Below are 54,123 nucleotides of genomic sequence, written 5' to 3'. Positions count from 1 at the left end.
GTGGCCCGCTGGCACGGAATACCCGTGGCTATATCGCGCCAAAGGGGGATGGATGGTTGAGGGGGATAGTGGGCGCACGACGGTGATTCCTGGTTTTGGGATCGGCGCGTCCAGAGGTACTCGACGCTGAGGCGTTACGCCAGCGCCCTGCATTCATACCAGGCACGACGGTCCGCTTCTGGCCCGACTCGGACCTCCGGCGATGTCCGCTTTCGCGCCGCTCTTGGTGGCATAGCAGACCTCAAGCGTGCCCTGATCCGCAGCTTCCCGATTTATGAGTACACGCCCCTAGTCGTAAGCATCGGGCAGCGCGACTGTGAGGCCATTCGTATCAGCCCTTGCGCTTCACCGCTTCGTACGCGAGCCGTTTGAACTCGACGACAAATGGATGCCCCATCTCACGCTGCGCCATGATCAAGCCAGCGGTATTCGTTTTAGGCGAAATCCACCATTGGGTGCCACCACGCCCGCCCCAAAAGAGCTCGCCTCCCGCGTCCGGATGGTCGAACGCGGAAGGCTCCAGGATCAGCGCTCCCGCGAGCCCGTGCCCCTTGCCTTGAAGTTCTCCGTAGGCCGCAAAGCGTAGCCACACAGCCTCGGGTAGCTGGTTGGTCATCATCAGCTTGATCGTGTCCGGCTTCAGCAAAGTCGGACCACCCGGCAGCAGGCTTCGAATGAGCGCCACCATGTCCGGCAAGGTCGAGACCAACCCACTGCCGCCGCTCTGCCTCGGGAAAGCACGCAGATAAGCCCCCGGATATGGCGCGTCATCTGCGCGAGTAAGTCCCGGCTTCCCGGGGTCGACCAGGTCGGCACCGGCATAATAGGCGACGAGGCGATCGCGATCCGACACCACAAATCCGGTGTCCGCCATGCCAAGCGGGCCCAGAATACGCGATTGAATGAACGCATCGAAGCGCTGGCCGCTGATCACTTCGACAAGACGTGCCAGGACGTCGGTGGCCACCGAGTATTCCCATGACGTTCCGGGATGAAAAACCAGCGGCAGCTCGGCCAATACGTCCATCATTTCCGCAAGCGTGGTCGCCGGATTGAGTACTTTTCGCTCCTTGTACGCATTAAAAATCAAGGTGCCCGGGTCAAGAAGACCGTAGCTCAGCCCCGAACTGTGACTCAACAGATGGCGAATGGTGATCGGCCTGACAGCAGGCTCGGTCTGGTCCAATGACGTCGCGCCGGGGCGCAGCACGCGACGGTCCGCGAGCTGCGGAATGAACCGCTCGATCGGATCATCCAGTTGGAAGCGGCCTTCTTCGAACAAGAGAAGCGCGGCGCAGGATGTGATCAGCTTTGTGTTGGAGAAGACGCGGAATATGTGGTCGACCCGCAATGGTATCTGAGCTTCCTTGTCGGCCCAGCCAATGCATTGCACGTCTACCAAATCTCTGCCGACGAGCACTGCGGAAGAGAATCCAGCAAGAAGATTCTCGTCAACGTACCGCTGCATGGCAGCGTGGGCAGTCCGAAAGTCGTACCCGGTGGCTGTGACTTTCATGTCTTCCATGATTTCACCTCTATGGAGCCTGCAGCCGCCTCGAACGCTTCTTCGACAGGATCAAGCAGTGCCGTCGCTTTGCGGCGTCAAAACGACCCGAACGCGGTGCCGATTGCGATCACAGCGGCGAGAGCGATAACGGAGCTCACGATGCCGACCATCACAATGTCGAGGTAGCTTTTGCGATGCGTCAGGCCGCAGATCGCGAGCAGGCTCACGACGGCGCCGTTGTGGGGCAGAATGTCCAGCGTTCCGGCACCGATCACTGCGACGCGATGTAGAATTCCGGGATCAATCCCCGCCTGCGCGGCAATGCCCATGTAGGTTTGACCGAGCGCATCGAGAGCGATCGTCAAGCCGCCGGAAGCCGACCCTGTCAACGCCGCAAGCATATTTGTGGCGACCGCAAGCGACACCAGCGGGCCGCCCTCTATGCCCAACACCCAATCCCGCACCATGTCGAAGGCGGGGAGGGAGGCAACGACGGCGCCGAAGCCCACGAGACTAGCGACGCTCAATGCGGGCAGGACGGACGCATTGGCCCCGGCATCCATGGTTTGCCGCAGTGCGGGCAGTCGCGTCCAGTTGCAGAGGATGACTGTCGCAATTGCGGCCGCCAACGCGACGATGACTGACCAGACGCCGGCAACGGCTGATAGCGAGGTGTTCCCCCAGCGCTGCTCGGCCAGGAAAGAAAAGTCGAGCCGCGGCAGGACGAGGAGCGACATCACGAGATTGACGACGACAACAACGATCAAGGGAAGCATGGCGTTGAAAACCGGCGCCGCCTCTTCGCTGTGGTGCCCGTGGCGGATCTCCGCCGGATCGAATTCCCGCGCGGTCGCAGCCCGCCCGCGCAATCGTTCATCCTCGGCTGCAGATTCGGGAGGTGGCGATGGGGTGTCGCCGTAGCCCTCATTTGCGCGTCGCGCTGCTTTCTCGGCGCGATGAAGCCACCATAGCCCGATGCCGAGCATGATCATCGACGCGATAATTCCGAGGCCCGGAGCGGCGAAGGGCGTCGTGCCGAAGAAGGGCATGGGGATGGCGTTCTGAATCGACGGTGTGCCAGGCATCGCCGACATGGTGAAAGTCGAGGTGCCGAGAATGACCGCGGCAGGCACGAGGCGATGCGGAATCGCCGCCTTGCGAAAAAGCGACTGGGCCATCGGAACGATCACGAAGAACGCGACGAAGAGGCTGACGCCGCCGTAAGTGACCAATGCGCCCGCGAGCACGACGGCAAGGATGACCCGGCGCTCGCCGAGAGCGCGGGTAATGAAGTTCGCGACCGCGACGACCGCACCGCTGTCGTCCATCAGCTTCCCGAAGACGGCGCCAAGCAGAAAGATCGGGAAGAATTGTGCGAGAAATTCCGCCGCGCTGCTCATGAACGTCTGCGTCCAGTTGGCGAGCAGCGGCTGACGATCGAAGGCTGCGGCGATCAGCGCGGCGATCGGCGCGAGCAGGAGGACACTCCAGCCGCGGAAAGCAAGCCAGATCAGCAGACCAAGCCCGACAAGAATGCCGAGAAGCCCCATGGCCTCAGCACTCCGTCAGCAAGATGTCGAGATCGGCAGTCGAACGCACGCCGAGATCGGCGCCGTGCGTGTCGAGGAATTCATTGGCGGCTCGCCGCCCTTCCTCACGCAGCTTGGATGTGAACGCCCATTCGGCGTTGAGCTTTGATGACGCGCCGAACGCCGCAAGCATGTCGCTCTTGATCCGGTGCGTCTTCATCTGTGCCCAACGGGCGCCCTCGCCAGTACCGGGGTCGGCGACCTGACGAAGAAGCGCGATCATCCGCAGTTCCTTCGCCAGCGGCGAATTGAACGAAATCTCGTTGAGGCGGTTGAGGATCTCAGCGGCGGTGCGTGGCTGCTCCGGTCGCTCGGTCGGGTTGATCTGCACGAGGATGGTGTCGCGCGCATCGGTCTCGCGAACAAGCGGCGTGATCGTAGGGTTGCCTGCGTAACCGCCGTCCCAATAGGGCTCGCCGTCGATCTCGATGGCGCGGAACATCGTTGGCAGGCAGGCCGACGCCAGCAGGACATCCGCATTTATCTCCGCATTGCGGAAGATCCGTCCGCGACCGGTCCGCACCCGCGTGGCGGTGACGAAGAGCTTTATGGGCGCGCGAGCAAGACGCTCGAAATCGATGGCCCCGGCCAGTATCTCTCGCAGTGGATTGAAGCCGAGCGGATTGAGGTCGTAGGGCGACAGCACCCGCGACATCAAATCGGTGAAGAGATAGGCGGGAGAGGTGTCGAGCGACCATCGTCCCATGAGATGGTCGAGCGGCGAGCGTTGCAGCGGGCTGAATGCAGCGGCGCGCGAGACGCTCCGCCAGTATTTGTCCAAGGCGTCACGTGCCCCGGCAGCGCCGCCCTCCGTCCAGCCGTCCGCCAGCACCGCGGCGTTCATCGCCCCGGCGGATGTCCCGGATATGCCCGCAATCTGAATCCAGGGCTCTTCAAGCAGCCGGTCGAGGACACCCCAGGTGAACGCACCATGCGAGCCTCCGCCCTGGAGGGCCAGGTCTATCAGCACCGGGCTTCGGTTCATGAGCCCTCACTTCCGTGGCGTACGGGAGGCTCACTATGTCTTAGGTAGCGGGAACATGCGAGACAAACTTGTGGTCGATGTTTCCAGACCGAATTCGGTTGGCTGCAGATCGGGCTCTGTCAGCACGCAACTTCGGTAGCGCAGTCCAAGGCCAGGCCGCGCTCGCCCTCACGGGCGCTAGTTTGGCCCAGTCCATTTGCGCCATTGGGTCGGATGAATGTCGGCGTGCATTCCGCCCGAACGATCGATCCAGTTGGCTCCGTCCCTGCGGCAAGGAAAAGGAAGCGCACGGACCATGCCATCATAATTCAATGTACAGATTTCCAGATCCTCGTCAGAGGGAGCTGTTGAAGCGGATTGCCATTCGGCTGAAACGGAATGCATGGTCAACCTCCAGCAATGTTGCAGGCGAGCACGTCACCATTTTCGCTCGGTCACGATGGCCAGATGCAGCTTCGCCCCTTCAAGCAGCAGTCGCCCGATCCTCCGTCCGGCTGCGATATATGAACATAGCATGACAGAGCCGACGTTGAATGTGAACCGGTTCGCTATAATGCAACCGAGCTTTCAGAAAAACCGTCGCAACTGATCCCTGGATCGGACCAGGGGAAGATTTATTCCGCAGGGCGAGGCAATGGAGCGGCCGACCGCTGCGCCGAGGCCGCTCTGACCTGGCGCGGCGGTCCCATCAGGACCGGCTGGAACAGCACGGCGGCGGCCATTGTGCATAGCAGCGCGAGCGCCATCATCTTGCCCATGCTCGACATGCCCGGATAGCTCGATGCCCACATGCTTCCGAACGCCACCCCGGTGGTCATGGCGCTGAAGATCACCGCGCGGGTCAGGCTGGATTGTAGCAGGCCTGTCTGCCCTTCGCGCCAGGCCATGATGTAATAGATTTTGAACGCGACGCCGACGCCCAGCAGCAGCGGCAAGGCGATGATGTTTGCAAAGTTCATCGCCGTGCCGGTCAGCGTGCAGATCTCCAGCGTGACCGCGCCGGCCAGCAGCAACGGTATCAGCGTCAACAGCACATCCGTGACACGGCGCAACGCGATCAGCAGCAGGATCGCGATGGCGCCAAGCGCTAGCGCGCCCGCTTCGATGAAAGCGTCGATGACTGTCCTGCCCGATTGATAGAGGCTGATCGCGGGGCCGGTGGCCGAAGGCTCCGCGGCCATGACCGCCGTCGCGAAGCCACGCATGACGCTGTTATCCTGGGCATTGCCTTTCGGCAGCGCCTCGACGCGGGCCCTGCCGTCGGGCAACAGCCAGTCGCGAACAAGACTGGCCGGAAGGTTCTGGATGGTCACCGTTTGCGGATCGAGGCTGTTCCGCAACTGGTTGAGATCGTGGTTCAACGGCTGGACGAACGCCAATTCGGCGCTTGCTCGCGTTGCGGCGTCGGCTTGCGCCAGGCGCGTCAGCAAATCGGAAGCGCGTCGCGCCGCCTCAGCGCCCGGGCCGGTCGCGGTGCCCGCGACTTTCGAGAGATGTTGCGCGGTCGAGCGGATGGCATCCACGGTGTCCTTGTCCGTCGGCGCCGGATCGCGCGGCGGATTGAGCGCGCCATGGAGGCGTGGGGCAGCGGCCTTGATGACGGCAATCTTCTGATCCTGATCATCAGGAACAAAGCTGTTGAGCGTCATGGTGCGCGAGACCTCGGGCAGCGCCGCCAGCCGCTTGGCGATGCCGTCAGCTTCGCTCAGTGATGATGCCAGCACTTCGGCATCGTCGCCAGAGGTCAGCGGATTGCCCTGCAACTCGCGATAGGTCACGACCGATGCGGCGTGCGGATTCTGCAGGTTGATCGGGTTGAAATCAAACGGAAGGTGACGGAGCAGCGGCGTTCCGGCGAGGACCACAAGGATTGTGCCGGCGATCACCGCGATGCGATGCCGCTGCAGGAAATCATCCAGCGGCGCGAGGCTGCTGAAACCGACCGGCGCCAGTTCTCCTGGCGGTTTTAGCAGCGCCAGCATCGCCGGGACAAGCGTGATGCTGCAGAGGAAGGCAATCAACATTCCGCATCCGGCAATGAGACCCAGTTCGAACAGGCCGCGATAGCTGGTCGGCAGGAACGAGAAGAACGCCACCGCGGTGGCCGCGGCAGCCAGCGAGAGAGGGGCTCCCACCTTGCGCGCGGCCCGTCGCAGCGATTCCCGCAGATCGCCGCACTCATGCCGTGCGGAGCGGTAACGGACGCTGAACTGGATGCCAAAGTCCACGCCCAGCCCGACAAACAGGACGAAGAATGCAATCGAGATCAGGTTGAAGGCCCCGACCATGACGATGCCAAGGGCAGCGGTGACGGCGAGGCCGACGATCACGCTGAAAAACACCGCGGTGACGATCTTCCACGAACGCAGCGCCAGCCACAGTATGATCAGCGTTCCGAACAAGGCCGTCAACGTGTCGCGCAGCGCGCTTTGCCGGATCACCGAGAACTGGTCGTCGTTCATCGGCACCGTGCCGGTGAGCTGCACGTTGGCGCCGAACGTCTCGCCCAGTTTCAAATCGGCTGCGGCACGACGGATTCCGTCCGTCGCCTTGCGGCCCGGCTGCAACGCGGAGAAATCCAGGATCGGCTCGACCTCGATGAAGTGGCGCAATTGGTCCGCCTGCGGCTCAGAGCCCTGCACCAGCGCCCGCCACGAAAATGTCGCCGGCTTGCCGGCCAGCACGTCACTCAGGGTCTTGTCGGCAAGCGAGAGCGGCCACGTGAGCTGGTCAAGCTTGATGTCTCCGCCCTCGACGCCGTCGAGCGCATAGCCGAGCGCTTTCGCCACGCCGCGCAGGGTCGGATCGGCCGCCAGCGAGCCGATCAGAAAGTCGGCGCTCGACAATCCCGTGATCGACTTCTTGACGCTGGGCAGCGGTTCGAACAGGAGCCCGTTGCGCTGAAAGAACTCGCCTCCGTCCGGCTGGACAACCGCGCGGAACAAATCCGGATGCTTGGCGAGTTCCTGCGTCAGCGCGCTTGTCGCCGCTTCAGCGTTTTCCGGCGTCGGTGCCGAGACCACCACCAGGATTCCCTTGTCCGGAAATGCCTCGGAAAATGCCGACTGACGCTGACGCCAGGCAAGGTTGTTCGAGATCAGGTTGTCCGTGTCTGTCGTGATCGCGAAGCGCGTGACGTCATAGGCGAGAGCTGCGACCGCGAGCAGGATTCCGATGATGAGAACCCACCAGCGCCGCTGCGCACAAAAATCCACGACTCCGACGATTGCTGATTTCAACATGATGAATCGGCTTTCCCAACGCGCGTATCGCCCTCGGTCACGAACTACGCGTCAATGCTGGATTGATCTTTGGCAGAAACTCGTTCGTGGAATGGTGCGGCTTCGGGCGAAGCGTGTACTGAAGGTTGCGCGGCCAACTGAAATCCTGTCTTCCGAGGTTCGCATGAGCGTTTCAAATTCGCACGGTGCCCGCGGATGCGGCTCGAGCTCCCAGGTACAGACAAAACAGGGGAACGAGAATTCAAACCTAGGTATGATCATTCTTGCGGCCAGACACGATAAAAGTCGGCTCTGGAACGCGGCCTGATGAGGGATGACATGGCGGCCAACACTGGTCCAAAGCAGGGTAGTTTCAAGGCGATCCGCAGCCGGAGAGGGCAGTTCGCACTTGCCGCGGCTGTCGTTGCGTCGGCGCTGATTTTCCTGGCGGATGCGTTGAGCCCGATCGATGGCGCCGTCGCGGTCCTGTACACGGGCGTGGTGCTGACGCTTGCGCCGCTCGGCCGCAGGTTCGTGATCGGCAGCGGCTGTGTCACGGCCGTGCTCACGACGATCGCGTTCCTTATCGGGCATGCGGACGATCCCCTCGGAGGGGCGCATCTGCGCTACGCCGTCAGTCTCGTCGCTATCGCGATCACGGTGCTGCTGTCGCTCAGGGACAGGTCCGCGAGAACCACCTTGGCTGAGCAGGCAAGGATTCTCGAACTCTCGCACGACACCGTCGTCGTTCGGGACCGATCAGACATCATCCGGTACTGGAATGAAGGCGCAGAGAGGCTCTATGGCTGGACGCGTGGCGAGGCGCTGGGCAGGCGCTGCAGCGACCTCCTCGAGCCGATCGTTTCGGCAGAGGAAGTAAATGCCTCTCTTGAGCAGAATGGAACCTGGTCGGGCGAAATCATCCGAACGCGGCGAGATGGCACGCGGCTCATTCTGGCCAGCCGCTGGCTCGAGCGACGAGATCCGGACGGTCGACCCGTCGGCATCATCGAGACCAGCGCCGATCTGACCGAGAGCCGCCGTGCCCTGGCGGAAAGACGGAGCTCCGAGCAGCGTTACAGCACCATCTTCAACTCGGCGGGTTTTGCCGCCCTGGAATGCGACTTGAGCAAGGCCATGCGGCTGATTTTGGACAGCAAAGCGCCGGACCAAGACTGCAAATCGTGGTTATTGTCGAATCCGCAGATTTCGCGCGCGGCGGCCAACGAAATCGGGATTTACAACGCCAATAGCGCCGCGCTCGCAATGTTTGAAGCCGATACGGTGGCCGATCTGGCCGATAGCAATGTCATGCTTGGACAATTGCCGGATTCCGAACCGGCCCTCGCGCACATCTTTGCTTTGCTGGCCGCCGGTTCTTCGCTTGCGGAGATCGAGACGCGGTGCGCCACCCTGCACGGGCGCATCATCGATGCGGTACTGCGCGTATCCGTCCTGCCGGACGGACAGGACTGGTCCAGGGTGCTGCTCATGGCCTTCGATGTCACCGAGCGAAACGAAGCTCGGGCGAAGATCGAGCAGACCTCCGTCGAACTCGCTCACTCCGGGCGCGTGGCCCTGCTGGGCCAGCTTGCGGGTTCGATCGTGCATGAGGTCAACCAGCCCCTTGCGGCCATCATCAACTACGGCAAATCGGGCAAGCGTTGGCTTACCCGGCCCGATCCCAACCTCACGGAGGTGAGCGACTGCCTGGACAAGATCGTCTCGAACGGCAACCGCGCCGCGGAGGTGGTTGGAAGGGTGCGCGCGCTCGCCAAGAAGACCGCGCCACAGGTCAGCTCCGTCGATATGGGCGCCCTTGTCCAGGATGCGGTTTCCCTGCTGGCGCGGGAAACGCGCGCTGCGGCGGCGACCATCCGCGTCGAGGAAGCCAATATCGGGGGCCCGATCATCTGTGACCGGGTGCAGGTGCAGCAGGTCATCGTGAATCTCTTGATGAACGCGCTCCATGCTACCAGGGGAATCGCCGACCGCCCGCACGAGATCCGTGTCAAGATCGACGGCACTGCCGAGAATTTCATCAAAGTGGCCGTCGAGGACAGCGGCACCGGGATCGAGGGCAACCCCGAGCGTATCTTTGAGCCGTTTTTCACCACCAAGTCCGATGGAATGGGCCTTGGGCTATCCATTTGCAGGACGATCATAGAAGGGCAGGGAGGGCGCGTTTCGGCCTCCAACAATGACGGATGGGGGGCAACCGTGGGGTTCACGCTCCCATTGAACATCCCGGCGGAGGCGCGTTGGTCGAAACCTAATATCTTGATATGATGGGAAAATGGACAGAATCCGGTCATACCGACGGAAACACCGGGCGAATTGCCCGGGAGGAGCTGTCTAGTGCCACAAGGATCCACGATCTGCATCGTTGACGATGACGACGACGTGCGGGAAAGCATATCGAGCTTTTTTCGCTCGGTAGGCCTGCGCGTGGAGAGTTTTGGCGCGGCCGAGAACTTCCTGGAGTCGTCCTCGGTCGCGAAGGTCGATTGCGTCATCACCGATTTGCACATGCCGGGGATGGATGGTCTCGGTCTGCACCGGGAACTGCGGCGCCGGGGAGTAGGCGTCCCCGTGATCGTCATGACGGCCTATTCGACGCCGGAAGCGCGCGCCGAGGCAAAGAGCCTCGGAGCCGCGGCTTTCGTTGACAAGCCCGTCGATCCCGAGATCCTGCTCCACGACGTGGAAGCAATCCTGGGCGACCCTTCGCAAGGACCTCCCCCGACATTCCAATGACCCGGTCCTGGACAGCATGAGTGCATCACAGAGCTCGATCAGCACCGCCCTCATCTGCGTCGTCGACGACGACACCGACGTGCGCAATTCGCTCAGCAGCCTGCTGCGTGCCGTCGGCTACTCCGTCGAGACGTTCGCAGGACCCAGCGAGTTCCTGGCATCCGATGCCATCAACTCCGCGTCCTGCCTGATCCTGGATATCCGGTTGGGAGAAGCCGACGGGCTCGAGTTTCAGGAGGAACTGGTTGAGAGCGATGCCTCCATTCCGGTGATCCTGATCAGCGGATACGGCGACATACCAATGACCGTCCGCGCCATGAAGGCCGGCGCGGTCAATTTCCTTCCCAAGCCTTTCGAAGAGGAAGCGCTTCTCGCGGCCGTCGAAGAGGCCGTCTCCCGCGATCAGCGGCGGCGCGCGGAAGCGCGGCGGGACGAAGACATCCGGCTGCGTTACGATTCTCTTACGCCCCGGGAACGGGAAGTCATGGGTCTTGTCACGGCAGGACTGATGAACAAGCAGGTCGCCTGGCGTCTGTCGCTGAGCGAGATCACGGTGAAAATTCACCGCGGCAACATGATGCGCAAGATGCAGGCCAAATCGCTCGCCGAGCTCGTGCGCATGGCCGATTTGCTTGGCGTTCGGCAGGTGTTGGCGGATCAGCAGCCCGCCCGGGATAATTAGAGCGTTTTCGAGCAAAGCATGCACTCGGACTCGATCCGAGGGTGGACACCGGTTCGCGCGAAGAAAACGCGTATTCTATCGCGCGTCCACGACTTTGGCCTTGAAGTAGGTACCTGAGATATCGCCCCATCGTCGTCTTCGATCAGCGGGCATCTTTCACTGCTCTAGTCTAAGCGATGCGAACCTGTGCCGCATCCGGTCGTCTGCTGACGACGCGATCATATTGCCGTTGCAGGATCGCCTTCGAGCAGCGCCCTGATTCCAGGGAAACCAAACTGCTTCGGCTTGCCAGTGAATTCAGGGGAGCTTGACGGATGTGGCGCAGGGCAGCGTCATCCGTCCTTTCGATTCCAAACGAGTGAGACGATGCGGGCAGCCACGAGACCAGGATAACCACGAGGCGCCTGATAATGAAGTTTTTCAATCGACGGTTCATGGCTTCCACGCTCCCGATCACCGGGTCACTGCAATGCTTCGATGCAGTGTTTTACGAAGGGCGCGGGATATCGTCGATTATACTGGTTGGTTAAGTCGTGCGGTGCTCGCGACATGCGCAGGTCGTACCCAGTTAACACCAAGGTTTAATGTCCAGGCGCCGCGGCTTGGCTATTTCTATTCCAGAGATGCGATGAAAGGGCAGGTCAGCAGCGACGCGCGGCCAAGATTGCGCGGCGCTGTCGTGGCTATGGATTTTTTCGTGCACGATGCGGCGCTTGGCCATGGCGTCATGCAATCGAGAAGCCGGCACCGAAGATGCGTAGGGTGGGCAAAGCGAAGCGTGCCCACCACCACGAGCAAAGCACTAGACGGTGGGGCACGCTTCGCTTTGCCCACCCTACAGGTCGGCACCATCGCCACGCGCTCGTCAGATCGGCCGAGGTCCCTCGACGGTTCGCTCGTCAGCGCCGATTCTCCTGTATGACGGCAGCAGCGGCTCCGCCGGCCTGCCTTCCCTCCACTTCAAGGGCGTTTGTCCTACGATACGCTTGAAGACGGTGGTGAAGTGCGCCTGGGTGCTGAACCCGACGCTCAGTGCGATGTCGACGATCGACTTGTCGGTCGTTCGCAGCATGTCCTGCGCAGCCGAGACACGCTGCTTCAGCAGATATTGATGCGGCGTCAGTCCGGTTGCGCGGAAGAACAGCGCGGCAAAATGCATCCGGCTCAGCCGGGCTGCCCCGGCCATGTCTGCCAACGTCACTTTCTCATCGAGATGCGCGGCCACGTACTCGACGACGCGCTTGAGGCGCCACTTTGACAACCCGCCGTCCTGATGGGTCTTCGCAGGCGAGGCCGGTTTCGTATCGGCGCTGATCATCCTCGCCACCGTGACGAGCCTGATGGCGTCCGCGTAGATTCCTCCGAACTCCGACTGATCCCGCTCCGCCGCGGCGAGCGCCTCGGAGAGCCTGCGCACCACGGGATCCTGGTCCATTTGCGCTTCCGGGATCTCCCGGATTGCCTTGCCAAGGAGACTGTCGAAGCTCGGTGACGCCTCCACATCCCTTCCCACTGCCGCGATATGCAGAGCGCGCTCGGTCTCAGGCGCGCCTGCATTCGGCACAACGCGTACAGAAACGCCGAGATGCTTGAGATCGATGCCAATGACCGGGGTATCCGGCCGTGCTGCACTTGGCGAACGGTTATCCAGAAGTTCGGCAGCAGACATCGATACGGATCGCTCTCGGAGGAGCAGGGCGGGATGGCACGACATATCTGGCCTCCTGAAATCTCAAGCTCGACTGGCGTCGACTATCGGATGGCTAACAATATGGACCGCTTTGCCTGTTGATGGTGTCATACATTGGTATGGATCATCAGAAGTAACGAGTACGTAATCGGCAGGGTCTTCACGAAGATCTGACGGACGTCATCGTCCCGGTCATCAATTGCAATACGGCAATTCGAAAATTCGAGCGGCGATGTCATACGGAAGCATTTTAGAAAAACGCTCGACGACGAACGCCGCAATCACGAGCGCATCGTCGACCTATCGGGACGTTGAAAGCTGCTTCCGAGATATCGCAAACGCCGCGATCGTTGCGGCATCGATTGCGGCCGTGCACCCCGCGGCTTTGCCGTCTGGTGCCTGTTGGTCACCAGCGCCACTCATTTTGGCATCTCCCGCATCTGCATCAGCGGTTGAATGATCGAGCCCGATGATGCCGGCCAGTTTGGCTCCGCCGGCGGCATCGGAGAGAAAAATGCTGGATACAAGAACGACCGACGATTGGCAGGCCCTCGATGGGGCGCATCACGTCCATTCCTTCACCGATCCCGCGCTGATCGCCAGCGGCAAGACCCGTATCGTGGTGCGTGGCGAAGGCTGTCAGATCTGGGACAGCGACGGCCGCCGCTTCCTGGACGGCATGGCCGGCCTGTGGTGCGTGAATGTCGGCTACGGCCGGCAGGAGCTGATCGATGCCGTAACCCGGCAGATGGCGGAGCTGCCATTCTACAGCAACCACTTCCAGAGCACGACGCCGGCCATGACGGCGCTCGCGCATCGGCTGTCGACGCTGACCCCCGAGGGGCTCGATCATTTTCTCTTCACCAGCTCCGGCTCCGAAGCCAACGATACCGTCGTCCGCATGGTGCGCTATTTCTGGAAGCTGCAGGGCGCACCCCGCAAGCGCATCTTCATCAGCCGGACGATGGCCTATCATGGCAGCACGCTGGCTGCCGCCAGCCTGTGCGGACTGCCGCATATGCACGCCATGGATGGTGGCACGCTGCCGGATTTCACGCATATCGTGCATCCGCACTGGTACGGCCTCGGCGGCACCCTGGGAAAGGACGAATTCGGTTTGCAGGCGGCGCAGGCCCTGGAGCAGCGCATCCTCGAGCTCGGCCCAGAGAATGTCGCGGCCTTCATCGGAGAGCCGGTGCAGGGTGCAGGTGGCGTGATCGACCCGCCATCGACCTATTGGCCGGAAATCCAGCGGATTTGCCGCAAATACGATGTGCTGCTGGTCGCCGATGAGGTGATCTGCGGCTTTGGGCGCACCGGCTCCTGGTTCGGAGCGCAGACCTTCGGCATCACGCCGGACGTGATGACGATGGCCAAGGGACTGTCGTCGGGCTATCTGCCGATCGCCGCGGTCGCGATGAACCGTCGCGTGTTCGAGACCATCAGCGGCGGCGGGCATCTCGCGCACGGCTACACCTATTCCGGCCATCCCGTCGCCTGCGCGGTGGCGCTCGCGAATATCGACATCATCGCCCGCGAAGGCCTGGTCGATCGGGTCCGCGAGGACATCGGCCCCTATCTTCACGAGACCTTGGCGAGGCTCACCGACAGCCCGATCGTCGGCGAGAAACGCGGTATCGGCGCGCTGGCGGCCTTGCAACTGATCAAGAACAAGGCGACACGGGAACCATTCACGGTCGAAGAAGGCGCCGGCATCTTCTGCCGCGAGGCCTGCTATGCCCGCGGCCTCATCGTCCGCGCCGTTGGCCAATCCATCGTGCTGAGCCCATCGCTGGTCATCACCCATGCCGAAATCGACGAGCTTGCCGAGAAGCTGGCTGACGCACTCGAGGAGACGGCGCGTCATTTCCGCCTGTTATGATTGTTGCAACGTGATTTGGAGAACCGCATGAGGAAGAGAACTGCCCTTGCCGCCCTGCTTGCAGCGTTCACTTTTGGCGGGGCGGCCGCCGCCGAGGAACCGATCCGCGGCGGCACCATGCGCGTGGTCCTGACGGCCGATATCCGCAGCCTCGACGCCAGCCGCAGCGACAACATCACGGATCTGGTCCTGAACCACATCTATGAGCAACTGGTCGCGCACAAGGACGACATGACGATCGGACCTGCGGCCGCCGAAAGCTGGCAGGTGTCGCCGGACGGCAAGTCCTACACGTTCAAGCTCAAGGAAGGCGCGACTTATCACAACGGTGACAAGGTGCTGGCCTCCGACGTCAAATGGCTGTGGGAACGCCGCATGGGCGCGGCCAAGACCGGCACGCCGTGGCTCTGCAATGCCAGTTTCGACGGTTCGCGCGGGCTGAAGGTGGACTCGGTCGAGGCGCCGGATGACCGCACCGTGGTGTTCAATCTCGACAAGCCCAACACGCTGTTCCTTATCCGCCTTGCCGACATCGTCTGCAACTTCTGGATTGCGAGCCCGAAGAATGTCGATGCCGACGGCAACTGGATTGCCGGTTCGGCGATCGGCAGCGGTCCGTTCCAGCTCAAGGAGTGGCGCAAGGAGCAGTACGTCTCGCTCGAGCGCTTCGCCAATTACGTGCCACTCAAGGCAAAGCGCGACGGCTATAGCGGTGACCGCACCACCTACCTCGATGAGGTGCGCTTCGTCGTCATCCCGGACAAGACGGCTGCCGAAACCGCGTTGATCGCGGGGCAGGTCGATGTCGTGACCTATCTGCAGGTCTCGCACATGGAGGACATGAAGAAGCGCGGTGCGGTCGTCAAGACGGCGCCCGGACTTTCGCTCTCGGCCATCCTGGTCCAGACCAACGATCCGCTGCTCTCCAATGTGAAGATCCGCCGCGCTCTGGCCCACGCGATCGACTTCAAGGAGATGGCCGAGACCAAGCTCGCAGGTCTCACCGAGTTCAATCCTTCCGGCGTGCCGGAGTCGAGCGCCTATTTCGACAAGTCCTTCCAGACCTGGCCTACCTACGATCCCGCCAAGGCCAAGAAGCTGCTGGCCGAGGCCGGCTACAAGGGCGAGCCGATCAAGCTGCAGGCCAACAAGCGCTATATCGGCATGTATGACAACGCCGTCATGGTGCAGGCGATGCTGGTGGCGGCGGGCTTCAACGTGCAGCTCGACGTCATCGACTGGGCGGCCCAGCTCGACAATTACATGAGCGGCAAGTTCCAGTTGCAGTCGTTCGGCTACTCCTCGCGCGCCGACCCGATGATCATCTATGGCTCACTGATCGGCAGGAAATCGGTCACGGCCACGTCGCAGTGGGACAGTCCGGACGCGCAGGCGCTCTACTTCAAGGCGTTGGCGACGGCGGATTTCGATGAGCGCAAGAGCCTGTTGAAGCAGCTCCATGCCAGGATGGCGGAGGACGTGCCGATGCTCGGGCTCTACTACTATCCCGTGATCGAGGCGGTCTCGCCCAAGCTCGTCAACTACGAGTCCTGGCCGCTCGAGAAGCCGCGCGCCTGGGGCGTGTGGAAGAAGCCGTAACGTCTCCCCGATACGGCGGGCCGAAAGCCCGGTGCCTTGCGGCGGCACCGGGCTTTTCTTTTGCGATTGGGTGTCGGTTAGATTGCTGATGCCGCAGCCACGCCGTCGAACCTGCGGTCCAGCAGCATGGCCGCATTGAGCAGGCGCTTCGTGTAGTCGTGCTGAGGGCGATCGAAGATGTCGTCCCGGCTGCCGACTTCGACGATCTTGCCGTTCTGCATCACCGCGACGCGATCCGCGACCTGCTCAACCGCGCCGAGATCGTGCGAGACGAACAGGCAGGCGAATCCGTAGCGGTCCTGCAGCGCTCGGATCAGCGTCAGGATTTGCTTCTGCACGGTCATGTCGAGCGCGGACACCGGCTCATCGGCGACGACGAAGGCGGGACGTCTGGCAATGGCGCGGGCGATGGCCACGCGCTGACGCTGGCCGCCCGAGAGCTGGTGCGGCAGGCGCCGCAGAAAATCCGCGGACAGGCCGACGTCGTCAAGCACCTCGCGCACCCTGATGTAGCGAGCCTTGCGGTCCATCGTGGTGTCGAGCCGTAGCGGTTCGGCCACGATATCGCCGACGCGCTGCCGCGGATCGAGCGAGGAATACGGATCCTGGAAGATGATCTGCATCTCCTCGCGCTGCAGCCGCGCGGCGCGGCCGCGCCAGGTCACGATCTGTCCGCCGCGGAACGAGATGCTGCCGGCCGTCGGGTCGATCAGGCCAACGGTGGCGCGGCCGAGCGTGGTCTTGCCGGAGCCGGAACCGCCGACCAGTGCCAGCGTCTCGCCATGTCCGATTGTGAGATTGACGCCGTCAACCGCGCGCTTCGCCTCACCGCGGCCGAACAATCGCGCGCGGCCGGGATAGTCGATCACGACGTCGCGCAGCTCCACCAACGGTTTGGCGTCGCGTGCGAGGCGGATGCCGCCGGCGCTCCGCCGCGGCAGCGCGTCGACCAGGCGCTGCGTATACTCGTGCTTCGGCGCGGACAGCACGTCGGCGCTGCGGCCCTGTTCGACAATCCTGCCCTTGAGCATGACAGCCACATCGCGCACGTAATGCGAGACCATGCCGAGATCATGGCTGATCAGAAGCACCGCGGTGCCGTTTTCTTGCGTCAGCTCCACCATGAGGTCGAGCACGTCGCGCTGAACCAGCGTATCCAGTGCGGTTGTCGGCTCGTCGGCGATCAAAAGATCCGGCTTCAGCAGCATCACCGACGCCAGCATGATGCGCTGGCGCATGCCGCCGGAGAATTCGTGCGGATAGGCGCCGAGGCAATGCACCGGATTCGGAATGCTGACGCGCTTCAGCATCTCCAGGCAGCGCTCGCGGATCTCGTTGCGGCCGAGACGACGGTGGTGCAGCGCGAGCCCTTCGGCCATCTGCCGGCCGATCGTCATCGACGGATTGAGCGAAACCATCGGTTCCTGAAACACCATGCCGATATGTTCGCCGCGGATCTTGCGCAATGCAGGAGGCGAAATGCCGACCAGTTCGGTATGACGGAACTTGATGCTGCTGCCGGGTGCTGCGATCAGCGGTGTCGGCAATAGCCCGAGCACGGCGCGCGCAGCCATGGTCTTGCCGGAGCCGGATTCGCCGACCAGCGCCAGCATGCTCCCCGGCATGATCGCAAAGCTCGCATCGTCGACGATCCTGGTGCCGCCAGGCCCGACGGTGACCGTCAGATGGTCGGCTGCGACGACGGCTTGCTCCGGATTCGACTGTGACGTCATCGATTTCAGGCCTGCATCTTCGGATCGAGCCAGTCGCGCAGCGCATCGCCCAGCATGTTGATGCCCAACAGCGTCAGCGAGATGCACAGGCCCGGCAGCACGATCAGGTACGGCGCCTGCGTGATGAACGGACGGCCGGAGGCCAGCATGTTGCCCCAGCTCGGCGCCGGCGGCGGGACGCCGAGGCCGAGGAAGCTCAGCGCGCTCTCCGACAGGATCACCCAGCCGAACATCGTGGTGGCGAGCACCGTGATCGGCGCCATGCAGTTCGGCAGCACGTGACGGACCATCGTCACCAGTTCCGAGTTGCCCATCACCCGCGACGCCTCGATATATTCGCGCTCGCGCACCGACAGAACGGTGCCGCGGGCGACACGCACCACGGCGGGCATATAGGCGATGCTCAGCGCGACGATCAGCGCCTCGCGGCTGGCGCCGGCAATCGCCATGATGAACAGCGCCAGCAGCAGGCCGGGGAAGGCCAGCAGCGAGTCGTTGAGGATCATGAGAACGCGATCGGTCCAGCCGCGCAGGAAGCCGGCGATGATGCCGAACAATAGCCCGAAGAAGATCGCGAGCGCGACCGTCGCCAGCGCAATCCAGCCCGTGGTGCGGGCGCCGTACATCAGCCGGCTCAGCACGTCGCGGCCGAACTCGTCAGCGCCGAGCAGATGCGCAGCCGATGGCGCCTTCAATACCGAGCGCAGATGCAGCTTGAGCGGGTCGTAAGGCGCAAGTGACGGACCGAGCACCGCCAGCAACATCAGAACGGCAACGATGCCGCCACCGATCAGCAAGTTGGCGCGTCCGCGCGCGAGCCGGGGAAGGAATCGTGTCATTGCGCGATCTTGGGATCGAATAGCGGGTACAGCATATCGACGATCAGATTGACCACGACGTAGATCACGCTGATGAACAGGATGCAGCCTTGCACGACAGGATAGTCGCGCGCATAGATCGCCTCGACCAGCAGCCGGCCGAGGCCGGGAATGGTGAAGACCGTCTCGGTGACGGCGATGCCGCCGAGCAGGCCGCCGAGGATCAGGCCGATCAGCGTCCAGGTCGGCGCGAAGGCATTTCGGAACGCGTGGCGCCACATCACCTCCGCCTCGGACAGCCCCTTGGCGCGGGCATGGGTGATGTATTCCAGCCGCGAAACCTCGATGGTGCTGGCGCGCGCCATGCGAACGATCGGTCCGATCTCAACCAGGATCAGCGTAAGCGCAGGCATGAAGATGAACATCAGGCCTTGGCGGAAGTCGTCATGCAGCGACACGTAGCCGATCACCGGGAACCATTCGAGCCACATGCCGAACACCAGGAGGATCATCAGGCCAAGCCAGAAGCTCGGGATCGACAGCAATAGCGTTGATGCCGCCACGAGGCCGTAGTCGGCGAGGCTGCCTTGCCGCCAGGCGGCGAACATGCCGGCCGGCACCGCGATCAACGTGGCGAGCAGCACCGCGGCGACGACGATCGTGGCAGAGACCGCGAAGCGGTCGAGCATCAACGGAAGCACGGGATCGCCCGAGGTGATCGACTTCCCGAAATCGCCGGCCAGGATATGGCTGAGCCAGGTGACGTATTGTGTCGGCAGCGATCCCGACAGGCCCATCTCGCGGCGCAGCGCCTCGACTTGCTCTGACGTCGCGAGATCGCCCAGCATCACCGCGGCGGGATCGCCGGGGATCAGGCGCATCAGGAAGAAGATGGCGACGGAGACGATGATCATCGTCGGCACCGCCTGCAGCAGTCGTCCGAGCAGGAAGCGAATCATGAAAGGGCCCCTCGGCCGATATGCGGCGCCCGTGTCACGTCTGGCCTACCCGCAAAGTGCACGGCGGATCGCATGCGCGGCGGCGATCGCCTCGCGGGCGCGCGGCACGCTGGTGACTTCGGGCCAGGTCGACAGTTTGACGAAGGCGTATTCGGATTCCGGATCGATGTAAATCAACTGTCCGAAGATGCCGCGTGCCAGCATTGCCCGTCCCTTCGGATCCTCGATCCACCACTTGTTGTGATAGGCGCCGACCGGCAGCGTCTCGCGGAAGAAGCCCTGGAACAGTTCGGTATTGCCGTTGTTGCGGGTCTCTTCGATCCAGGAGGACGGGATCACCTGACGATCTCCGTGGCGCCCGCCATTGATGATGAGCTGGGCGAAGCGGCCATAGTCGCGCAAGCTGGCGCAGAAGCCACCGTCGGCGAGCGCGAAGCCGCCGTGATCGACCGTGAAGTAGCCGTCTTCCTGCGCGCCCATCGGGCCCCACAATTCGCGGCTCACCAGTTCCGACAGCGGTGTCGCCGTGACGCGCTCGAGGACGAAGCCGAGCACATCGGTTTCGATCGAGCGATATTGAAACAGGGAGCCGTGCGGACGCTCCTGCTCGGTCAACGTGAGGATCAATTCCCATAGGGTGCGCGGCCAGTCGGGATTGTCGTTCACGCGCCAGCCGCAGGCATAGCCGAGCTTCATCATGTGCGAGCCTGGTGTCGTGTAGGATTCGTCGAACACCACGCCGGTGGTCATGTCGAGCACATGCTGCAGCGTGGCGCCGCTATAGGCCGTGCGCGCGAGTTCCGGAAGATATCGCGTAACCGGCGCGGCCGGATCGAGCACGCCTCTTCTGACGAGGATGCCGGCCACCATCCCGACCATCGATTTAGCCATCGACATCGAGAGGTGCTGGCTGTGCGGCTTCATATCGTTGAAGTAGCGCTCATAGACGATCGCGCCGCGATGCAGCACGAGCATGCCGTCGGTCGCGTTGTCGGCGAGGAAGCCGTCGAAGGTCAGCGCGCGCCCGTCGAAGGTAAACGCGACAGACCCGAGTTCCTGCCTGTTTTCGCTCAAGGGCATCACCGGGCCGGGCCCGCGCCACACCTGCGCGGTCGGGGTCATCTCGCGGATATGCTGGAAGGTCCAGCGATGCATCGGCGGCCGGCTCCAGCCGCTGCGCGGCAGCAGCGGGGCTCCGGGATTGAGCGGGTCGCGGTATCTCGGCCGTTGGAACAGGTCGGGCAGGGGCGTGATCCTCGCAAGGCGGCAACATGCTCCCGGCCGCGCAGGCCGCGGGCGCTGTGCCATCGTAAGACAGCCCGAGCGTACCGCGATCGAGAGGTGCCGGAAGATGCCAATGAGGGGCATGGTGGTGCACAGCGCGCACCGTGATAGGCTGTCATATTGCCGCAGCCGCGCGAACCTGCAGGTCGTACAACTGCGGCATGGGTCTTGCTTCGCGAAACGTTTCTTTTCCTGTGCCGTCAGGGTTCGCCCGGCGGGCGGCCACTTAACCGAATGCAGATAATAGATGACTAATCCGATATTCATGCATGACGACAAGGGATCGGCGCCCGCACCGGCGCTCAATCCGCCCTCCCGCAAATCGATCCCGCCGTTCGAAGCGCTGCGCGCCTTCGATGCGGTGGCGCGATTGCGCGGCGTGCGGCGCGCGGCACAGAGCCTCGGGCGCGATCATGCCGTGATCAGCCGCCACTTGCGCACGCTCGAAGCCTGGACCGGGATCAAGCTGATCGATCGAACGTCATCGAGCATTTCGCTCACCGAGGAGGGCGTCCGCTATCACAAACAGATCGCCGCCGCGATGGATGCCATCGCCAATGCCACCATCGACGTGATGCGCCGTGGCGACAACCGCCGGCTCCTGATCTGGTGCGCGCCGGGTTTTGCACTGCACTGGATGTCGAGCAAGATCGGGCTGTTCGAGAAGGCAAATCGCGACCTCGAGATCGAATTGCGCCCGACCGATCGCCGGCCGGATTTCGCCTCGCACGAGACCGATATCGATATCCGCTTCGAGTCGGTCTATGGCAATCCGCTGCAGCTTGCGCCCGGGTTGCGCTGCACCGAGCTCGCGCGCGTGCCGATCGTCGCGGTCGCAAGCCCGGCCTATCTGGCCTCGATGCCGCCGATCGAGACGCCGCGCGACCTGTTGGGCCAGCGTCTGCTGCACGAAGAGGATTTCGACGGCTGGGCGCATTGGCTCGCCGCTCACGGCATCTATGACGAGCTCGATCTCGGGGGGCCGCGGCTCTGGCAAGGCCATATGACGCTCGACGCCGCGATCCACGGCCGTGGCGTGACGCTCTCCAATCACATGGTCGTTTCCCATGAATTGGCGTCCGGCCGGCTGGTGGAGATCGGCAAGGGCGATACGAGCTTCCAGCCCTATTCCGATGGCATCTATTATTTCATCACCCGCGCCGACCGTTGGGATTCGCCGCTGATCCGCCGCTATCGCAACTGGCTGATCAACGCCATTGCGGCCGACTGGCCGGAGCTCGGTGTCGCGGCACAGAAGCAGCGAAGCAGGGCGGGCTAGGCGGGCGCTGCGACGCGCGGCGTTCATAGCGTTTTCGGGCGAAGTGGACAGCGGTTGGCGCGAAGAAAACGCATCGAAAAAAGCTGGAGCCCGGTTCTGATCCAATCAACCCATCAGGCTGCTAGCGCAGGGCCTGGACCATCGCATTCCAGAAATCATTGTCGAGCACGGTGGCGGAACCGGTCGGTTTGGGCCGCGCGCTCAGCACCACGCAGATGATGCGGTGCTTCGGATTGATGTAAATGAACTGGCCGAAGATGCCGCGCGCACTGAACGCGCCGTCCGCAAGCGAGCCATCGATCGCCGGCGTCGGCCACCACATGTATCCGTAGTCGACGCGCTGGCCGCCGATCTGCCGTGATGCACCGGCTTCGCGCACCCAGCCTTCCGGCAGCACGCGCACGCCGTCGATGACGCCGTCATCGAGGATGAAGCGGCCGAAGCGCGCATAGTCGCGCATGGTCGCGAACAGGCCGCTGCCGGCGATTTCGAGGCCATCCCTCGATTCCAGCCACCATGCGCCGTCGGCTTCCATGCCGAGTTTCGACCAGATCTTTTCGGAGAGATAGTCGCTGAGCCACCTGCCGGTGGCGGCACGCACCAACGCGCCGACCACATGGGTGTCCCCGGTGCTGTAGGTCCAGACCGTGCCGGGCGCGGCGACGCGCGGGCGCTCCGCCATATAGCGCATGATCGCGCCGGGTTGCTGGGCGATCTGCAGCTCGAGCATGTGACGCCGCTCGGAGGCTGGATTGGTCTGGGTGTCGTCCCAGCGCAGGCCCGAAGTCATCTGCATCAGCATCCTGATCGTCACGCCCTCATAGGCGCTGCCGGCGAGTTCCGACAGATATTTGGTGACGGGATCTTCGACGCCGGCGATGTAGCCGTCCTGGATCGCGGCGCCGACCAGCGTGGTGCTGACGGATTTCGCGACCGACATCGACAGCCATTTGGTGCCTGCACCGATGCCGAGATCGTAATGCTCGAGCAGCACCTCATCGTTCTGCATCACCAGCAGGCCGGCGATGCGGTTGCGCGCGACATAGTCGTAGATGTCGTAGGTCACGCCGCCCGAGATGATGGGGAATTCCGGCAGCGTCGTACGGGCATGGATCAACGACCGCACCGGTGCGCCGGCGCGAATGATCCGGGTGTCGAAGGTGGTGCCGAAGTTCTGGAAGGTCTGCAGGTGATCGCGGGGCATCAGCCTGCCGCTGTATGTACCGATCAGGGCGTCGACGTCGCTGCCGGTTTTGGTATTGATCGCACCGTTTGCGCTGCCGACACGTCTCAGCATCCCCGTCAAACCCAATGTCCCCTAAGCCTGTCACATGCGGTCGAAGCGCCGAGGTCGCACTATGGCAGTGGAGGCCGGCTGCTGAGAGGTGCAAAGGCGGAAGCGCACGGTGCACCGCGATCACCACGTTCCTAGAGAAGCCTCGGCGAGCGCCGATGCCCGCGAGGTCGCCTGCTCGATGGTCGCTGCAATCACGTGCGCCACCACCGATCAATCGAGGATCCGAAGGTGCTCACGACATTTTCACGGCGCGGCCGAGCCTCCCGAAGCCTCGAAAACAAGGCACCGGGGCTTACTCTTGGAGAGAGCCGAAACGTTCATGTAGGGAGAGGAGGAAGCGGATTCAAACGGCAAGCCAGGGTGGCGCTCACGAATGCTCGATTGCCGGCGAGGTTTTCATGAAGACCTGACGGGTGCCCGGGCCGCAACAGTCAATTATACGGTCATTGGAAAATTCGAGCGGTGATTTCGTGCGGAAGCATTTTGGCTAAAACGCTCGTCGACGAACGACGCAATCGCCCGCGGACCGTTCGAGTTGTGGGACAGCGGAAAGCTGGGCTTCAGAGAAACATGCTTCGCTCAATCGGAGCGAACCACACCATGGGGCTTGGCCGATTTGAACGATTCTAAGACTGTAAGATAGAACGGCCCGAAGAGCGTCGATGCGCTGAGTGTCGCCGAATCATGCTCCGGTTCAATGCGGCCACAACATCGTGAAGGACCGCGTCGGCACCGACGCGTTCAACGATATTTGATGCCGGATGCGCTCGCTGAAATGTGTGCTGTAGCGTGCAATACTGTGCTCTATACCCCGCGGCCAGGGGGCGTCGGGAGTGACGCAAATGAATTTGAATGCCGCAATTGCCGCGGCTAACCGTAATGGTCGGCCCGAACGTAGTGAAGCAAACGGAGCCGGCGGAAACGGATCCGATCCGAACGTGCGGTCCGATCAGAACCCGAGTGCGGAGCGCGGCCAGCCGACCTGCCTCGTGGTTGAGGACGATCGCACCATGCGACACCTCGTGATGAACTATCTCGAGGAGCACGACATTCGTGCGCTGTCCGCGTCGGGGCGGGACGAGGTCACTGGCCTCTTGGTTACGCGCGAACCTAATCTCGTCATCCTCGACCTGCGGCTTGGCCAGGAAGACGGTCTCGATCTGTTGCGCGAAATCCGTTCACACTCCGACGTGCCCGTGATCATCACTACCGGCCATCGCCGCGACGAGATCGATCGCGTGGTCGGCCTGGAGCTCGGCGCCGACGATTACATCACGAAGCCATTTGGCCTGAGGGAGCTCTTGGCGCGGATCCGCGCGGTGCTGCGCCGGCGCGAAACCGGACAGACCGCGCCGCGCGATCCGGAGAAAGGCCGTTATCGATTCGGCGGCTGGCAACTCGATCGGCGCAGCCGGCGTCTTTCCGATCCGAGCGGCACGCAGGTCGCGCTGACGAAGGGCGAATACGCGCTGCTGGTTGCCTTCCTAGACGCGCCGCAACGGCCGCTCTCGCGCGAGCAGCTTTTGCAGGCCACCCGCGTGCATGAGGATGTCTTCGACCGCAGCATCGACGTGCAGGTGTTGCGTCTGCGCCGAAAGCTGGAAGGCGATCCGAGCACACCGAAGGTCATCCTGACCGAGCGCGGCGTCGGCTATGTGTTCGCGCTGTCGGTCGAGCGGCTCTGACGATGGCCAATTGCGCCGTGCGGCGGATGGTCGCAAGTCCTGCTTCGACGCGTCTCACAGTCAGGGCCGCAGGCGCAGCGGGTTCCATTACAATGGTAGCCCTTAATTCCGGGGCTGGAATGCTGTCGCAACATGCAAGCGGCAATCTCTCGAGGGTGAAAAATCCTCGGGAGATGTCAATGAAATTGGACAGGAAGAGACTGCCCGCCAGCCGATGGCGGGCCGACCGGCGCACGAGCGCCGTCCGCCGGTATCCGATGCGCGCGGTGACGACGCACGCAGGTCCCGCCAGCGAGAGGCCGTCCGCGACTGATGCCTTGTGGTGGCCCTCAAGGCTGATGCTGAAAGTCGTCGGGACGTTCGCCGTCTGCAGCGACGTTGCATTCCACAGCGTCATTCTCTCGGTGATGTCCTGGACGGTTGCCCAGGTGTTGGAGGGCTGCGCCGCCTATGCGCAAGGTATGTATCCTTACGTGCTGGAGCCCGACGAGCTGCGCGGCCACCATCCGCCTGCCGTCATCGAGTTGCGAAGCCTCGAGAGCCGCGGCGACGCCGAGAATAGCAACATCGCATATCTGGAAAGCCGCGGGAATCGTCGGCAATGATGCGGTTGTGGTCGCTGGCCGGATATCGGCGAAGCCGAGCGAATCTTGCGGCTGCGCAGGCGTCCGCCATGCCGGAAATGCTGCGCGCGCGCCGCTGGCCGCCATGGGCTTGCGCAGCGCTCCTGCTGATCGCCACCGGTGCAGCTACGCAAACCATTCCGACCGCTCCCGCCTCGCGCCCAATTCCCATCGCCGATCAGGAACCGATCACGCCCATTCCAGAGCCTACCGCGACCGATCCGCTCAAGCTTGCCCTCGGAGAGCGGTTGTTTGCGGACACCCGTCTGTCGAAAGACGGGAAGCTGGCGTGCTCCTCTTGCCATGACATCAATACCAATGGCGCCAGCCGCGATTCCGCGAGGGTGAGACATGACGGTTCAAATGCTCCATTTGATACATTGACGATCTTCAACGCGGCGCTCAGCTTCCGCCTGAACTGGGAAGGCAATTACCGCACGCTCGAGTCGCAGGCCGAATCGTCCCTGGAGAATCCGGCCAATATGGCCACCAGCCTGGAGGACGTCGTCGCCAGGCTGAATGCCGATCCCAACATCGTACGGCAATTTCGCGCCGCCTATGGCCGCGCGCCGGACCGCGCGTGCGTCCTCGACGCATTGGCGACCTTTGAGAAATCGCTGATTACGCCGGGAAGCCGTTTTGATCGCTGGCTTGCCGGAGATACGTCCGCATTGTCGGCCGCGGAGCTCGGCGGTTACGAGATATTCAAGTCGTTTGGCTGCATCTCCTGCCACCAGGGAGTCAATGTCGGCGGCAATCTGTTCCAGCGCCAGGGCATATTCCGTCCGCTGGTCCACGCGAAGCCCGATGTCGTCCGCGTGCCGAGCCTGCGCAATGTGGCGACGACGGCGCCCTATTTTCATGACGGCAGCGCGGCCACGCTCGAGGAGGCGGTGCGCAAGATGGCGGCAGCGCAGCTCGACCGCAGCTTGACGGATGACCAGGTAACCGCGCTCGTCGCGTTCCTGCAGACGCTGACCGGAAACTATCGTGGCATACCCGTCAAGGGAACGCCGCCGTGACGCCGCTTCGCGCCCTGGCGATCGTATTCGCGCTCGTCCTGCTGCTGACCTGGCTGTCGCTGCGCGCGATCAATCCGGAGGCCGAGCAGTTCGATCGCGCGCTCGCCGAGCTTGATCGTTTTGCGGCGCTGGACAGCTCGCTCTATCGCGACGTCTTCACCGCACGTGCCGGCACCTTGCGCAATTACGATCCGCTGGTCCGTGAGATCAATGCGCTGCACAAATCGCTCGACCGTTTGCGACAGTCAGCGGCGATCGATGCCGATACGAGCGAGGCGGTGGGCCTCCTCGAGGCGTCGCTTGCGCGGCAGGAGGAACTCGTCGAACGATTCAAGAGCGACAATGCGCTCCTGCACAATTCGCTGACGTTCTTCGAACGCTTCAGCCTTCACGCGACGGCGGCCGATCTCGGGCCTTCGATCAGCGCCGCCGCGGCGGCGATGCTGCAGCTCACCCTCGACACGTCGGACAGCGCGGTGCGCGAGGTCAAGGATCGACTGGACAGCCTCGCTGATCAGGCACGCCCGTTCGACGGCGATGTCATCGGCCCATTGCTGGCGCATGGACGGCTGCTCCAGGGCCTGCTGCCCGCGGTCGATGGCGTGCTGAAGGAGATGCGGGCGATCCAGCCGAGGTTCGAGCAGGATCAGCTCCGCAACCTGCTCCTTGTGCGGCAAAACGAGTCGAGAACCACGGCGCGGGAGTTTCGCTGGCTGCTCTACGTGACATCGCTGGTCCTTGTCGCGTTCCTGGTGCACCTCGGCCTTCGCGTGCGTTCGCATGCCAGGGCGCTTGAACGCCGCGCCACGTTTGAGCACGTGATCGCGGGCATTTCGATGCGCTTCATCGACGTGCTGCCGGAGAACCTGGATGGCGAGATCGAACGGGCACTCGCCGACTTGATGTTGTGCACCGGCTGCGACCGTACCTATGTGGTGTGGTCCGGGGCGACCCCCCGGCTGTACGGCTGGTCGAGGGCGGGCAGGGACTTTCCACCCGGCTGGCCGGAAGGCGCGCCGGCACTTGCGGCTCGGTTCGCGCCCACCGTGGATGGCGTGGTCCACATCCCAAACGTCAATGCGTTGCCGGTCGGCGCAGACAGAAGGGCGTTGATGGATGTTGGCCTCGGTGCATGGGCCTGCGTGACGGGCGTCGACCAGGAGGGCACCAGCGTTGCGCTGGGGTTCGATACGATCGGTCGCCCCTGCCGGGTCACGGATACCGTCGAACTCAGTCTTTTGCGCATGGCGCTCGATATCATCATGTACGCCGTTGGGCGGCACGCGATGGAACGGGAACGATGGCGCCTCGAGGAGCGCCTACAGCAGGCCCGCCGCATGGAGCGGATCGGTACGTTCACCAGCGGCATCGCCCATAACTTCAACAACATCCTGGGCGGGATCCTCGGCCATTCCGAAGTGATCGAGGAACAGCTCGGCCAGAACAACCGCTTCGCGCAGAATCTCCGTGCGATCCGCCGCGGGGCAGAGCGGGCGCGCGACCTGGTCGAGCAGATCCTGCTGTTCGGACGGCACCGCGACGCGCGGCGCAGGCCGCTCAGCGCGCATAGCCTTGTGACGGAAGCGGTTTCGCTGCTGAATGTCTCGCTGCCCGGCAACGTCGATCTCGCGATCCGCGAGCCGCTGGCGACCGCCATTGTGTCCGGCGAGCCTGCGCAGTTGCAGCAGGTGATCCTCAATCTCTGCAACAACGCCGCGCAGGCGATCGGCGATCACGGCCGTGTCGAAATAGCGATGGATATCCGCGAAATCACCGAGCTTCGTTCGCTCAGTCACGACACGCTTCAGCCGGGCCGCTATGTCTGTATCGTGGTCACGGATACCGGCCGCGGCATGGACGATGCGACACTGGCGCGGATCTTCGAGCCGTTCTTCACCACCCGTTCCTCGGGAAACGGATTAGGGCTGGCGACGGTGCGCGAGATCGTACATGAGCATGGCGGGGCCATGAACGTGCAGAGCGTTCCCGGCAAGGGCAGCCGCTTCGAGGTCTGGCTGCCTTGCGTGGCGATGGCCGCGCCGATCTCGGACATCAAGCCGGCGATGCTACCGGTGGGAAAAGGCGAGACCGTGATGATGGTCACCAGCGATCAGGCGCGATTGCTGCGGGACGAGGAAACGCTGGCGGCGATCGGCTACGAGCCGGTTGGATTCGGCACGGCTGCCGCGGCGTGCGCCGCATGCAGCGCCAAGCCCGACCGGTTCGATGCGGCGATCGTCGGCTATTTCGGATCGGCGGCGGCGTCGCTGGAAGCGGCGGCGGCGCTGCATGCGGCGGCGCCACATCTTCCGATCGTGCTGGCGGCGAGATCGACCGAGGAGATCGGCGCCGACACTTTGGTGGCCGCCGGCATCAGCGACGTCGTGCATTGGCCGCTTGTCACTTCGGAAGTCGCGGCTGCGCTCAGCAATTGCGCGGCACGCAGGGAGCCGGAAGCAAAACCGCAGGTCCGCTCATTGCGTGCGTCGCGTCCCGAACCCACGGACGCGGGCACGGGCTCGCCATCGCTGTCGTCGCGGCTACGGCGTCCGATCGGCCCGCGGCGGCAGCCTTATGCCAAGTCTTAATCCCTAGAGCATGATCCGGAAAAGTGGATACCGGTTTTCCGAGAAGATCATGCTCAAACAAAAAGATAGAGCGGGATGATGATTCGAAGAATAATCATCCCGCTTTAAGCCACCATATCGCGGACCAGCGGCACCACCTTGCGACCGTAGAGCTCGATGCTGCGCATCAGCCTTTCGTGCGGCAACGGGCCGGCCGAGTATTTGAGCTGGAAGCGCGCGATGCCGAGCGCCTTGACGGTGGCGGCGATCTTGCGTGCGACCGTCTCCGGCGAACCGACATAAAGCGATCCGTGGTCGGCCTCGCGCACGAACTCGTCGCGGCCCATCGGCGGCCAGCCGCGTTCCCTGCCGATGCGGTCGCGCATGGCCTTGTAGTCGGCGAACAGCTCCTCGCGCGCCTGCTCATCGCTGTCGGCGACATAGCCCGGCGAATGCACCCCGATCGGCTTGACCGGGCGGCCGAGCTGCTTGAAGGCGCGGTGGTAGAGTTCGACATAGGGCGCGAACCGCTTGGGATCGCCGCCGATGATCGCGAGCATCAGCGGCAGGTCGTAACGCGCGGCGCGCACAACGGACTCCGGGCTGCCGCCGACGCCGATCCAGGTTTTCAGCCGGCCATGCTCGATCGGTGGAAACACGAGCTGGTTGTTCAGCGGGGCGCGCAGCTTGCCCTGCCAGGTCACCGGCTCCTGCTTCAACAATTCGACGAACAGGTCGAGCTTCTCCTCGAACAGTGCCTCGTACTGGTTGAGATCGAAGCCGAACAGGGGAAAGGACTCGGTGAACGAGCCGCGGCCAAGGATCACCTCGGCGCGGCCGTTCGAGGCCGCATCGACGGTCGCGAAGCGCTGGAAGACGCGGATCGGATCATCCGAGCTCAGCACCGTCACGGCGGAGCCGAGCCGGATTCGCCTGGTGCGCGCCGCGATCGCCGCCAGCACCACTTCGGGCGCGGAGATCGCGAAATCAGCGCGATGGTGCTCGCCAAGGCCGATGAAATCGATCCCGAGCTCGTCGGCCAGGACCGCCTCGTCAATGACATTGCGGATCACCTGCGCATGCGACAGCGGTGCGCCGGCGGCATCACGGGTGACGTCGCCAAAGGTATCGAGCCCAAATTCCAGCGATGTGGTCATTGTCATATTCCGGTTTGGCACGGCCTGGCGCAGCGCGCCGCGAGCTTCCAATCTTTAGAAAAGGGGAGGGCCGGCCCGGACGGGCAGGCAGTTGGCTTCACTGCGACATAGTGACTGGCCAGTGGCTGGCAAGGCCATGCGCCGAAACGCTTGGTTTCCGCTCTTGCTCTCCTGGCGGGGACCGATGACGTTGCGATCCGGTCTGCCGACGAGACCGTTCTGCTCGTTTCCGGTCCTGCGCATGGAAGAGCAGCGGCGTCACGGCCGCAAATTTGGACAGCCATTTCATTGACCAACACGGGCTTTCGCCGGATATTCGATGTAGCAGGTTGTGCTGCTCGGGGTTGCCGCATGAGAGCAAGAGACAGGAAAGTGGTGGGCGATATGCGCAAGCGCATGACCCGTCGCTGCGTCTCGGCGGCGACCGGAGCCTGTTGCTGATTCCCGCCTAATTACCGACCTCAACCATGCATCAGACGGGAGCGCCGCAGCAGCGGCGAATGAGCACGCATGTCCAAAGCCTATGTCATCGAAGTTTCCAACCGGACCGCCGGCATCGTCGTGAGTGACGAGCGTGGCTTCAGGTTCTTCTCCTCCGAGCGCGCCTTCGACAGTCTCGAGGGCGGCCATTTCGGCTCGGCCCGCGCCGCGGAGCGCGCCGCACGGGCGCTGATCGAGCGGCGGCGCCGCCCCGACAATCGAACGGCATACTGACCGCACGGGAGTTCACCTCTCCCGCAAGCGGGAGAGGCGGCACAGCAATCTTTCAATGCGCGCCACCTGTTGCGGCGCCGCCCTTCGGCTTGCCGGTCAGGAGGATCGCGATGCCCGCGAGCACGAGCACGAAGCCCAGCACGGCGAATGTATCGCTATATCCCATCACCAGCGCCTGGCGTTTGACGGCGTTGCCGAGCGCGATGATCGCCTGGTGTCGCGCGGCTGCCGGATCGCTCATGCCGTGGGCCATGAAGTAGTTCGTCATCTCGGCGATGCGCTGGCGCACCTCCTCGCGTGCGAGGTCGACCGACTGGCCGATGATGTTGGAGTGGAACTGCTCGCGCTTGGTGGCGATGGTCGCAAGCAGCGCAGTGCCGATCGCGCCGCCGAGATTGCGCATCATGTTGGAAATGCCGGAGGCCGCCGCCGCGTCCTGCGGCGCGACGCTGCCGAGGCTCACGGCGCTGAGCGGCGCCAGCATCAGGGCCTGGCCGATGGCGCGGATGATATTGGGAACGAAGAGCTGGTCGCCGGCATAGTTGAGCGACATCTGCGTGTTCATGAAGCAGCTTGCCGCGAACAGCGCCATCCCGACGGCGGCAATGTAGCGGGCATCGAAGCGCTGCATCAGTTTCGGCACCAGCGGGATCAGGATGAGCTGGGGCAGTCCGGTCCACGCCAGCACCTGGCCGATCTGCTCGGCGTTGTAGAGCTGCACCTGGCCGAGATAGGCCGGCAGCAGATAGACCGAGCCGAACAGCGCAAAGCCGACGAACACCGCTGAGATCGTGCCGAAGCCGAAGCTGCGCTGCGCGAGCAGCCGCAGCCGGATCAGCGGCTTCTCCACCACGAGTTCGATGATCACGAACAGCGTCAGGCTCACCGCGGCGACAATCGCAAGCTTCACGATGAAGGGCGAGCCGAACCAGTCGTCCTTGTTGCCTTCCTCCAGCACCGTCTGCAGCGCGGAGAGGCCGATCGCCATGGTCGCGATCCCGAACCAGTCGCCCTCGTGCAGCAGGCCGAACTGCATCGGCTGCCGCTCCAGCGTGAAATAGAGCATGGTCACCATGACCGCGGTCGGCACCACGTTGACGAAAAAGATGGTCTGCCAACCATAGTTCTCGGTGAGATAGCCGCCGATGGTCGGTCCGATCGCCGGCGCAAAGGTCACGGCGATCGAAAACATCGCAAGGCCAATCGGCTGCTGCGCCTTGGGCAGCTTGGTAAACACCAGCGTGAACGCCATCGGGATCAGGACGCCGCCGAAAAAGCCCTGCAACGCCCGCATCGCGATCATCGACGGCAGGTCATGAGTGAAGGCACAAGCCACCGAGAACGCCGCGAACAGCGTAGCGTGAACGATCATGATGTTGCGGAACGAGAACACGCGGCTGAGATAGTCGGTCAGCGGGATCACCACGATCTCGCCGATCAGGTACGACGTCGAGATCCAGGAGCCGTTGTCGACGCCGGTGCCGATGCCGCCCTCGATGTTGAGCAGCGAGGCGTTGGTGATCTGGATGTTGAGGATCGCCATGAAGGCGCCGATCATGGCGGCGAGCACGGAGATCCATACCGTGGCGCTGGCCCGGTCCGGATTGATGGCCGCACGCGGCAGGGGTGCTGTGGCCGATAGTGTGAGGTCCGACATGGCATCACCTCTGGGCAATCGAACTAGCGGGCTTCGGCGTTGCGACCGGCTGCTGGATGGCGTCGCCATGCGACTGCGTGTCGATCGTCGGGATCACCGACATGCCCGGACGCAATTCGACGGGCGTGGAGTCGAGCACGATCTTCACGGGGATGCGCTGCACCACCTTGGTGAAATTGCCGGTGGCGTTGTCAGGCGGCAGCAGCGCGAACTCCTGGCCGCTGGCGGGCGCGAGTGAATCGACGTGGCCGTGCACGAGCTGGCCCGGGAACATGTCGACGGAGATGTCCGCCTTCTGTCCCTTGCGGACGTCGGTGAGCTGGGTCTCCTTGAAGTTCGCCACCACATAGGCGCCGGTCGCCGGCACCAGCGACATCAGTTGCGTGCCGGCCTGCACGAACTGGCCGACGCGCAGCGTGCGGTTGCCGACCACGCCGTCGATCGGCGCTGTGATCGTGGTGTAGCCAAGGTTCAGCTCGGCCTGCTGTTCGATCGCCTCGGCGCGCGCGGTCGCCGCCACCGCTTGCGTGATCTCCGCCTTCAGCAGTTCGACTTGCTTTCGCGCGGAAGCGAGGTTGGCGATGTCGCGCTGAACCGCGGCTTGCGCGCTGGCGTGGCGCGATTGCGCCTGTTGCGCGTTCTGCACGCTGCCATAGCCTGTGGTGGCGAGGTCGGTGTAGCGCTTGTTCTCCTGCGCGGCGAAGGTCTGCGTCGCGGTGTCGACGTCGAGCGTCGCCTTCGCGGCCTCGATCACCGCCTGCTGGACATCGAGTTGCGCATGCTTGCTGGCGACGGCGGCCCGCGCGGCCTCGACATCGGCCTTGGCCTGATTCAGCGCCACCTTGAAATCGCGCTCGTCGATCCGCGCCAGCACCTGGCCGGCCTTCACACGCTCATTGTCGCCGACCAGCACCGCGCTGAGATAGCCCGAGACCTTCGGCGCGATCGTGGTGTTGTCGGCTTTGACATAAGCGTCGTCGGTGGAGACGAGGAAGCGACCGACGGTCCAGTAGTCCCAGCCATACCAGGCCGCGCCGGACAGCGCGGCGATGGCAAGGCCGGTAAGAGCGATCCGCCGTAGCTTGCCCTTGATCGATGCCGAGGCAACGGGGGCGGGGACGACCGCCTCCGGCGCCGGCGCGAACCGCTGCACTTCGGCGGCGGATAGCGGGCGCTCGATCTCCAAGGACGCGGAATGCTGGTTCATGACGGCCCTCCTGACTTTCTATCCCCTTGCCAGAACTGGATAATTTCCATCGGATGGCGCGGGCTAATTAGGAAACTTGATGTTTTCCAAAATAGGCGCCATATTGTGTCTGTCAATGGAATGACAGGCGTCATATTAAAGCATGGCTCAGTGGCATGACGGTCACGACAAAGCAGGGCAGAGCGGACAAAGGCGGTGCGGCACCCGAGCGCCGCAGCCGGGGCAGGCCGCCGCTGCGCTCCGATGATGAGACGCGGACGGTGATCTACGAGGCCGCGCGGCGCGAATTTGCCGCCAGCGGCTTCGCGGCGACCAGCATGGATGACGTGGCGCGCCGCGCCGGCGTCTCGACGAAGACGCTCTACCGGCTGGTTTCCGGCAAAGAGGCCCTGTTCGAGGGGATGGTCGCGGACCGGATGGACCGGTTCATTTCGGGCGTACGGCTCCGCGCCTGCGACGGCAGCAACATCAGAGGTGCGCTACGCGAGGCTTGTCTTGCCTGCGCCGAACTTATCCTGGATGGCGAGGTGATTGCGCTGCAGCGCCTGGTCCTCGCCGACAGCGATAAATTCCCCGATATCGCGGAGACCTTCTACAAGAGTGCGATGCGGCGAACGGTGACCACGCTGGCAAATTGGTTGCGGACGCAACACGAGCGCGGCCTGATCGCGCTTCGGGAGATTGATCCGGAAACGGCGGCCGGCATGCTGCTTGGCATGATCGTCTTCGCGCCGCAGCGTGCCGTATTGTTCGGTCGTCAGGCGCCGCCCGATCGTGTCGAACTCGAGCGCCGCGCTGAGGCCTGCGCGACCCTGTTCCTCGAAGGGTGTGCGGTCCGGCGCTGACCAGAGCATGATCCGGAAAAGTGGGTACCGGTTTTCCGAAAAAGATCATGCTCGAACAAAAAGATGGAGCGGGATGACGTTTCGAAGAATAATCATCCAGCTCTATCCGATCCTGTGGACGGCGTGTCCCAATCGGGTCCATGCATGGAACTTCATCCGGGGTTCCCGGTTTGTCAGAGTTGGGGTCTGGCGTCACGGCACGGACATGGCTCGCACAAATTTGGTTTGGACTTCGGTCCTGACAATTCTCCTCGTCGTCCCAACGGGAACCCTGATGGCCCGCGATGATGGACGCTATTCCAACTCGCCACTCAAACCCTGGTTCGACAGCCTGAAGAGCAGGCTCGGGCCTTGCTGCTCGGATGCCGACGGCGTCGCGGTGGCCGATCCGGATTGGGAATCGAAGGACGGGCACTACCGGGTCCGTCTGGAGGGACAATGGATCATGGTGCCCGATGAAGCCGTGATCACCGAGCCGAACCGCGCCGGCCGGACCATGGTCTGGCCGATGAAGGGCACCACGGGAATCACGATCCGCTGCTTCATGCCGGGCAGCATGACGTAGACGTTTTGTGCGCGTAGCCCGGGTGAAGCGCCAGCGTAACCCGGGGCGTCTGCATGCGTTGTCGGCCGGCCCCGGGTTACGCTGGCGCTTCACCCGAACTACGGCGCTTTGCCCGCCCTACAATTTGCTAAAACGACTCCGCCCAGGGACGGAGGTCAAGCTCGTGGGTCCAGGCGCTGCGGTGCTGATGGTGGAGCACCCAATAGGCCTCGGCGATGGCGGCGATGTTGAGCAGGCCGTCCGGACCGCGCTCCTCTTTCAATTGTGGGAGAAAAGTCAGGAGCCGATCGCCCTCGATGCCGCCATCGATCACGACATGGCCGACATGGATGCCCTGAGGTCCGAATTCCCGCGCAATGCTCTGCGCCATCGCGCGTAGCGCGGCCTTGGCGGCGGCAAAGGGCGCGAAATGGGCCTTGCCGCGCAGCGAGCCGCTCGCTCCCGTGAACACCAGCGTGCCGCCGCCACGCGACAGCAGCGCTGGGATTGCCGCCTGCGCCAGGTGAAAACCGCCGAGCGCATGCTCGCGCCAATGTGACTCGAACTGTTCCTCGCTCACCTTCAGGAAGGGCGCCCACCGGTTCGAGCCGGCATTGTGCACCGCCATCGCAAGCGGCGCGAGCTTTTGCGCCGCCGCGACGAAGCGCGCGACATCGGCGGGCTTGGAGACATCACCGACGACATGGGCGATCTTGGCGCCGGCGGCCGCGAGTTCCGCGGCGGTCGCCGCGAGCTTCTCGGCATTGCGGCCCGCGATTGCGACCGGGTATCCGCCTGCGGCGAACCGGCGAGCGATCGCCGCACCCACCCCCTGGGACGCGCCGACGCCCGCGATCAGCGCGCTGCCTTGCGCGGCCGTCGGTTCGAGAATGGATGGGCTAGCCATACTGGATTCCCCGGCTTTGAATGACAGGCATAATACAAGCAGGGGCTGATATAGGCGGGCCTCCCGTCAATGCGAAGCTCTGGCGATCACCTTTTTGGGAAAGCTCCAGTCTGTAGGGCGGGCAAAGCCAACGGGTCGCGCGAACGCGCGCCCCGTTGGCTTTGCCCACCCTACAAGTCGCTTGGCCTGCATAAAGCGTTTTCGAGCGAAGTGGATACCGGGTCGCGTTAAGAAAACACGTCAAGACGAGAATCTAAAGCTTCGGTTCTCATTGGCCGTCATTGCGAGGAGCGAAGCGACGAAGCAATCCATGCCGCAGCCAGCGGAGAGATGGATTGCTTCGCTTCGCTCGCAATGACGGCCAATCAAAAATCGCAGCCCTAGGCGTCCTCCGGCTTCTGCGGATTGCCGAGCTTGGCGAACAGCACCGCGAGGATGCATCCTGTGACGATGCCGAAGGTGAGATCCTTGAAGATCGTCAGTGCGAAGGTCGGCACCAGCACCACGCCGCTCCGCCAGTCCTTCACCAGCCGGACGAACTCCTCCTTCTCCGCCATGTACCAGCAGACCACGACCAGGACACCGGCGAGAGCCGCGAGCGGGATGTAGCGCGCCAAGGGGGCGGCAACGAGCATGAACAGCAGGAGATAGACGGAATGCAGCATGCCGGAGAGCGGGCTGCGGCCGCCGGCGCGGATATTGGTCGCCGTGCGCGCGATGGTGCCGGTGACGCTGATGCCGCCGAACAAGGCGGAGGCGATGTTGGCAATGCCCTGTGCGACCAGCTCCATGTTGGAACGGTGCTTGCGGCCGGTCATGCTGTCGGCGACCTTTGCCGACAGCAGGCTCTCGACGCCGCCGAGCAGCGTGAACGAGAGCGCCGCAGGCAAGACCTTCAGCAGGAGGTCGTATGAGAACTCCGGCACCTGCGGCGCCGGCAGGCTGTGGGGGATTTCACCGAAACGGGTGCCGATGGTCTCGACCGGCAGTTGCAGCACCAGCGCCAAGACCGAGGCGATCGCAATGGCGATCAGCATTCCCGGCCAGGTCGGCCGCCACTGCCGGAGCACGAAGATTATCGCGGCCGTGCCTGCGCCAATGCCGAGTGCGGCCCAGTTCAGGGTCGGAAGCGCACGGCCAAGCACGATCAGCTTGGCGAGCAGGGGCCCCGGCTCGGGACCGGCAAGCGTCAGGCCGAACAGGTCCGTGATCTGGCTCGCAAAGATGGTCGCGGCGATTCCGCAGGTAAAGCCGACGGTCACGGGATGCGGCATGTAACGGATCAGCGAGCCGAGACCCGTCGCGCCGACAAGGGTCAGCATGACGCCGGACACCAGCACGGTCAGCAGCAGGCCGTTCACGCCGAGCTGGGCGACGGTCGCCGCCACCAGCACGATGAAGGCGCCTGCCGGTCCGCCGATTTGAAACCGGCTTCCGCCGAGCGCCGAGACCAGGAAACCGCCGACGATGGCGGTGAAAAGCCCCCGTTCCGGCGTCACGCCGGAGGCCACCGCGATCGCCATCGAGAGCGGCAGCGCAACCACGGCCACGGTGAGACCGGCAACGGCATCCTGGCGGAGCTTGTCGGGACTGTAGCCTTCGCCCAGGGTGGTCATGAGTTTCGGGCGATAGAGATGGGCCGTCGAAGAACCGTCGGGCATGCTGTCAACCAGGAGAAATGCGAGTTTCTTGAATGGAAACTAGCCGAATCGTGCGGTGCAAGAAAATGCGCTCGATCAACAAACCTGCCCGGACAAATACGGGGTTGACCGCAATAGCTAGAGCGTTTTCGAGCGAAGTGGACACCGGTTCGCGTGAAGAAAACGCGTCAAAATAAGAATCTGGAGTTTCGGTTCTGATCCAATCAGAACCGAAACTGCCCTAGGCTGCAATCCTGCGGTATGCGACCGCAGCGCGCCGGAGCAGCCGCTCTTTTTCCTTCTTGTCCAGCAGCTCGAGCGGTTTCCGCTGGCGGCCCGCGCGGCTCGTCTTGATGCGTTGTTGCAGCTCTGCCGCGAGCGCCCGCGCAGCCTCGGCGTCGTGCAGTTCGCCGAGAATCTGCTGTGCCTTGCGTAGCTGCTTCACGATCGCGCGCCACCGCGCAAAATCGTCCTTCGGCAGCACGTCTTCGGAGAACTCGATCGCGTAGCGCAGCCGTTTGCTGGCCAGGCGGACCCGGTGCTGCTTGCGCCCGCCCATTCCTTGCAGGCCGCGGCTCCTCTTGACGAGCTTTTCATGCCAGCCGGCGAGCCGGCGCGCGTGGTACTCGCAGGCCGGCGATGCCCGGAGCCGCACCAGGCGGTGGTCGCTCATATGAGACCAGGGACCATGGTTGACCCAATCGACGATATCCTTGAACCACCGGCGATAGCGGTCCGACGTCAGCGCCCGTCTCAACTGGCGCTGGCTCTCGGCCCGGGCTGTCCTGAACAGCCGTTCGCGCGGAGCGTTCCCGATCGCGACATCAAGGTCGCGCGTGGCGCCAAGATATCCGTTGAGCCATTTCAGCTCGGACTTCAGGCGCGTCCATTCGGGATCCTCCACCATGGGTCCGAAGAAAGCGATCGCCGCGCGAAAACGGGTCAGCGCCACGCGCGTCTGATGCACTGCAACGGTATCGCCATTGCGGGCGCCGCGATGGTGAGCCTTGACATCTTGGAGGCAGGCGGAACCCACCAGACGAAACACGGTCGCGCAGGGCATTTCGCCGCTCAACTGCGCGCGGGCCCGCTTGGGGCGGGATATACGCGCCTTCGCGGACCTTTTCGATCGCTTCATATGTGGCTCACGTCCCGGATTCGGATCTACAGACTTCGCCCGACGGTTCCCCGCCTCGATCAAACGGTTTCTGGAGGCAGGCTGTCAAATAGGCATTGCGCCAGATCAAGCAGCAATGCGTAGCACCTGCGAAGACTGTCGCGCGGTGCGTTAGCCAGCCTCGCATCTAATCACATTCGTGCGAGCAACCTCGACCTTCGCGTGCGCGGTGCTGCTCTGCTTCGGCTGGTCTGAGCAACGCGGCGTCTCGCTGTCGATCGAGAGTGCCCAGGCGCGAGTCGGTCGTCCCTTGACTCCAATGAGCGTTGCGGTTTTGCACGCCGACAAAATCGGCGCGCTGCGTTGAGCTATTGTTGTTGCGGAAGATTCTTTTGCGCATGCGCAGCTGGCAGAATTATGCCTTCTTCGAAGCGGTGTAGGATATTGCGCCCGCTTACCAGCCGCGGACGGAGGTGATCCGGAAGCCGGAGCAGATGTTACTGGCGCATCCGAACAACTACACTCAACCTTCAACGAGGCTCGAAGTATGACAGTCTCACTGTCAATTTTTTCGCCGGATTTCTGAAGCGCAGGAGTATATGATGGCGGTCCTGCAAGTCGTCTGCTGTTGCCGTACCAACATGCAGAGATTTACGCCGATGTGCCGGTTCATCCCGTCGAGTACAACCTTTTCCGGTTGAACCTTCATTGCTTCAACTCTGTGCGGGCAATCTCTCTGACCCGCGCAATGCGTGCCAACACCAAAAGACGTCGCAAAAATGGGGCAGAAAAAATGGAGGAAGCAATATGACGCAGACCACTGTGACAAAAGTTGCCATTGCGATCTCGACCTTCGCCTGTGCGGCGCTGCTTTCATTCAACTGGTCTGAACAGCGCGGCGTGACGCTGTCGGTCGAGAGCGCCCAGGCACGGGTCGGTCGCCCGTTGACGCCCGTGAGCGCTGCGGGTGTTGCGCGTCGGCAAACACGGCGGGCCGCATACGGTGCCGGTATGGCAGGCGCCGCGGCGGTCGGAACGGCTGCGGCAGTCGGAACGGCTGCGGCGGTCGGTGCCACCTCACCCGCCTGGGGATGGGGAGGCGGCCCTTACTACACAGGGACAGGCTACTATGGCGGTGGCCCCTACTATTCAGGCGCTTACGGTGCCCGTCCGATGTACTCGAACGCATTTGCGGGTCCGCGTCCGGTCGGCTGGCAGGGCGGTATGAGCAGCCAAGACCGCGACATGTATTTCCGAAATCTACGCGACTCCGGGTACGACAAGAAGAAGGACTTCAACGCAACCGGGAACATCGTGAATCAATAGCGTCTGATCTCTCGTCGTCCATCTTCGTCTTGCCCTCACCTCAGGTTGGGATGACAGCATCTTGGGGTGAGGCAGGTTGTTGAGGGCGTGGCGGTCGCCGTGCGCGTCGAGCGCTGTTTATAGACCGAGCGAGAGAGGCGGTTATTTGGAGTGAGGGGCCGCTGGCGTTCGATCTATCACGACCGGACGCCAGTATTTCGGCACAAGGGAAAGCCGGTCTCCGTGTTTCCGGTTCATGCTCTAACGCTCACGCTCACTTCTCGATCCAGGCGTCGCGAAAGCCGTCATTGACGCCGATCGCGGTGGTGATCAGGTTTTTCACCTTGCAGCGCGTGATGGTCGGAAACTGCAATTCCAGCATCCAGGCAACCGGCACGTCCTCGACCAGGATCTTCTGCGCCTTCTCGTAAATCTCCTTGCGCTTGGAGTCGGGCGTTGCGATCGCGCCTTCAGCGAACAGCTTGTCGATCTCGGGGTTGGAATATCCCTCGACATTGTTGAACATCTGGCCCTTGGCGATGGCGCTGGAGACGTAGTTGCGGCCGACGCCGAGCGCCGGATCGCCGTACTGATAGAGATAGGTGAAGGCGATGTCGTAGTCCCAATCGCTGATCTTCTGGTTGCCGCCGGGTACGTCGGTCGCGATCATCTCGATGTTCATGCCGACGTCGACCAGGTTCTGCTTCACGGCTTCGCCCCAGCGTTGCCAGGTCTCGCCATAGGCGAGCGGCAGCAGGCGCACCTTCTCGCCATTGTAGCCGGCCTCCTTCAACAGCGCCTTGCCCTTGGCCGGGTTGAAGTCATATTTCGGCACGTCGTCGGTATAGAACTTGACGGCCGAGGACGACGGGCCGGTCGCGACCTTGCCGAGCCCGTTCCAGATCACGTCCTTGGCGAAGTTGCGGTCGATCGCGTACATGATCGCCTGACGCACCTTCTTGTTCGCGGTCGGGCCCTGGCGGTTGTTGAGCCACAGCCACGCCAGCGGGCTGAAGAACTCCCAGCCGGCGCCGGTCACGCAGGTGTCCTTGAGCTTCGACAGGCGCGGCACGTCGAAATTTTCCACGGAGCCGCCGGGCAGCACGTCGATCTTTCCGGTCTCGTAGGCGACCGAACGCGCCGCGGCGTCGGGAATGATTTGCCAATAGATCTCATCGAGATAAGGCTTGCCCTTCTCGTGATAGTTCGGGTTCTTCACCAGACGGATGTAGGAGCCCTTCTTCCACTCCTTGAACATGAAGGGACCGGTGCCAATAGGCGCATTGTTATAGGGGTTGGTCTTGAAGTCGGTGCCCGCATAGAGATGCTTCGGGATCATCGGCATCGAGCCGACCTCGAAAATGCCGAGGAACGGACCGAACGGTTCCTTGAGCGTGAACACCACGGTGAGGTCGTCGGGCGCCTCGACCTTTTCGACCTGCAACAAATTGTTGCGGGCGCGCGCATGGGTCTGTTTCAGCATGTCGATCGAGAACAGCACGTCGGCCGAGGTGAACGGCTTGCCGTCATGCCAGGTCACATCAGGCTTGAGCTTGAAGGTGTAGACCTTGGCATCCGGGCTGACTGTCCAGCTTTCCGCGAGGCCGGGCAGCGGCTCCAGTTTCGGGCTGTAGCGCAACAATCCCTCGAAGATATTGCCTGATACCATCTGGGTCGGGCCGTTCTGGATCATCGCTAGCATCAGGCCGGGCGGTTCCGGCTGGATCACGGTGTTGATCACGCCTCCCATCCTTGGCGATTCCTGCGCCATCGCGGTGCCGACGCTTGCGGTGGTAAGGAGGAAGGCAAACAACAGCCGTTTGAACATGACCCGTCTTTCTCGCATCGGAACAGCCGCAATTCGCCGGGAACAGCGGCTTTCCAAGTTCGGTGGTCGGGAGGCTCACATGACCGCGATTGCCGCGGCAAGATGAAAGTCTCGACATCATCAGCTTAAAAAATATACAGAGATTGGCGCGCTATCCCCGCGAGGTCAGACGTGAGCACAGACACCCACATCATCCGCAGCGACGGTATCACCGCGACGATCAAGGCCGCCGGCGCCGAACTCTGTTCGCTGAAGAATGCAGACGGGCTCGAGCTGTTGTGGCAGGCCGGGCCGGAATGGCCGCGGCATGCGCCGCTGTTGTTTCCGATCGTCGGTCGGCTGAAGAACGATGAGCTGCGCCACAAGGGAAAGACCTACCCGATGACGCAACACGGCTTCGCGCGCGATCAGCGGTTTGAATGGGTCTCGCGTGAGGCCGCGTCCTGCAAGCTGGCGCTGGCGGACAACGACGCGACTCGCGCCCGCTATCCCTTCGCCTTCCGCCTGGAGGTGACCTATGAAGCACGGGGCGCCGATCTGGAGGTGACGTTCGAGATCGCCACCCCCGGCAATGAGACGCTGCCGGCCTCGCTCGGAGGACACCCCGCCTTCAACTGGCCGCTGCTTCCGGGCCTTGCGAAAGAAGCCTACACGCTGACCTTCTCGAATGATGAGCCCGCGCCGGTCCGCCGGCTCGATGGCGGCCTGATGCGGCCGGACGCGCAGCCATCTCCTGTCAAAGGGAAGGTACTCGCATTGTCGGAGCGGCTGTTCGACGATGACGCTGTGATCCTCGATCATCTCGCCAGCACTTCGGTGCGCTATGCCGCCGATCGCGGGCCGTCGATCGAAATTTCGTGGGACGGCTTTCGCGAACTCGGCATCTGGTCAAAGCCCGGCGGCGCGCCGTTCCTGTGCATCGAGCCGTGGCACGGCTTTGCCAGCCCGGTGGATTTTGACGGCGAGTTCACAGGCAAGCCCGGCCTGATGCAGATCGCGCCCGGCGCGAGCCGATCGCTGAGCTACCGAATTCGCAGCGCTGCAGCCTCGTAGGGTGGGCAAAGGAGCGCAGCGACGTGCCCACCATCTAGCACTCCGCTCGGGATGGTGGGCACGCTTCGCTTTGCCCACCCTACAGATCGCGGCGCGCTAGTTGAACGCCATGCCGCCGCTCATCGCGACCGTCTGGCCTGTCATGTAGGCGTTGCCGATCAGCAGCATGACGGCCTGCGCGACTTCGTCTGTCGTGCCGAAGCGACCGAGCGGAATCCGGCCGACCAGGTTAGGCTGGCCCTTCATCATGTCGGTCTCGATCAGCGAAGGCGCGACCGCGTTGACGGTGATGCCTTCCTTGACGAGGCGTGCCGCATAGCCCCGCGTCAATCCCTCGACGCCGGCTTTCGACGCATTGTAGTGCGGCCCGATCGCGCCGGCGCCTCTTGCTGCGCCCGAGGAGATGTTGACGATGCGGCCCCATTGCTTCGCGCGCATTCCCGGCAGCACCGCCTGCGTGCACAGGAACACCGATTTCATGTTCACCGCGATGGTGGAATCGAAATCGGCCTCGGTGAGATCGTCGACGCCGCTGACGATTGCGATGCCGGCATTGTTGACGAGGATGTCGATCGGGCCGAGTTCGGCGGTAGCGCGCTGCACGAGCTGCGCGACCGCCGCGCCTTGCGAAACGTCCGCGCCGATCGCAATCGCCTTTCCGCCCGCGGTCGAGATCTCCTTCGCCAGCGCATCCGCATCGCCCGCACGCTCGCGATAATTGATCGCCACAGCCGCGCCTTGCTCCGCCAGCGCGCGCACGATCGCCGCGCCGATGCCGCGCGAACCTCCGGTCACGAGCGCCACATGGCCGCGCAATGTCGCTGTCGTCATCATTCTCTCCCGTCTGAAGGTTGCGAGGTCATGTTACACGAAAAGGCCGACCGCGATGTCCGCGGCCGGCCTTTGTTGCGTTCAGCCTCGATCGGCTCAGCGGCCGGCGGGTGCCGACCAGCCACCAGTGAAGACGCTCGGCGGGTAGTCGTACATCTCAGGGGACGGAGCAGGCCAGGCTGCATAGGAATTGAAGGGCGGCGGCTGCTGGCGCACCACCACTCGGTCCGACTTCTTGTAGTGATGCCGCTGCTGCGCTGCCGCAGCGAACTGGACGGATGACGCAATAATCAAAACTGACCCAAGGATGGTGAGGAATGTCTTCATGTGGTTCTCCCGGCTTTATTACGCTTCGTCTGCGAGGCCTGTGCGGCTCGCACCTCAGCGCTAAAGAGGGAGATAGCGATGTGCGCTGACGGTTAGTACGGTTGTGCCCATCACGAAGCGGCGAGCAAATTTCTTGGTCACGGCTAAATATTCAGCAGGTATTACAGGCGGTTCGCGCTATCATGGAGTGACCGGTGCCGGTCCGGTTCAATAAGGCAAAGGATTCCCAACGAGTGAGGCCGATGAAGAAGTTTTTACCAGTGTTGCTGTTGGTCGCCGCGCCAGTCTCCTCGCTGGCCGTGGCGCAGACCCAACTGGTGCCAAAGGAGACCAAAGGTGCGACAAAAGGCGCGGTCGCGCGGGCGGACGATTGCGCTCCGATCGGCCGCACTGCGAAAGGCGAACTGGTCTACTCCTTGAAATGCGAGAACCTGCCGGCGCCGCCTGCACCGCCGCCGCAGGCCGAGGCCAAGGAGGCGCCGCCGCCCGAGCCTGAGACGCAGCGCAGCGGCCTGTTCGGCTGGTCGTACGATCGGAGAAACTAGGCCAACGCTGCCTCTGGAATGGTCCTTGCTTCCGATGCCGCGCTGCAATGCGGTAGCGAGAGGCGGTTCCCAGCTACACAACAGCAGAGATCCAAGAGAAGAGATCAATGAGCAAACTGATTGTCCATGCCGGCGACTTCAAATTCGACGCGCGCTTTGAGGAGGCGCTGGCGCCGAAGACGGTTGCAGCGTTTCGCAAGGCGATGCCGTTCGAGAGCCAGGCGATCCATGTCCGCTGGAGCGGCGAGGGGGTCTGGATGCCGCTCGGCGATCTCGACTTCGGCGTCTCCTACGAGAACCACACCAGCTATCCGGCGCCCGGCCAGATCATCCTCTATCCCGGCGGCATCAGCGAGACCGAAATCCTGCTCGCCTATGGCGGCGTGCATTTCGCAAGCAAGATGGGCCAGCTTGCCGGCAACCACTTCATCACGCTGACGTCGGGGCTCGAGAACCTCGTCACCTTCGGCAAGACCGTGCTCTGGAAGGGCGCGCAGAAGATTCGTTTCGAGGAAGTGTAGTGGCTGACGCAGCATATCCGCGCGATCTCCGCGGCTATGGCCGCAACCCGCCCGATCCGAAATGGCCGGGCAATGCCCGCATCGCCGTGCAGTTCGTGGTGAATTTCGAGGAGGGCGGCGAGAACAACATCCTGCATGGCGACAGTGCCTCGGAGGCGTTCCTGTCTGATGTGCTCGGCGCACAGCCGTGGCCGGGCGAGCGCCATGCCAATATCGAATCGATGTTCGAATACGGCTCGCGCGCCGGCTTCTGGCGGCTGTGGCGGATGTTCGGCGAGCGGAGATTGCCGACCACCGTGTTCGGCGTCGCGACGGCGCTGAAGCGCAACCCTGAGATAGTCGCCGCGATGAAAGAAGCGGGCTGGGACATCGCAAGCCACAGCCTCAAGTGGGTCGAACACAAGCACATGTCGGAGAACGAGGAGCGCGCCGAGATCGCGGAAGCGATCCGCGTGCACACCGAGGCGACCGGCGCGCGGCCGCTCGGCTGGTACACCGGGCGATCCTCGATCAATACGCTCAGGCTGTTGATGGAGGCGAGCGGCCTCTCGTATCTCTGCGATGCCTATGCCGACGATCTCCCGTACTGGATCAAGGCGGCGGGCGTTGAGCCGCATCTGGTGATCCCGTACACGCTCGATGCCAACGACATGCGCTTCGTCAACCCGCAGGGCTTTGGCGGCGGCGATCAGTTCTTCAGCTATCTGAAGGACAGTTTTGATGTGCTCTATGCCGAGGGCGAGACCTCGCCGAAGATGATGTCGGTCGGCCTGCATTGCCGCCTGGTCGGTCGTCCCGGCCGCGCCGCGGCGCTGATGCGCTTCCTCGACTACGTCACGAAGCACGACCGCGTCTGGGTGCCGACGCGGCTGCAGATCGCCGAGCATTGGCACGCCAACCACAAGCAGCTCGCCGAACAGGCCTTCAGCATCGGATAGGATGTCGATCACAACAGCCGATCTCAACAGTCTTGGCCGCGACGAATTCGTCACGGCGCTTGGCAACATCTTCGAGCATTCCCCGTGGATCGCCGAGCAGGTGGCGTTGCTGCGGCCGTTCGCCGGCGTCAACGCGCTGTTCGCGGCGATGAAGGCCGCGGTCGAACGCGCACCGGCTGAACTGCGGCTCGCGCTCATCAAGTTGCATCCCGATCTCGCCGACAAGACCCAGCGCGCCGCGGGCCTCACCGCGGAATCCGATGCCGAACAGAACAGCGCCGGCCTCGACCGATTGTCGGATGCCGAATATGATGCGTTCGAGCGCGTCAACAACGCCTATCGCTCGAAATTCGGCTTCCCCTATATCGTTTGCGTGCGCCGCCACACCAGGGATTCGATCCTGCGCGACTTCGAGCGGCGATTGCCGAACGATGTGCCGGCCGAGATACAGCGATCGGTCGAGGAGATCTGCCGCATCGCCGCGCTGCGGCTCGATCAGCTCGTGACGGCGGAGGACAGACTTCCCGTGCACGGCCGTCTCTCGACGCATGTGCTGGACACGCATAGTGGCAAGCCGGCCGCCGGCATCGCTGTCGAATTGATCGAATTGTCCGATCTCGGCTTAAGCCGCGTCGTGACGCGCGCCGTGACCAACGCCGACGGCCGTACGGATCAGCCATTGATCGGCGGCCGCCCGGTGCCATCAGGAAAGTACGAGCTGCTGTTCAGCGTCGGCGAGTATTTTGCGAGCCGCCAGGTGCCGCTCTCCGATCCGCCCTTCCTCGACCGCATCCCCCTGCGTTTTGCGGTGAGCGAGCCCGAAGGCCATCTCCACGTGCCGCTCCTGGTCACGCCCTGGAGCTATGCCACGTATCGCGGCAGTTAAGTTGTAGGGTGGGCAAAGCCAACGGGTCGCGCGAACGCGCGCCCGATGACAGGCTCCGCGTGCCCACCATCCACGGGCGGTGCAAGAAAGGTGGGCACGCTGCGCTTTGCCCACCCTACGACTGCCGGTCCCTCATGGTGAGGAGCGCCGTCAGGCGCGTCTCGAACCATGAGGCCCGTATCTCGCCCGCGGCCATCCTTCGAGACGACCGCTACGCGGTCTCCTCAGGATGAGGCCCGTATGTGCGGGACGACGTATACCCGATGCCGCTGATGAAGGCCGCGGCAAGGATGGCGAAGATTGTGGCAGCGGTGGCAGGTCACACCAACTCACGTTGCCGTGCCCGAAGCTTGCCCGGTGGCATAAACGTTGCTCATTATGTGTAGATCGGGCGCAATGCCCGTTTGAATTTACCGGCTCAACGGGAGGCTTTCACGTGCCGCTGATCAAGAACCGCTACGGCAAGGGTCGCGTCCGGGTGATGCGCATTCATCGTGATGGTGACAGGCACGAGGTCAGCCAGCTCAACATCAAGGCGATGCTCGAAGGCGATTTCGCCCGCACCTATACCGATGCGGACAATTCCAACACGGTGTCGACCGACACCATCAAGAACGTCGTCAACGTCGTCGCCCGCGAGAATACCGGGCTCTCCCCGGAAGAATTCTGCCAGGTATTGGCGCAGAAATATTTCGACACCTATCCGCAGGTGTCATCGGTATCAATCACCTCGCACGAGACCAAGTGGAACAGGCTGAGCTTCGGCGGCAAGCCGCATCCGCACAGCTTCGTGCTCGACGGCAACGGCAAGCCGACCGTCGAACTTACGGCGACGCGTGGCGGACCGATGACGCTCGCCTCGGGTATCGACGGCTTCGCCTTCATGAAGTCGACTCAATCCGGCTGGGAGAATTACCTCAAGGACCGCTACACCACGCTTTCTGAGACGCATGACCGCATCTGCGCGACCAGCATGGTGGCGTCGTGGAAATGGTCGGGCAAGCCAGCGAGCTATCCGGCGACGAATGCGAAGATCCTCGATGTGCTGCTCGAGGTGTTCTCGACCACCTATAGCTGGAGCGTGCAGGACAGCCTCTACCGCATGGGCGAGGCGGCGCTCGCGGCGGTGCCCGAGATGTCCGAGATCAGCATGGCCTGCCCGAACATGCATTTCATCCCGATGAATCTCTCCGCCTTCGGGCTCGACAACAACAACCAGGTGTTCCTGCCGACTGACGAGCCGCACGGCCAGATCGAGTGCACGGTGGGGCGGGGCTGACGATGTCGTTCCGGGGCGATGCGAAGCATCGAACTACGATGTGCGATTGCACATCGGAGAACCTCGAGATTCCGGGTTCGCGCTCCGCGCGCCCCGGAATGACAGACGGGGGCGTAGGGTGGGCAAAGCGACCCACTCGCTGTGACCTGTCCACGGGCGACGGCGGAAGCGTGCCCACTATCACGCATTCCGCTCGTGAAGGTGGGCACCACCCTACACACTCCGTCATTGCGAGCGAAGCGAAGCAATCCATCTCTCCACTCGCGGAGATATGGATTGCTTCGTCGCTTCGCTCCTCGCAATGACGGCGGAGAGCAACGGTGCGACATTCGCGACTACCCATACTTCTCATGCAGCGCCGGGAACAGGCGGTCGGGCTTGAACGGCACGCTGGTGAAGCGGATGCCGGTGGCGTTAGCGATTGCATTGCCGAGTGCGGCGGCGACGGGGTTGTATGGACTCTCGCTCATCGACTTCGCGCCCATCGGCCCGACCGCATCTGATGTCTCAGCAAAGAAGACGTCCGTCCGCGGCACGTCGGCATAAGAGGGCAGGTGATAGTCGCGGAACCTCGGATTGATCACCCGTCCGCCATCGTCGATCACGAGCTCCTCGTAGAGTGCGGCACCGAGCGCTTGTGCGACGCCGCCTTCGACCTGCGCGCGGCATTGCATGGGGTTGGCGACGCGGCCGGCGTCGGCCGCCTGCACGCTCTTCAAGATCCTGACTTCGCCGGTGCCCCTGTTTACGGCGACGCGAAAACCCTGCACGTTGAACGCGACCGAGCGCGGGGTACCATGCGCGCTGCCGCTGGCCTCCAGAGTGCTGTCACGCTCTTTCGCGGCTTTCGCAAGGTCGGCAAAGGACAGGCGCCGCTTGCCGCAGACGACGTTTTCATTGTCCAGCAGGCATAAGTCGGCATCCACTTCGCACATCTCGGCCGCAAACGCCTTGATCGCGACCGCGAGATTTTCCGCTGCATGTTGCGTCGCGCGCCCGGCAACGAAGATGCCGGCGCTGCCATAGGCGCCGGTATCGTGGCCGCCATGCGCGGTGTCGGATTGCTTCAGGATGATGCGATCGACCGTCGTCGCCAGCGCGCTCGCCGCGATCTGGCGATGCACCGTGCTGGTGCCGTTGCCGAACTCGGCGGTGCCGACCGTCAGCTCGAAACCGCCATCCTCGCGCAGCGCGATTTTGGAATCGGAGAGATGCCCGGCCGGCGGAACGGTGTCGATCATCGTCAGCGCCATGCCGGCGCCGAGCAGCCACTCAGGCGACAATCCATGCCGCGACGTGTCCTCGGCCATCGCGCGCTCGACCAGGTCGAGGCACTGGTCGAGTCCGTAGGAGCCATAGAGCACGTCGTGATATTGCGAAGGCGGCGGCGAGAGCATGGGGTCGCCGGGCTTCACGACATTGCGGCGGCGGAAGTCGAACGGATTGATGCCGAGCTGTCTTGCCAGTTCGTCGATCGCGGCTTCCACGGCGAACAGGCCTTGCGGCAGACCGTAGCCGCGGAAGGCGCCGGCCGGCAGCGTGTTGGTGTAGGCGACGACGGCGTCGACCTTCTTGTTCGGGCAGTTGTAGACGCTGACCGACTCGGCCACAGCATGGAACAGCACTGGCCCCGCATGGTTGCCGTAGGCGCCGGTGTTGGAGAGCACGTCGAGCTGCAGCGCGGTCAGCTTGCCGTTCTTGTCGGCGCCGGCCCTCACCTTGACGCGCATCGGATGCCGTGTCGAGGTGGCGATGAACTGCTCTTCGCGGGTGAATTCGAGCTTGACGGGGCGTCCGGTCTTGAGCGCGGCCAACGCAAGAATGTCCTCGACGAACATCTCCTGCTTGCCGCCGAATCCGCCGCCGACCCGTTCGCAGAACACCCTGATCTTATCGGATGGCAGATCGAAGATCTGCGACAGCCCGCGTCGGGTCAGGAACGGCACTTGCGTGCTGGAGCGGACATTGAGGATGCCCTCAGTGTCGATCCAGGCGAGCCCGCCATGGGTCTCCAGCGCGGCATGCTGGACGCGCTGGGTCGTGAACGTCCCCTCATAGGTGACGGCAGCCTCCGCCAGTCCTTTCGCGACGTCGCCATATTCGCCATGCGTCTCCGCAACGAGGTTGCGCGTGGGGTTGGTGATGCGATGTTCGACCGTTTTGTCGCCATGAAGGACCGGCGCCCCCGGCGCGATCGCCTCGGCCGGGTCGAACACCGCGGGCAGCAGCTCGTAGTCGACCTTGAGGCGGCGGCAGCCTTCTTCCGCCGCGGCCTCGGTCTCCGCCACGACGGCGGCGACTTTCTGGCCGATAAAGCGGACGACGTCGTCGAGGACGCGGGTATCCTCGGGGTCCATCCAGTCCTTCTCATGCCGCGCGGTCGAGAACAGAAGTTTTGGTGCATCCTCATGGGTCAGCACCGCATGCACACCGGGCACCGCGAGCGCCGCGCTCTTGTCGATCGAAACGATCTTCGCGTGCGGATGCGGCGAGCGCAGCAGCTTGACGTGCAGCAGACCTTCCACCTTGGTGTCGAACGTGTAGCGCGCCGCTCCGCGCACCACGAGCGGTCCGGCCGGCGCCGGCAGGCTGCGGCCGAAGGCGGTCCCGGCGCCGTCGTCCTCGATGTTGCACTTGCCGTCGAGCGCATCCTTGATCGAGCGATAGCCGGTGCAGCGACAGATATTGCCCTTCAGCGAAGCGCCAAGGTCTTGCCGCTGCGCCTGGTTGAGCGATGCGCAGGTCAGGATCATGCCGGCCGTGCAGAACCCGCACTGGAATCCCTGTGCGTCAAGGAAGGCCTGCTGCAGCGGATGGGTGCCGCCGTCAGGTGCAAATCCCTCGATAGTGGTGACGGCATGCCCTTCGGCGCGGAACGCCGGGATCAGGCAGCTATGCACCGGTTCGCCATCGAGCAGCACGGTGCAGGCGCCGCAATCGCCGGCGTCGCAGCCTTTCTTGACGCCGAAATGCCCGAGGTCGCGCAGGAAGGTGCGCAGGCATTGTCCGGCCCGCGGCGCTTCCGAGAATGTCTTGCCGTTGATGTCGAAGGTCATGGCTGCGCCTTGAGTTCAGCGCGGATCTCTTCCGCGAGCCGCACCGTCATGTGCTTGCGCCAGACCGGTTTGCCGTGGATGTCGGTGTGGTAGAGATTGTCCGGGAGGCGCCGCAGGATCGTCTCGCGCAATTCCTCCTGCTCTGGGATAGTGGCAAAGGAGAGTCTGATCGGCCGTATCGTCGAGGCGGTCACGGTCAGCGCAAAGCTGCCCTCGCTGTCGGTGCTTCCGATCAACAGCGCCGCCGAGCGACCGACCGGCGTCAGCGAGATCTGGCGAAACGCCGAACGCCGCCGCAGCGCCGCGAGCGGAATGTCGATCTGCCGCAGGAGGTCGCCGGGCCGAAGCAGGTTCTGCTGATTGCCGGTGATGAAGTCGATGATGCGAGTCTTGCGCTCGCCGCCATCGGTCTGCCAGATCGTGGCGAGGCCGTCGAGTGCCGACGTCAGCGAGATCATCGGCCCCGCCGGCAGCGACATGCAGATATTGCCGCCGACGGTCGCAGTCTTCCAGATCTTGAAGGAGGCGAGGAACGAGCGGCAGCATTGGTTGATCAGCGGCGAGGCGATCCAGTCCGGCGGGCAGGCAAAGCCGTCAAGCTGGGCCACCGTGCAGGTGGCGGCGATGGTGAAGTTGTCGTCGCCAATTGTCAGCGCCGGCCATTTCAGATCGGAGAGATCGATCAGCCGCCTCAGATGCGCCTGCGGCTCCGAGAACAGCCAGGTGCCGCCCGCCAGCCAAGCATCGCCTGCTTTCCAAACAGGCAGTTGCGCCCGGGATTTCGGATGGGCGACTTCCGTGATCGTGTTCAGGTCCATCGATACGCCGACGCTTTCAACAGGATGCATCCTAGCTTAAGAGTCTTGCTCACTTAAGAAGCCTTGCAAGACCGACGCCAATTGTTGGCCATAATTGGGACGGTCCTTGCATCGAACCAAACACCGATGCTTCTCTATAGATGGTGGAATCATGGACCAAACGCACCCGATCTGGATCAAGGATCCGCTTTCCATTCTGGCCGAAGGCGCCGAACGCGGCATCGTGGTGAAGGATGGCAAGATCGTCGAACTGGTCGGCCGCGGCAAGGAGCCAACGGCTACGTCGGTAACGGTGTTCGACGCAGCCGAACACGTTGTACTGCCGGGATTGATCAACACCCATCACCACTTCTACCAGACACTCACGCGGGCGCTCCCGGCTGCACTCGATCGCGAGCTGTTCCCCTGGCTCAAGGCGCTTTATCCGGTATGGGCGCGGCTGACGCCGGAATCGCTCCAGCTCGGTGTCACCGTTGCAATGTCGGAACTGCTGCTGTCGGGCTGCACCACGACGACCGATCACCACTATGTGTTTCCCGCCGGGCTCGAGGACGCCGTCGATATCGAGGTGGCCGTTGCAAAGCGCCTCGGCTTGCGGGTGCTGCTCACGCGCGGCTCGATGAATCTGTCTGTGCGCGACGGCGGCCTGCCGCCCGATAGCGTCGTGCAGGATGAGGACACCATTCTGGCCGACAGCGCGCGCGTGGTCGCAAAGCATCACCAGCGCGGCGAGCAGGCGATGGTGCAGATCGCGCTGGCGCCATGCTCGCCGTTCTCGGTGACGACCTCGCTGATGCAAAAGACCGCCGAGCTTGCCGACAAGCTCGATGTTCGCCTGCACACTCATCTCGCCGAGACCGAGGACGAGAACAGGTTCTGCGAGGAGATATATCGCTGCCGGCCGCTGGATTATCTCGAGCGATGCGGCTGGCTCAATGGGCGCACCTGGCTCGCGCACGGCATCCATTTCAACGCCGATGAAATGGCGCGGCTCGGCAAGGCGAGGACCAGCATCAGCCACTGCGCCTGCAGCAACCAGGTGCTGGCGTCGGGCTGCTGCCCGGTCTGCGAGATGGAGGAAGCCGGCGTCGGCATCGGCCTTGGCGTCGACGGCTCGGCCTCTAACGACGGCTCCAATCTGATGCAGGAGGTGCGCGCCGCCTTCCTGGTGCAGCGGGCGCGCTATGGTGTCGACCGCGTCAGCCACAAGGATGCGCTGCGCTGGGCAACCAAAGGCTCCGCCGCCTGCGTCGGCCGTCCCGAGCTCGGCGAGATCGCCGTCGGCAAGGCCGCCGATCTCGCTTTGTTCAAGCTCGACGAGTTGCGCTTCTCCGGCCATGGCGACCCGCTCGCCGCGCTGGTGCTGTGCGGCGCGCACCGCGCCGACCGCGTGATGGTCGGTGGCAACTGGGCCGTGATCGACGGTGCGATTCCCGGGCTGGATGTCGCCGACCTGATCCGCCGCCACACCGCCGCCGCGCGCGCGATGCAGGCGGGGTGAGATCGCAGCCCGCTCTCTCCGTCATTCCGGGGCGCGCGCAGCGCGAGCCCGGAATCCATTCCTCCGCCTGGTATGTGGCCCGATGGATTCCGGGCTCATCGCTTCGCGATGCCCCGGAATGACAGCGTGTGCTGTGGCGCGAGCTATGCAAAAACTGCCCGACGGGCAAATCACCGAAAGTCTGTCCAGCCCTCACACAAAAAACATTCCGCTTTCGCCGTCGGGCAAATCAGTGATTTAACTCCGCGCGTCTCACCCGAATGAGGGG

General features: G+C 63.4%; 43 protein-coding genes and 1 pseudogene. 21 read left to right on the top strand and 23 right to left on the bottom strand.

Going from position 1 to position 54,123, the window contains the following annotated elements; genetic code table 11:
- Positions 1-331: 331 nt before the first annotated feature.
- From OZ411_RS33275 to OZ411_RS33260, 4 genes are all read right to left on the bottom strand, one after another.
- Positions 332-1,525, bottom strand: a complete 1,194-nt coding sequence (locus OZ411_RS33275) for a serine hydrolase domain-containing protein (protein WP_282531327.1) — start codon at positions 1,523-1,525, stop codon at positions 332-334.
- Positions 1,526-1,602: 77 nt separating this feature from the next.
- Complete coding sequence (locus OZ411_RS33270) at positions 1,603-3,057, bottom strand: GntP family permease (protein WP_130577996.1); 1,455 nt, start codon at positions 3,055-3,057, stop codon at positions 1,603-1,605.
- Positions 3,058-3,061: 4 nt separating this feature from the next.
- The gene (locus OZ411_RS33265) at positions 3,062-4,081 is read right to left on the bottom strand and encodes a patatin-like phospholipase family protein (RefSeq protein ID WP_282531326.1); all 1,020 of its coding nucleotides are present in this window, start codon (positions 4,079-4,081) and stop codon (positions 3,062-3,064) included.
- Between the two features lie 614 nt (positions 4,082-4,695).
- Entirely contained in the window at positions 4,696-7,323 is a 2,628-nt protein-coding gene (locus tag OZ411_RS33260; protein WP_282531325.1) for an MMPL family transporter, read from the bottom strand.
- A gap of 318 nt (positions 7,324-7,641) precedes the next feature.
- Between OZ411_RS33260 and OZ411_RS33255 the strand changes: the two genes are divergently transcribed.
- The 3 genes from OZ411_RS33255 (at position 7,642) to OZ411_RS33245 (ending at position 10,741) form a co-directional block, all read left to right on the top strand.
- A complete protein-coding gene (locus OZ411_RS33255) occupies positions 7,642-9,591 on the top strand; it encodes a PAS domain-containing sensor histidine kinase (RefSeq protein WP_282531324.1) in 1,950 nt (649 codons plus the stop codon).
- A gap of 69 nt (positions 9,592-9,660) precedes the next feature.
- The gene (locus OZ411_RS33250; RefSeq protein WP_282531323.1) at positions 9,661-10,059 is read left to right on the top strand and encodes a response regulator; all 399 of its coding nucleotides are present in this window, start codon (positions 9,661-9,663) and stop codon (positions 10,057-10,059) included.
- A gap of 16 nt (positions 10,060-10,075) precedes the next feature.
- Entirely contained in the window at positions 10,076-10,741 is a 666-nt protein-coding gene (locus tag OZ411_RS33245) for a response regulator (RefSeq protein WP_282531322.1), read from the top strand.
- Positions 10,742-10,910: 169 nt separating this feature from the next.
- Here OZ411_RS33245 and OZ411_RS33240 read toward each other — a convergent pair whose 3' ends face one another.
- From OZ411_RS33240 to OZ411_RS33230, 3 genes are all read right to left on the bottom strand, one after another.
- A complete protein-coding gene (locus OZ411_RS33240; RefSeq protein WP_282531321.1) occupies positions 10,911-11,177 on the bottom strand; it encodes a hypothetical protein in 267 nt (88 codons plus the stop codon).
- A 132-nt stretch (positions 11,178-11,309) separates the two neighbouring features.
- Positions 11,310-11,462 (bottom strand): hypothetical protein, encoded by a 153-nt coding sequence (locus OZ411_RS33235; protein WP_282531320.1) that lies wholly within the window; start codon positions 11,460-11,462, stop codon positions 11,310-11,312.
- Between the two features lie 144 nt (positions 11,463-11,606).
- A complete protein-coding gene (locus OZ411_RS33230; RefSeq protein ID WP_282531319.1) occupies positions 11,607-12,410 on the bottom strand; it encodes an AraC family transcriptional regulator in 804 nt (267 codons plus the stop codon).
- A 535-nt stretch (positions 12,411-12,945) separates the two neighbouring features.
- On the opposite strand from OZ411_RS33230, the gene OZ411_RS33225 reads away from it, so the two are divergent.
- Together OZ411_RS33225 and OZ411_RS33220 are read left to right on the top strand one after the other, a co-directional pair.
- Positions 12,946-14,313 carry an aminotransferase gene (locus OZ411_RS33225; protein WP_282531318.1) on the top strand — a complete coding sequence of 456 codons (1,368 nt, stop codon included), beginning with the start codon at positions 12,946-12,948 and terminating at the stop codon, positions 14,311-14,313.
- Between the two features lie 27 nt (positions 14,314-14,340).
- Positions 14,341-15,912 carry an ABC transporter substrate-binding protein gene (locus OZ411_RS33220; protein ID WP_282531317.1) on the top strand — a complete coding sequence of 524 codons (1,572 nt, stop codon included), beginning with the start codon at positions 14,341-14,343 and terminating at the stop codon, positions 15,910-15,912.
- Positions 15,913-15,989: 77 nt separating this feature from the next.
- Here the strand turns inward: OZ411_RS33220 and OZ411_RS33215 are convergent, their stop codons facing one another.
- From OZ411_RS33215 to OZ411_RS33200, 4 genes are read right to left on the bottom strand one after another with little or no spacing between them, the layout of a single operon-like run.
- Complete coding sequence (locus tag OZ411_RS33215; RefSeq protein WP_282531316.1) at positions 15,990-17,645, bottom strand: dipeptide ABC transporter ATP-binding protein; 1,656 nt, start codon at positions 17,643-17,645, stop codon at positions 15,990-15,992.
- A 5-nt stretch (positions 17,646-17,650) separates the two neighbouring features.
- Positions 17,651-18,484 carry an ABC transporter permease gene (locus OZ411_RS33210; RefSeq protein ID WP_282531315.1) on the bottom strand — a complete coding sequence of 278 codons (834 nt, stop codon included), beginning with the start codon at positions 18,482-18,484 and terminating at the stop codon, positions 17,651-17,653.
- Positions 18,481-19,422 carry an ABC transporter permease gene (locus OZ411_RS33205; RefSeq protein WP_130577984.1) on the bottom strand — a complete coding sequence of 314 codons (942 nt, stop codon included), beginning with the start codon at positions 19,420-19,422 and terminating at the stop codon, positions 18,481-18,483. The genes OZ411_RS33210 and OZ411_RS33205 overlap by 4 nt, the downstream gene beginning before the upstream one ends.
- Positions 19,423-19,467: 45 nt before the next feature.
- Positions 19,468-20,577 (bottom strand): serine hydrolase, encoded by a 1,110-nt coding sequence (locus OZ411_RS33200; protein ID WP_282531314.1) that lies wholly within the window; start codon positions 20,575-20,577, stop codon positions 19,468-19,470.
- Positions 20,578-20,953: 376 nt separating this feature from the next.
- Here OZ411_RS33200 and OZ411_RS33195 point away from each other — a divergent pair, with 376 nt between their 5' ends.
- On the top strand, positions 20,954-21,985 hold the full coding sequence (locus OZ411_RS33195) for a LysR substrate-binding domain-containing protein (RefSeq protein WP_207234421.1): 1,032 nt from the start codon (positions 20,954-20,956) through the stop codon (positions 21,983-21,985).
- 121 nt (positions 21,986-22,106) lie between these two features.
- Here the strand turns inward: OZ411_RS33195 and OZ411_RS33190 are convergent, their stop codons facing one another.
- The gene (locus OZ411_RS33190) at positions 22,107-23,282 is read right to left on the bottom strand and encodes a serine hydrolase (RefSeq protein ID WP_282531313.1); all 1,176 of its coding nucleotides are present in this window, start codon (positions 23,280-23,282) and stop codon (positions 22,107-22,109) included.
- 938 nt (positions 23,283-24,220) lie between these two features.
- On the opposite strand from OZ411_RS33190, the gene OZ411_RS33185 reads away from it, so the two are divergent.
- The 4 genes from OZ411_RS33185 (at position 24,221) to OZ411_RS33170 (ending at position 29,200) form a co-directional block, all read left to right on the top strand.
- Complete coding sequence (locus OZ411_RS33185; protein WP_282531312.1) at positions 24,221-24,967, top strand: response regulator; 747 nt, start codon at positions 24,221-24,223, stop codon at positions 24,965-24,967.
- Between the two features lie 179 nt (positions 24,968-25,146).
- The gene (locus OZ411_RS33180) at positions 25,147-25,572 is read left to right on the top strand and encodes a hypothetical protein (RefSeq protein ID WP_130577981.1); all 426 of its coding nucleotides are present in this window, start codon (positions 25,147-25,149) and stop codon (positions 25,570-25,572) included.
- 68 nt (positions 25,573-25,640) lie between these two features.
- The gene (locus tag OZ411_RS33175; RefSeq protein ID WP_130577980.1) at positions 25,641-26,612 is read left to right on the top strand and encodes a cytochrome c peroxidase; all 972 of its coding nucleotides are present in this window, start codon (positions 25,641-25,643) and stop codon (positions 26,610-26,612) included.
- A complete protein-coding gene (locus OZ411_RS33170; RefSeq protein ID WP_282531311.1) occupies positions 26,609-29,200 on the top strand; it encodes a two-component system VirA-like sensor kinase in 2,592 nt (863 codons plus the stop codon). Before OZ411_RS33175 ends, OZ411_RS33170 begins: the two co-directional genes overlap by 4 nt.
- Before the next feature lie 104 nt (positions 29,201-29,304).
- Here OZ411_RS33170 and OZ411_RS33165 read toward each other — a convergent pair whose 3' ends face one another.
- Entirely contained in the window at positions 29,305-30,336 is a 1,032-nt protein-coding gene (locus OZ411_RS33165) for an LLM class flavin-dependent oxidoreductase (protein WP_130577978.1), read from the bottom strand.
- Positions 30,337-30,846: 510 nt separating this feature from the next.
- Here OZ411_RS33165 and OZ411_RS33160 point away from each other — a divergent pair.
- The gene (locus tag OZ411_RS33160) at positions 30,847-31,050 is read left to right on the top strand and encodes a hypothetical protein (RefSeq protein ID WP_282531310.1); all 204 of its coding nucleotides are present in this window, start codon (positions 30,847-30,849) and stop codon (positions 31,048-31,050) included.
- 52 nt (positions 31,051-31,102) lie between these two features.
- Here OZ411_RS33160 and OZ411_RS33155 read toward each other — a convergent pair whose 3' ends face one another.
- Positions 31,103-32,707, bottom strand: coding sequence for a DHA2 family efflux MFS transporter permease subunit (locus tag OZ411_RS33155; RefSeq protein ID WP_282531309.1), 1,605 nt, complete (start codon positions 32,705-32,707; stop codon positions 31,103-31,105).
- Positions 32,708-32,711: 4 nt separating this feature from the next.
- Positions 32,712-33,914 (bottom strand): HlyD family secretion protein, encoded by a 1,203-nt coding sequence (locus tag OZ411_RS33150; protein WP_282531308.1) that lies wholly within the window; start codon positions 33,912-33,914, stop codon positions 32,712-32,714.
- Between the two features lie 155 nt (positions 33,915-34,069).
- Between OZ411_RS33150 and OZ411_RS33145 the strand changes: the two genes are divergently transcribed.
- Both OZ411_RS33145 and OZ411_RS33140 read left to right on the top strand, forming a co-directional pair.
- Positions 34,070-34,759 carry a TetR/AcrR family transcriptional regulator gene (locus OZ411_RS33145; RefSeq protein ID WP_282531307.1) on the top strand — a complete coding sequence of 230 codons (690 nt, stop codon included), beginning with the start codon at positions 34,070-34,072 and terminating at the stop codon, positions 34,757-34,759.
- 205 nt (positions 34,760-34,964) lie between these two features.
- A complete protein-coding gene (locus OZ411_RS33140) occupies positions 34,965-35,324 on the top strand; it encodes a hypothetical protein (protein ID WP_130583876.1) in 360 nt (119 codons plus the stop codon).
- A gap of 127 nt (positions 35,325-35,451) precedes the next feature.
- Here the strand turns inward: OZ411_RS33140 and OZ411_RS33135 are convergent, their stop codons facing one another.
- The 3 genes and pseudogenes from OZ411_RS33135 to OZ411_RS33125 all read right to left on the bottom strand — a co-directional run bounded on the left by OZ411_RS33135 (position 35,452) and on the right by OZ411_RS33125 (position 38,925).
- Positions 35,452-36,210, bottom strand: a complete 759-nt coding sequence (locus OZ411_RS33135) for an SDR family NAD(P)-dependent oxidoreductase (RefSeq protein WP_282531306.1) — start codon at positions 36,208-36,210, stop codon at positions 35,452-35,454.
- 419 nt (positions 36,211-36,629) lie between these two features.
- Positions 36,630-37,871, bottom strand: a pseudogene (locus OZ411_RS33130) (SulP family inorganic anion transporter); the annotation flags it as partial.
- Between the two features lie 220 nt (positions 37,872-38,091).
- Positions 38,092-38,925 (bottom strand): CHAD domain-containing protein, encoded by an 834-nt coding sequence (locus OZ411_RS33125; RefSeq protein WP_282531305.1) that lies wholly within the window; start codon positions 38,923-38,925, stop codon positions 38,092-38,094.
- Between the two features lie 849 nt (positions 38,926-39,774).
- On the opposite strand from OZ411_RS33125, the gene OZ411_RS43435 reads away from it, so the two are divergent.
- A complete protein-coding gene (locus OZ411_RS43435; protein WP_349017058.1) occupies positions 39,775-40,293 on the top strand; it encodes a hypothetical protein in 519 nt (172 codons plus the stop codon).
- 253 nt (positions 40,294-40,546) lie between these two features.
- Here OZ411_RS43435 and OZ411_RS33115 read toward each other — a convergent pair whose 3' ends face one another.
- Positions 40,547-42,100, bottom strand: a complete 1,554-nt coding sequence (locus tag OZ411_RS33115; RefSeq protein ID WP_282531304.1) for an ABC transporter substrate-binding protein — start codon at positions 42,098-42,100, stop codon at positions 40,547-40,549.
- Positions 42,101-42,271: 171 nt separating this feature from the next.
- On the opposite strand from OZ411_RS33115, the gene OZ411_RS33110 reads away from it, so the two are divergent.
- The gene (locus OZ411_RS33110) at positions 42,272-43,153 is read left to right on the top strand and encodes an aldose 1-epimerase family protein (RefSeq protein WP_282531303.1); all 882 of its coding nucleotides are present in this window, start codon (positions 42,272-42,274) and stop codon (positions 43,151-43,153) included.
- A gap of 96 nt (positions 43,154-43,249) precedes the next feature.
- On the opposite strand, the gene OZ411_RS33105 is transcribed toward OZ411_RS33110, so the two are convergent.
- Together OZ411_RS33105 and OZ411_RS33100 are read right to left on the bottom strand one after the other, a co-directional pair.
- Complete coding sequence (locus OZ411_RS33105; protein ID WP_282531302.1) at positions 43,250-43,984, bottom strand: 3-oxoacyl-ACP reductase family protein; 735 nt, start codon at positions 43,982-43,984, stop codon at positions 43,250-43,252.
- A gap of 96 nt (positions 43,985-44,080) precedes the next feature.
- Positions 44,081-44,311 (bottom strand): hypothetical protein, encoded by a 231-nt coding sequence (locus OZ411_RS33100; protein ID WP_282531301.1) that lies wholly within the window; start codon positions 44,309-44,311, stop codon positions 44,081-44,083.
- Between the two features lie 242 nt (positions 44,312-44,553).
- Here OZ411_RS33100 and OZ411_RS33095 point away from each other — a divergent pair, with 242 nt between their 5' ends.
- The 5 genes from OZ411_RS33095 (at position 44,554) to pucL (ending at position 48,480) form a co-directional block, all read left to right on the top strand.
- The gene (locus OZ411_RS33095; protein ID WP_130230108.1) at positions 44,554-44,856 is read left to right on the top strand and encodes a hypothetical protein; all 303 of its coding nucleotides are present in this window, start codon (positions 44,554-44,556) and stop codon (positions 44,854-44,856) included.
- Between the two features lie 107 nt (positions 44,857-44,963).
- Positions 44,964-45,377, top strand: a complete 414-nt coding sequence (locus OZ411_RS33090) for a DUF3830 family protein (protein WP_027579045.1) — start codon at positions 44,964-44,966, stop codon at positions 45,375-45,377.
- Positions 45,377-46,315, top strand: a complete 939-nt coding sequence (gene puuE / locus OZ411_RS33085) for an allantoinase PuuE (protein WP_282531300.1) — start codon at positions 45,377-45,379, stop codon at positions 46,313-46,315. Before OZ411_RS33090 ends, puuE begins: the two co-directional genes overlap by 1 nt.
- A 1-nt stretch (position 46,316) precedes the next feature.
- Positions 46,317-47,201, top strand: a complete 885-nt coding sequence (uraD, locus tag OZ411_RS33080; RefSeq protein WP_282531299.1) for a 2-oxo-4-hydroxy-4-carboxy-5-ureidoimidazoline decarboxylase — start codon at positions 46,317-46,319, stop codon at positions 47,199-47,201.
- A 436-nt stretch (positions 47,202-47,637) separates the two neighbouring features.
- Positions 47,638-48,480 (top strand): factor-independent urate hydroxylase, encoded by an 843-nt coding sequence (pucL, locus tag OZ411_RS33075; RefSeq protein ID WP_282531298.1) that lies wholly within the window; start codon positions 47,638-47,640, stop codon positions 48,478-48,480.
- A 335-nt stretch (positions 48,481-48,815) separates the two neighbouring features.
- Here the strand turns inward: pucL and OZ411_RS33070 are convergent, their stop codons facing one another.
- Both OZ411_RS33070 and OZ411_RS33065 read right to left on the bottom strand, forming a co-directional pair.
- Positions 48,816-51,536, bottom strand: coding sequence for a molybdopterin-dependent oxidoreductase (locus OZ411_RS33070; protein ID WP_282531297.1), 2,721 nt, complete (start codon positions 51,534-51,536; stop codon positions 48,816-48,818).
- Entirely contained in the window at positions 51,533-52,354 is an 822-nt protein-coding gene (locus OZ411_RS33065) for an FAD binding domain-containing protein (protein WP_130581318.1), read from the bottom strand. The genes OZ411_RS33070 and OZ411_RS33065 overlap by 4 nt, the downstream gene beginning before the upstream one ends.
- Positions 52,355-52,505: 151 nt before the next feature.
- Here OZ411_RS33065 and OZ411_RS33060 point away from each other — a divergent pair, with 151 nt between their 5' ends.
- Positions 52,506-53,855 (top strand): 8-oxoguanine deaminase, encoded by a 1,350-nt coding sequence (locus tag OZ411_RS33060; protein ID WP_282531296.1) that lies wholly within the window; start codon positions 52,506-52,508, stop codon positions 53,853-53,855.
- Positions 53,856-54,123 lie beyond the last annotated feature (268 nt).

Source organism: Bradyrhizobium sp. Arg237L (assembly GCF_029990105.1).
Taxonomy (GTDB): Bacteria; Pseudomonadota; Alphaproteobacteria; order Rhizobiales; family Xanthobacteraceae; genus Bradyrhizobium.
This window is presented reverse-complemented; position numbering and strand designations above follow the sequence as displayed.

Excerpts from the sequence above, each read along its gene's own strand:
- OZ411_RS33090 (WP_027579045.1), top strand. The coding sequence starts at position 44,964 with ATGAGCAAACTGATTGTCCATGCCGGCGACTTCAAATTCGACGCGCGC.
- OZ411_RS33155 (WP_282531309.1), bottom strand. The coding sequence starts at position 32,707 with ATGTCGGACCTCACACTATCGGCCACAGCACCCCTGCCGCGTGCGGCC.
- OZ411_RS33060 (WP_282531296.1), top strand. The coding sequence starts at position 52,506 with ATGGACCAAACGCACCCGATCTGGATCAAGGATCCGCTTTCCATTCTG.
- OZ411_RS33205 (WP_130577984.1), bottom strand. The coding sequence starts at position 19,422 with ATGATTCGCTTCCTGCTCGGACGACTGCTGCAGGCGGTGCCGACGATG.
- OZ411_RS33175 (WP_130577980.1), top strand. The coding sequence starts at position 25,641 with ATGCCGGAAATGCTGCGCGCGCGCCGCTGGCCGCCATGGGCTTGCGCA.
- OZ411_RS33065 (WP_130581318.1), bottom strand. The coding sequence starts at position 52,354 with ATGGACCTGAACACGATCACGGAAGTCGCCCATCCGAAATCCCGGGCG.
- OZ411_RS33260 (WP_282531325.1), bottom strand. The coding sequence starts at position 7,323 with ATGTTGAAATCAGCAATCGTCGGAGTCGTGGATTTTTGTGCGCAGCGG.
- OZ411_RS43435 (WP_349017058.1), top strand. The coding sequence starts at position 39,775 with ATGACGCAGACCACTGTGACAAAAGTTGCCATTGCGATCTCGACCTTC.
- OZ411_RS33095 (WP_130230108.1), top strand. The coding sequence starts at position 44,554 with ATGAAGAAGTTTTTACCAGTGTTGCTGTTGGTCGCCGCGCCAGTCTCC.
- OZ411_RS33190 (WP_282531313.1), bottom strand. The coding sequence starts at position 23,282 with ATGCTGAGACGTGTCGGCAGCGCAAACGGTGCGATCAATACCAAAACC.
- OZ411_RS33160 (WP_282531310.1), top strand. The coding sequence starts at position 30,847 with ATGTCCAAAGCCTATGTCATCGAAGTTTCCAACCGGACCGCCGGCATC.
- OZ411_RS33220 (WP_282531317.1), top strand. The coding sequence starts at position 14,341 with ATGAGGAAGAGAACTGCCCTTGCCGCCCTGCTTGCAGCGTTCACTTTT.
- OZ411_RS33265 (WP_282531326.1), bottom strand. The coding sequence starts at position 4,081 with ATGAACCGAAGCCCGGTGCTGATAGACCTGGCCCTCCAGGGCGGAGGC.
- OZ411_RS33165 (WP_130577978.1), bottom strand. The coding sequence starts at position 30,336 with ATGACCACATCGCTGGAATTTGGGCTCGATACCTTTGGCGACGTCACC.
- OZ411_RS33180 (WP_130577981.1), top strand. The coding sequence starts at position 25,147 with ATGAAATTGGACAGGAAGAGACTGCCCGCCAGCCGATGGCGGGCCGAC.
- OZ411_RS33275 (WP_282531327.1), bottom strand. The coding sequence starts at position 1,525 with ATGGAAGACATGAAAGTCACAGCCACCGGGTACGACTTTCGGACTGCC.
- OZ411_RS33235 (WP_282531320.1), bottom strand. The coding sequence starts at position 11,462 with ATGGCCAAGCGCCGCATCGTGCACGAAAAAATCCATAGCCACGACAGC.
- OZ411_RS33070 (WP_282531297.1), bottom strand. The coding sequence starts at position 51,536 with ATGACCTTCGACATCAACGGCAAGACATTCTCGGAAGCGCCGCGGGCC.
- OZ411_RS33240 (WP_282531321.1), bottom strand. The coding sequence starts at position 11,177 with ATGAACCGTCGATTGAAAAACTTCATTATCAGGCGCCTCGTGGTTATC.
- OZ411_RS33150 (WP_282531308.1), bottom strand. The coding sequence starts at position 33,914 with ATGAACCAGCATTCCGCGTCCTTGGAGATCGAGCGCCCGCTATCCGCC.
- OZ411_RS33245 (WP_282531322.1), top strand. The coding sequence starts at position 10,076 with ATGAGTGCATCACAGAGCTCGATCAGCACCGCCCTCATCTGCGTCGTC.
- OZ411_RS33145 (WP_282531307.1), top strand. The coding sequence starts at position 34,070 with ATGACGGTCACGACAAAGCAGGGCAGAGCGGACAAAGGCGGTGCGGCA.
- OZ411_RS33270 (WP_130577996.1), bottom strand. The coding sequence starts at position 3,057 with ATGGGGCTTCTCGGCATTCTTGTCGGGCTTGGTCTGCTGATCTGGCTT.
- OZ411_RS33225 (WP_282531318.1), top strand. The coding sequence starts at position 12,946 with ATGCTGGATACAAGAACGACCGACGATTGGCAGGCCCTCGATGGGGCG.
- OZ411_RS33100 (WP_282531301.1), bottom strand. The coding sequence starts at position 44,311 with ATGAAGACATTCCTCACCATCCTTGGGTCAGTTTTGATTATTGCGTCA.
- OZ411_RS33215 (WP_282531316.1), bottom strand. The coding sequence starts at position 17,645 with ATGACGTCACAGTCGAATCCGGAGCAAGCCGTCGTCGCAGCCGACCAT.
- OZ411_RS33195 (WP_207234421.1), top strand. The coding sequence starts at position 20,954 with ATGACTAATCCGATATTCATGCATGACGACAAGGGATCGGCGCCCGCA.
- OZ411_RS33140 (WP_130583876.1), top strand. The coding sequence starts at position 34,965 with ATGGCTCGCACAAATTTGGTTTGGACTTCGGTCCTGACAATTCTCCTC.
- OZ411_RS33255 (WP_282531324.1), top strand. The coding sequence starts at position 7,642 with ATGGCGGCCAACACTGGTCCAAAGCAGGGTAGTTTCAAGGCGATCCGC.
- OZ411_RS33230 (WP_282531319.1), bottom strand. The coding sequence starts at position 12,410 with ATGTCTGCTGCCGAACTTCTGGATAACCGTTCGCCAAGTGCAGCACGG.
- OZ411_RS33105 (WP_282531302.1), bottom strand. The coding sequence starts at position 43,984 with ATGACGACAGCGACATTGCGCGGCCATGTGGCGCTCGTGACCGGAGGT.
- uraD (WP_282531299.1), top strand. The coding sequence starts at position 46,317 with ATGTCGATCACAACAGCCGATCTCAACAGTCTTGGCCGCGACGAATTC.
- OZ411_RS33135 (WP_282531306.1), bottom strand. The coding sequence starts at position 36,210 with ATGGCTAGCCCATCCATTCTCGAACCGACGGCCGCGCAAGGCAGCGCG.
- OZ411_RS33115 (WP_282531304.1), bottom strand. The coding sequence starts at position 42,100 with ATGTTCAAACGGCTGTTGTTTGCCTTCCTCCTTACCACCGCAAGCGTC.
- OZ411_RS33210 (WP_282531315.1), bottom strand. The coding sequence starts at position 18,484 with ATGACACGATTCCTTCCCCGGCTCGCGCGCGGACGCGCCAACTTGCTG.
- OZ411_RS33200 (WP_282531314.1), bottom strand. The coding sequence starts at position 20,577 with ATGCATCGCTGGACCTTCCAGCATATCCGCGAGATGACCCCGACCGCG.